At 68.1% G+C, this 54617-nt stretch carries 54 protein-coding genes, 4 tRNA genes, 3 rRNA genes and 2 pseudogenes (2 of these 63 only partly in view); 21 read left to right on the forward strand and 42 right to left on the reverse strand.

The genetic code is table 11. The annotated features are described in order from the left end of the window. From PGN14_RS01185 to PGN14_RS01200, 4 genes are all read left to right on the forward strand, one after another. Positions 1-96 carry the final stretch of a Maf family protein gene (locus tag PGN14_RS01185; RefSeq protein ID WP_335297585.1) on the forward strand. 477 nt of this gene lie to the left of the window's left edge, so the window shows 96 of its 573 coding nt (coding positions 478-573); its start codon lies off the left edge, out of view; its stop codon occupies positions 94-96. Further along, positions 89-1015: a ribonuclease gene (locus tag PGN14_RS01190; protein WP_335297586.1), complete on the forward strand. Its 927-nt coding sequence runs from the start codon at positions 89-91 to the stop codon at positions 1013-1015. Before PGN14_RS01185 ends, PGN14_RS01190 begins: the two co-directional genes overlap by 8 nt. Further along, complete coding sequence (locus PGN14_RS01195) at positions 1012-1185, forward strand: DNA gyrase inhibitor YacG (RefSeq protein ID WP_335297587.1); 174 nt, start codon at positions 1012-1014, stop codon at positions 1183-1185. The genes PGN14_RS01190 and PGN14_RS01195 overlap by 4 nt, the downstream gene beginning before the upstream one ends. A gap of 29 nt (positions 1186-1214) precedes the next feature. Beyond that, positions 1215-1290 (forward strand) — tRNA-Phe (locus tag PGN14_RS01200). A 13-nt stretch (positions 1291-1303) separates the two neighbouring features. Here the strand turns inward: PGN14_RS01200 and PGN14_RS01205 are convergent. Further along, complete coding sequence (locus tag PGN14_RS01205) at positions 1304-2329, reverse strand: serine hydrolase domain-containing protein (protein WP_335297588.1); 1026 nt, start codon at positions 2327-2329, stop codon at positions 1304-1306. Continuing rightward, positions 2326-3801 carry a permease gene (locus PGN14_RS01210; protein ID WP_335297590.1) on the reverse strand — a complete coding sequence of 492 codons (1476 nt, stop codon included), beginning with the start codon at positions 3799-3801 and terminating at the stop codon, positions 2326-2328. The genes PGN14_RS01205 and PGN14_RS01210 overlap by 4 nt, the downstream gene beginning before the upstream one ends. 159 nt (positions 3802-3960) lie before the next feature. On the opposite strand from PGN14_RS01210, the gene PGN14_RS01215 reads away from it, so the two are divergent. Beyond that, positions 3961-4827, forward strand: a complete 867-nt coding sequence (locus tag PGN14_RS01215; RefSeq protein WP_335297591.1) for a BadF/BadG/BcrA/BcrD ATPase family protein — start codon at positions 3961-3963, stop codon at positions 4825-4827. A gap of 117 nt (positions 4828-4944) precedes the next feature. On the opposite strand, the gene PGN14_RS01220 is transcribed toward PGN14_RS01215, so the two are convergent. From PGN14_RS01220 to PGN14_RS01230, 3 genes are read right to left on the reverse strand one after another with little or no spacing between them, the layout of a single operon-like run. Next, positions 4945-5391, reverse strand: coding sequence for a DUF4126 family protein (locus tag PGN14_RS01220; RefSeq protein ID WP_335297593.1), 447 nt, complete (start codon positions 5389-5391; stop codon positions 4945-4947). A 59-nt stretch (positions 5392-5450) separates the two neighbouring features. Next, positions 5451-8666: an efflux RND transporter permease subunit gene (locus tag PGN14_RS01225; protein WP_335297594.1), complete on the reverse strand. Its 3216-nt coding sequence runs from the start codon at positions 8664-8666 to the stop codon at positions 5451-5453. 14 nt (positions 8667-8680) lie between these two features. Then, entirely contained in the window at positions 8681-9874 is a 1194-nt protein-coding gene (locus tag PGN14_RS01230) for an efflux RND transporter periplasmic adaptor subunit (protein WP_335297595.1), read from the reverse strand. Positions 9875-10026: 152 nt separating this feature from the next. Here PGN14_RS01230 and PGN14_RS01235 point away from each other — a divergent pair, with 152 nt between their 5' ends. Beyond that, a complete protein-coding gene (locus tag PGN14_RS01235) occupies positions 10027-10758 on the forward strand; it encodes an SIMPL domain-containing protein (RefSeq protein WP_335297597.1) in 732 nt (243 codons plus the stop codon). 90 nt (positions 10759-10848) lie between these two features. Beyond that, positions 10849-11910 carry an acyltransferase family protein gene (locus PGN14_RS01240; protein WP_335297599.1) on the forward strand — a complete coding sequence of 354 codons (1062 nt, stop codon included), beginning with the start codon at positions 10849-10851 and terminating at the stop codon, positions 11908-11910. A 304-nt stretch (positions 11911-12214) separates the two neighbouring features. Here the strand turns inward: PGN14_RS01240 and PGN14_RS01245 are convergent, their stop codons facing one another. The 3 genes from PGN14_RS01245 to PGN14_RS01255 form a co-directional block, all read right to left on the reverse strand. Next, a complete protein-coding gene (locus tag PGN14_RS01245) occupies positions 12215-12472 on the reverse strand; it encodes a GlsB/YeaQ/YmgE family stress response membrane protein (RefSeq protein WP_335297601.1) in 258 nt (85 codons plus the stop codon). Between the two features lie 94 nt (positions 12473-12566). Further along, the gene (sciP, locus tag PGN14_RS01250) at positions 12567-12866 is read right to left on the reverse strand and encodes a CtrA inhibitor SciP (RefSeq protein WP_335297603.1); all 300 of its coding nucleotides are present in this window, start codon (positions 12864-12866) and stop codon (positions 12567-12569) included. Positions 12867-12970: 104 nt separating this feature from the next. Beyond that, positions 12971-13162, reverse strand: a complete 192-nt coding sequence (locus PGN14_RS01255) for a hypothetical protein (RefSeq protein WP_335297604.1) — start codon at positions 13160-13162, stop codon at positions 12971-12973. Between the two features lie 142 nt (positions 13163-13304). Between PGN14_RS01255 and mnmA the strand changes: the two genes are divergently transcribed. Next, positions 13305-14402 (forward strand): tRNA 2-thiouridine(34) synthase MnmA, encoded by a 1098-nt coding sequence (mnmA, locus tag PGN14_RS01260; protein ID WP_335297605.1) that lies wholly within the window; start codon positions 13305-13307, stop codon positions 14400-14402. Positions 14403-14497: 95 nt separating this feature from the next. Here the strand turns inward: mnmA and PGN14_RS01265 are convergent, their stop codons facing one another. The 10 genes and pseudogenes from PGN14_RS01265 to PGN14_RS01310 form a co-directional block, all read right to left on the reverse strand. Then, on the reverse strand, positions 14498-14929 hold the full coding sequence (locus PGN14_RS01265) for a hypothetical protein (protein ID WP_335297606.1): 432 nt from the start codon (positions 14927-14929) through the stop codon (positions 14498-14500). Positions 14930-14997: 68 nt separating this feature from the next. After that, positions 14998-15792 carry a PhzF family phenazine biosynthesis protein gene (locus PGN14_RS01270; protein WP_335297607.1) on the reverse strand — a complete coding sequence of 265 codons (795 nt, stop codon included), beginning with the start codon at positions 15790-15792 and terminating at the stop codon, positions 14998-15000. Positions 15793-15811: 19 nt separating this feature from the next. Next, complete coding sequence (locus PGN14_RS01275) at positions 15812-16759, reverse strand: cation diffusion facilitator family transporter (RefSeq protein ID WP_335297608.1); 948 nt, start codon at positions 16757-16759, stop codon at positions 15812-15814. Then, positions 16756-17338 (reverse strand): annotated as a pseudogene (pdxH, locus tag PGN14_RS01280) (pyridoxamine 5'-phosphate oxidase). The gene PGN14_RS01275 and the pseudogene pdxH overlap by 4 nt, the downstream one beginning before the upstream one ends. 240 nt (positions 17339-17578) lie before the next feature. Beyond that, positions 17579-17651: transfer RNA gene (locus tag PGN14_RS01285), tRNA-Met, on the reverse strand. 65 nt (positions 17652-17716) lie between these two features. Further along, a 5S ribosomal RNA gene (rrf, locus tag PGN14_RS01290) occupies positions 17717-17831 on the reverse strand. A 127-nt stretch (positions 17832-17958) separates the two neighbouring features. Next, positions 17959-20788, reverse strand: a 23S ribosomal RNA gene (locus tag PGN14_RS01295). Positions 20789-21149: 361 nt separating this feature from the next. After that, a tRNA-Ala gene (locus PGN14_RS01300) sits at positions 21150-21225 on the reverse strand. 133 nt (positions 21226-21358) lie between these two features. Next, a tRNA-Ile gene (locus tag PGN14_RS01305) sits at positions 21359-21435 on the reverse strand. Between the two features lie 221 nt (positions 21436-21656). Continuing rightward, positions 21657-23145, reverse strand: a 16S ribosomal RNA gene (locus PGN14_RS01310). Together the 16S, 23S and 5S rRNA genes with 3 tRNA genes alongside form the textbook arrangement of a ribosomal RNA operon. Positions 23146-23575: 430 nt before the next feature. On the opposite strand from PGN14_RS01310, the gene PGN14_RS01315 reads away from it, so the two are divergent. Next, positions 23576-25057 carry a lipopolysaccharide biosynthesis protein gene (locus tag PGN14_RS01315; RefSeq protein WP_335297609.1) on the forward strand — a complete coding sequence of 494 codons (1482 nt, stop codon included), beginning with the start codon at positions 23576-23578 and terminating at the stop codon, positions 25055-25057. Positions 25058-25073: 16 nt separating this feature from the next. On the opposite strand, the gene PGN14_RS01320 is transcribed toward PGN14_RS01315, so the two are convergent. Continuing rightward, positions 25074-25499, reverse strand: a complete 426-nt coding sequence (locus PGN14_RS01320; RefSeq protein WP_335297610.1) for a CBS domain-containing protein — start codon at positions 25497-25499, stop codon at positions 25074-25076. Positions 25500-25575: 76 nt separating this feature from the next. Here PGN14_RS01320 and PGN14_RS01325 point away from each other — a divergent pair, with 76 nt between their 5' ends. Beyond that, positions 25576-25884, forward strand: a complete 309-nt coding sequence (locus PGN14_RS01325) for a hypothetical protein (protein ID WP_335297611.1) — start codon at positions 25576-25578, stop codon at positions 25882-25884. 64 nt (positions 25885-25948) lie between these two features. On the opposite strand, the gene PGN14_RS01330 is transcribed toward PGN14_RS01325, so the two are convergent. The 4 genes from PGN14_RS01330 to hisS form a co-directional block, all read right to left on the reverse strand. Then, the gene (locus tag PGN14_RS01330) at positions 25949-26809 is read right to left on the reverse strand and encodes a DUF4167 domain-containing protein (protein WP_335297612.1); all 861 of its coding nucleotides are present in this window, start codon (positions 26807-26809) and stop codon (positions 25949-25951) included. 271 nt (positions 26810-27080) lie between these two features. Continuing rightward, on the reverse strand, positions 27081-27911 hold the full coding sequence (prmC, locus tag PGN14_RS01335; RefSeq protein WP_335297613.1) for a peptide chain release factor N(5)-glutamine methyltransferase: 831 nt from the start codon (positions 27909-27911) through the stop codon (positions 27081-27083). A 186-nt stretch (positions 27912-28097) separates the two neighbouring features. After that, on the reverse strand, positions 28098-29174 hold the full coding sequence (gene prfA / locus PGN14_RS01340) for a peptide chain release factor 1 (RefSeq protein ID WP_335297614.1): 1077 nt from the start codon (positions 29172-29174) through the stop codon (positions 28098-28100). A 112-nt stretch (positions 29175-29286) separates the two neighbouring features. After that, entirely contained in the window at positions 29287-30507 is a 1221-nt protein-coding gene (hisS, locus tag PGN14_RS01345; RefSeq protein ID WP_335297615.1) for a histidine--tRNA ligase, read from the reverse strand. A 53-nt stretch (positions 30508-30560) separates the two neighbouring features. Here hisS and PGN14_RS01350 point away from each other — a divergent pair, with 53 nt between their 5' ends. The 3 genes from PGN14_RS01350 to ppa all read left to right on the forward strand — a co-directional run bounded on the left by PGN14_RS01350 (position 30561) and on the right by ppa (position 33919). After that, on the forward strand, positions 30561-31211 hold the full coding sequence (locus PGN14_RS01350) for a DUF1345 domain-containing protein (protein WP_335297616.1): 651 nt from the start codon (positions 30561-30563) through the stop codon (positions 31209-31211). Positions 31212-31384: 173 nt separating this feature from the next. Then, on the forward strand, positions 31385-33301 hold the full coding sequence (locus PGN14_RS01355) for a M61 family metallopeptidase (RefSeq protein ID WP_335297617.1): 1917 nt from the start codon (positions 31385-31387) through the stop codon (positions 33299-33301). 42 nt (positions 33302-33343) lie between these two features. Further along, a complete protein-coding gene (gene ppa, locus PGN14_RS01360) occupies positions 33344-33919 on the forward strand; it encodes an inorganic diphosphatase (RefSeq protein WP_335297618.1) in 576 nt (191 codons plus the stop codon). A gap of 96 nt (positions 33920-34015) precedes the next feature. Here ppa and PGN14_RS01365 read toward each other — a convergent pair whose 3' ends face one another. From PGN14_RS01365 to ispG, 6 genes are read right to left on the reverse strand one after another with little or no spacing between them, the layout of a single operon-like run. Beyond that, complete coding sequence (locus PGN14_RS01365; protein WP_335297619.1) at positions 34016-34387, reverse strand: TfoX/Sxy family protein; 372 nt, start codon at positions 34385-34387, stop codon at positions 34016-34018. 8 nt (positions 34388-34395) lie between these two features. Next, positions 34396-34716, reverse strand: a complete 321-nt coding sequence (locus PGN14_RS01370) for a DMT family transporter (protein WP_335297620.1) — start codon at positions 34714-34716, stop codon at positions 34396-34398. A gap of 3 nt (positions 34717-34719) precedes the next feature. Beyond that, positions 34720-35199 carry a GNAT family N-acetyltransferase gene (locus PGN14_RS01375; protein ID WP_335297621.1) on the reverse strand — a complete coding sequence of 160 codons (480 nt, stop codon included), beginning with the start codon at positions 35197-35199 and terminating at the stop codon, positions 34720-34722. Beyond that, entirely contained in the window at positions 35196-36089 is an 894-nt protein-coding gene (locus PGN14_RS01380; RefSeq protein ID WP_335297622.1) for a DMT family transporter, read from the reverse strand. Before PGN14_RS01380 ends, PGN14_RS01375 begins: the two co-directional genes overlap by 4 nt. A 4-nt stretch (positions 36090-36093) precedes the next feature. After that, positions 36094-36261, reverse strand: a complete 168-nt coding sequence (locus tag PGN14_RS16820; protein ID WP_443019429.1) for an AbrB/MazE/SpoVT family DNA-binding domain-containing protein — start codon at positions 36259-36261, stop codon at positions 36094-36096. Positions 36262-36311: 50 nt separating this feature from the next. Next, entirely contained in the window at positions 36312-37436 is a 1125-nt protein-coding gene (ispG, locus tag PGN14_RS01385) for a flavodoxin-dependent (E)-4-hydroxy-3-methylbut-2-enyl-diphosphate synthase (RefSeq protein WP_335297623.1), read from the reverse strand. 72 nt (positions 37437-37508) lie between these two features. Here ispG and PGN14_RS01390 point away from each other — a divergent pair, with 72 nt between their 5' ends. Continuing rightward, positions 37509-38675: an acyltransferase family protein gene (locus PGN14_RS01390; protein WP_335297624.1), complete on the forward strand. Its 1167-nt coding sequence runs from the start codon at positions 37509-37511 to the stop codon at positions 38673-38675. Positions 38676-38788: 113 nt separating this feature from the next. On the opposite strand, the gene PGN14_RS01395 is transcribed toward PGN14_RS01390, so the two are convergent. The 13 genes from PGN14_RS01395 to PGN14_RS01455 form a co-directional block, all read right to left on the reverse strand. Continuing rightward, entirely contained in the window at positions 38789-39688 is a 900-nt protein-coding gene (locus tag PGN14_RS01395) for a flagellar motor protein MotB (RefSeq protein WP_335297625.1), read from the reverse strand. Between the two features lie 5 nt (positions 39689-39693). Continuing rightward, a complete protein-coding gene (gene motA, locus PGN14_RS01400) occupies positions 39694-40557 on the reverse strand; it encodes a flagellar motor stator protein MotA (protein WP_335297626.1) in 864 nt (287 codons plus the stop codon). Between the two features lie 224 nt (positions 40558-40781). Beyond that, positions 40782-41678 (reverse strand): flagellin N-terminal helical domain-containing protein, encoded by an 897-nt coding sequence (locus tag PGN14_RS01405; protein ID WP_335297627.1) that lies wholly within the window; start codon positions 41676-41678, stop codon positions 40782-40784. Between the two features lie 6 nt (positions 41679-41684). Beyond that, positions 41685-43022, reverse strand: coding sequence for a flagellar hook-associated protein FlgK (flgK, locus tag PGN14_RS01410; RefSeq protein WP_335297628.1), 1338 nt, complete (start codon positions 43020-43022; stop codon positions 41685-41687). Next, positions 43019-43354, reverse strand: coding sequence for a rod-binding protein (locus PGN14_RS01415; RefSeq protein ID WP_335297629.1), 336 nt, complete (start codon positions 43352-43354; stop codon positions 43019-43021). Before PGN14_RS01415 ends, flgK begins: the two co-directional genes overlap by 4 nt. Beyond that, complete coding sequence (locus tag PGN14_RS01420) at positions 43354-44448, reverse strand: flagellar basal body P-ring protein FlgI (RefSeq protein WP_335297630.1); 1095 nt, start codon at positions 44446-44448, stop codon at positions 43354-43356. Before PGN14_RS01420 ends, PGN14_RS01415 begins: the two co-directional genes overlap by 1 nt. Beyond that, positions 44448-45086, reverse strand: coding sequence for a flagellar basal body L-ring protein FlgH (locus tag PGN14_RS01425; RefSeq protein WP_335298021.1), 639 nt, complete (start codon positions 45084-45086; stop codon positions 44448-44450). The genes PGN14_RS01420 and PGN14_RS01425 overlap by 1 nt, the downstream gene beginning before the upstream one ends. Positions 45087-45184: 98 nt before the next feature. Beyond that, positions 45185-45976, reverse strand: coding sequence for a flagellar basal-body rod protein FlgG (gene flgG / locus PGN14_RS01430; RefSeq protein ID WP_335297631.1), 792 nt, complete (start codon positions 45974-45976; stop codon positions 45185-45187). A gap of 14 nt (positions 45977-45990) precedes the next feature. After that, positions 45991-46743 carry a flagellar basal body rod protein FlgF gene (locus tag PGN14_RS01435; RefSeq protein ID WP_335297632.1) on the reverse strand — a complete coding sequence of 251 codons (753 nt, stop codon included), beginning with the start codon at positions 46741-46743 and terminating at the stop codon, positions 45991-45993. A 27-nt stretch (positions 46744-46770) separates the two neighbouring features. After that, the gene (locus PGN14_RS01440) at positions 46771-48051 is read right to left on the reverse strand and encodes a flagellar hook protein FlgE (RefSeq protein ID WP_335297633.1); all 1281 of its coding nucleotides are present in this window, start codon (positions 48049-48051) and stop codon (positions 46771-46773) included. Between the two features lie 50 nt (positions 48052-48101). Beyond that, positions 48102-48851 carry a flagellar hook assembly protein FlgD gene (locus tag PGN14_RS01445; RefSeq protein WP_335297634.1) on the reverse strand — a complete coding sequence of 250 codons (750 nt, stop codon included), beginning with the start codon at positions 48849-48851 and terminating at the stop codon, positions 48102-48104. Between the two features lie 2 nt (positions 48852-48853). Beyond that, entirely contained in the window at positions 48854-49267 is a 414-nt protein-coding gene (flgC, locus tag PGN14_RS01450) for a flagellar basal body rod protein FlgC (protein WP_335297635.1), read from the reverse strand. Between the two features lie 4 nt (positions 49268-49271). Further along, positions 49272-49613: a flagellar basal body rod protein FlgB gene (locus PGN14_RS01455; RefSeq protein ID WP_335297636.1), complete on the reverse strand. Its 342-nt coding sequence runs from the start codon at positions 49611-49613 to the stop codon at positions 49272-49274. Between the two features lie 270 nt (positions 49614-49883). Here PGN14_RS01455 and PGN14_RS01460 point away from each other — a divergent pair, with 270 nt between their 5' ends. From PGN14_RS01460 to flhA, 7 genes and pseudogenes are all read left to right on the forward strand, one after another. After that, positions 49884-50600, forward strand: a complete 717-nt coding sequence (locus PGN14_RS01460; protein WP_335297637.1) for a motility protein A — start codon at positions 49884-49886, stop codon at positions 50598-50600. After that, positions 50597-51112: a flagellar motor protein MotB gene (locus PGN14_RS01465; RefSeq protein WP_335297638.1), complete on the forward strand. Its 516-nt coding sequence runs from the start codon at positions 50597-50599 to the stop codon at positions 51110-51112. Before PGN14_RS01460 ends, PGN14_RS01465 begins: the two co-directional genes overlap by 4 nt. Further along, positions 51109-51618: a flagella basal body P-ring formation protein FlgA gene (locus tag PGN14_RS01470; RefSeq protein WP_335297639.1), complete on the forward strand. Its 510-nt coding sequence runs from the start codon at positions 51109-51111 to the stop codon at positions 51616-51618. The genes PGN14_RS01465 and PGN14_RS01470 overlap by 4 nt, the downstream gene beginning before the upstream one ends. Before the next feature lie 68 nt (positions 51619-51686). Then, positions 51687-51986: a flagellar biosynthesis anti-sigma factor FlgM gene (flgM, locus tag PGN14_RS01475; RefSeq protein WP_335297640.1), complete on the forward strand. Its 300-nt coding sequence runs from the start codon at positions 51687-51689 to the stop codon at positions 51984-51986. Further along, positions 51979-52290: a flagellar protein FlgN gene (locus tag PGN14_RS01480; protein ID WP_335297641.1), complete on the forward strand. Its 312-nt coding sequence runs from the start codon at positions 51979-51981 to the stop codon at positions 52288-52290. Before flgM ends, PGN14_RS01480 begins: the two co-directional genes overlap by 8 nt. A 157-nt stretch (positions 52291-52447) precedes the next feature. After that, positions 52448-53293, forward strand: coding sequence for a lytic transglycosylase domain-containing protein (locus PGN14_RS01485; protein WP_335297642.1), 846 nt, complete (start codon positions 52448-52450; stop codon positions 53291-53293). A gap of 4 nt (positions 53294-53297) precedes the next feature. Further along, positions 53298-54617, forward strand: a pseudogene (gene flhA, locus PGN14_RS01490) (flagellar biosynthesis protein FlhA); it runs 743 nt beyond the window's last position.

The following is a 54617-nucleotide window of genomic DNA, read 5'->3' on the forward strand; positions in this document are numbered from 1 at the left end:
GTCCGCTTCCTGGCGGGCAGCCATTCCGGCGTGATCGGCCTGCCGCTGTTCGAGACGCGCGCGCTGCTCGCCACCGCGGGCGTCGCGCTTGGCTGAATGGCTGTATGAGGATGGGGTGGGCGAGGCGCGCGCCGCGCTGGTCGCCGATGGCCGCATCCTCGCCGCGCGCGTCGAACTACCCGACACGCTGCGCGTCGGCACCGTCGCCGCGGCGCGGCTGACCGAGCGCACCGTCGCGACGCTGGCGGACGGGCGCGAGGTGATGCTGGACCGTGCGCCGGCGGGCGTGACGCTGGGCGCCGCGCTGACCGTCGAGGTGGTGCGCGAGGCGATCCCCGAACCGGGACGGGCCAAGCGCGCGCGGGCGCGGGCCACCGACCTGCCACCCGCGCCAGGCCCCGACCTGCTGGCGCGCATCGCCGCAACCCCGCATCCGATCCGTCACCTGCGCGCGCATGAGGCGGACGCGCTGGAGGAGGCGGGCTGGTCCGAGGTACTGGACGAGGCGGTGCGCGGCGAGATCGCCTTCCCCGGCGGCGTGCTGCGGATGACGCCGACACCGGCGATGACGCTGTTCGACGTGGATGGCGACACCGCCGCCGACGCGCTCGCGCTCGCTGCCGCCACGGCGACCGCGCGGGCGATCCGCCGCCACGGCATCGGCGGGTCGATCGGCATCGACTTCCCCACCGTGACCGGCAAGGCCGCGCGGCAGGCAGTCGCCGCCGCGATCGACGCCGCGCTGCCGCCGCCGTTCGAGCGGACCGCGGTCAACGGCTTCGGTTTCCTCCAGATCGTCCGCCCGCGCCCGCGCGGGTCGCTGCCCGAGCGGTTGCGCGACGATGCGGTCGGCGCCGCCGCGCGTGCCGCGCTGCGCCTGATCGAACGGACGCCGGTGTCCGCGTCCAACCGCCACCGCCTGCCCGCCGCGGTGCGGGCGCGGATCGAGGCGCATCCCGAGTGGCTCGCCGCGCTGGTGCAGCGCACCGGGCGCGCGCCTATATTCGACGCATGAAGAACACCTGCCCGATCTGCCAGGCGCCGTCCGACGCGGCGCACACCCCCTTTTGCAGCCGCGGGTGCAAGGACCGCGACCTGCTGCGCTGGCTGGGCGAGGGCTATCGCATCCCCGGCCCGCCCGCGATCGACACGGAAGGGCTGGACAGCGCCCGCGACACCGATTAGGGACCGCGCCTCATCGCCAGTGGCGGTGCGCCCAAGTAGCTCAGTTGGTAGAGCATACGACTGAAAATCGTAGTGTCGGTGGTTCGATCCCGCCCTTGGGCACCATTTCCCCCCTTTCCTAGCCTGCTGCTGCCGCATCCCATGCGCCGATCAGCGCCTCGCCCGTTTCCGGGCGCAGCGTGAAGATGCCGCTGTCGGCGTGGCGCGTCGGGTGGACGCGGTTGGTCAGCAGCGTCCATGCCACCCCGCGGTCGAAATCGACCCACAGACCCGTGCCGGTGAAGCCGGTATGGCCGATCGTGCCCGGCGAGCACGCCTGCCCGCCCGACCAGCCGGGGAAGCAAATCTCCCATCCATGCGTGCGATGCCCCTCGACGGGGGCGCGCATCGCCGCGATCGCCGCGGGGGACGCGCCGCTGCCGTCGAGCAAGGATCGCGCATGGTCGAGCACGCCGTCGACCGTCCCGAACAATCCGGCATGGCCGGTGCGCCCGCCCATCGCGAAGCCATTTTCGTCATGCACTTCGCCCTGGAGGACGCGTCCGCGCCAGGCGCAATGTTCGGTCGCGACCGCCGGCCCGGGGGGCGGCCCCCAGCTTAGCCCCTCCCCCAGCGGCTGCGCGTCCAGTCCGGCGCCGGTGAGGCGCTCGATCGCGATGCCGAGCAGGATGAAATTGATGTCGGAATAGACCGGCGGTCCATGCCGCCACTCGCGCTGGAGCACGAAGGCGCGCAGCCGCGCGGGATCGTCGCCATAGGTATAGATCGGCTCGACCGCAGGCAGGAAGGTGCGATGCACCAGGCAGTCGCGGAAGGTCAGGCGCCGCTCCGCCGCATGTGCGACGTCATATTGGCGCAGGTCGGGGATGGCGTCGGTCAGCGGGCGGTCGAGGTCGATCCGCCCCTCGTCCGCCAGCCGCAGGATGAAGGCGGTGGTGGCGATCACCTTGCTGACCGAGGCGAGGTCGAACCAGTGCGTGCGCGTCAGCGGCTCCGGCGTCGGCACGCGGCGCGCCAGCCCGGCGACGCGCACCGCGCGCGCGCCATCGGCGGTGACCACGCCCAGCGTCGCGCCGGGGATGCGCCCCGCCGCCAGATACGCCTGCGCCGGCGCGAAGGCGGCATCCGCCAAATCTTCGATCATCGGTCGTCCTTTCGCGGGGAGATGCGCGCCAGCGCGGGCAGGAACAGCACCGCAGCAAAGCTGAGCGCGCCCGACATGACGAAGAAGCCGTCATAGCCGATCGCATTGACCATCGTCCCCCCCGCCCCGGCGAGCAGCCGCGGCAGCAGGAACGCGAAACCGGTCAGGAAGGCATATTGCGCGCCGGGATAGCGCGGGTTCACCAGCAGCGAGAGATAGACGACGAAGACCGTCCCCGCGAAGCCGTTGCCGAACTGGTCGGCGGCGGTGGCGACGTACAGCAACAGTTCGTCGACGCGCTGCTGCGCCAGCCAGACGAAGGCGAAATTGCCCAGCCCGGCGACCAGCGCGCCGAGCGCCAGCAGCCATGTCATCCGCCATCGCGTCGCCAGCCAGCCGCCCAGCCCGACCCCGATCATGCTCGCCGCCAGCGCGACGACGCTGTCGGCCCGCCCGATCTGCGTCAGCGAATAGCCCAGCCCCTTGATCATCGGCTTCGACAGGTTGAGCGCCAGCACGTCGCCCATGCGATAGATCGAGACGAACGCCATCAGGATCAGCGCGGCGAAGCCATAGCGCCAGAAGAAGTCGACATACGGCCCCAGCACGGTCGAGGTGCGCAACGCCGAATCGGGCGCGGCACGGCGGATCCTGGGCAGCGCGGCGGCCATGGCGAGGAACGGCAGCATGCACAGCGCCAGCACATAAGGGGTGACGTTGCTGTTCGCGTCGATGCCCGCACGCACCGCCACGCCCAGCACCACCCAGCCGACCGCCGCGGTCGCCACCGCCGCCGCCAGCAGGATCGCCGCGCTCGCCGCCAGCCCGGTCGCCAGCGCCACGCCACGGCCGCCGCCATGCGCCGCATCGGGGCGCATCGCGGCGAGCAGGGGGAAGGGCAGGAACGCCGCCACCGCGATCAGCAGATATGCCGCGGTCCAGCCGCCCGAATCGGCGACCAGCAGCGCCCCCGAGCCCGCCGCGACCATCGCCGTGCGATAACCCCACAGATTGGCGGCGACGATCGGCCCCTGTTCGTCCTGCGTCGGGTATAATTCGATACGCCAGGCGTCCGCCGCGACCTCCAGCGTGGTGGTCCAGAAGGCGAGCAGCACCGCGAACAGCGCGGTGACCGCCAGGCTGGCGTCCGACGCGGTCAGCGCCATCGCCACCATCGCGGTGAAGATGCCGAGCGAGGCGAGCATGATCCATCCGCGCCGCCGCCCCCAGAAGCGCCCGAAGCCGGGAATGTCGTAGCGGTCGAGCAGCGGCGCCCAGACGAACTTCAGCGTCGGCAGCAACTGCACCCAGGCAAAGAAGCCGATCACCGCCAGCGCGACGCCATGCGCCTGCAACCGCAGCGTCAGCACGGTGGAGAACATGTAGAAGGGCAGCCCGGCGGCGAACCCCAGCAGGCCGTACAGCGCCATGCCGCGCCGGTCGGTGCGGGCGGGAAGAGGGGCGTCGGTCATGCAGGCTCCGGCAACGGCGTGAGGGGGCGACCGTCCGCGCTGGCGCGGGTCGCGTCAATCCCGCGGCGATGGCGCGGGGTTATGGTCTGGCCTCCGCCCGTCATGGGCGCGGGCTTTCGGGGTTGCGCACGGGCGCCGGATGGCGACAGGAGCATCGGCATGGCGGCAGACTATTTCCTGGGCGTGGATGCGGGCGGCAGCCATTGCCGCGCGCGACTGACCGATGGCGACGGGCGCGTGCTGGGCGAGGGGCTGACCGGCCCCGCCAATGCGCGCATCGGGGTGGAGCGGCTGCGCGCGGTGCTGGACGAGGCGATCGGACAGGCGGTGGCGCAGGCCGGGCTGGACGCCGCCGCGGTCGCCACGATCCGCGCCGGCATGGGGATCGCGGGCATCTCGCGCCCCGGTGCGCTCGATGCGCTGCGCGCGCTCGACTTTCCCTTCGCCGCGACCCATTTCGGCACCGATGCCGCGATCGCCAATCTGGGCGCGCATCGCGGGCGCGACGGCGCGATCCTGATCCTGGGCACCGGCAGCATCGCGCAGGTGCGCGTCGGCGGGGTGGATTTCGCGATCGGCGGCTATGGCTTTCCCATTTCGGACGAGGGCAGCGGCGCGGCGCTGGGGCTGTCGGCGGTGCGCCACGCGTTGCGCGCGCTCGACGGCCGCAGCGAGCGTACCGCGCTGAGCCTCGCGGTCGCCGATCGCTTCGGCCATGCCATTCCGCAGGCGATCGCGTGGATGGATCGCGCCACCCCGCGCGACTATGCCGCGCTCGCCCCGCTGGTGATGGACCATGCCGAGGCGGGCGACGCGATCGCGCGCTCGATCGTCGAGGATGCCGCGGGGCATGTCGAGCGCTTCATCGAGACGATCTTCGAACGCGGCGCGCCGGCGTGCGCGCTGATGGGCGGGCTGTCGGCGCGGCTCCAGCCATGGCTGCGCGCGCGGACGGTGGCGCGGCTGACCGCGCCGGCGGGCGATGCGCTGGACGGAGCGCTGCTGCTGGCGGGCCTTAAGCGCTAATTCCGGCGATCGTCGCCCTCACCCTTCCCACCCGGCTGCGCCGGGCGGGCCCCTTCCCTCTCCCGGTGGGAGAGGGAGGGAGCGCCGAAGGCGCGGAAGGGTGAGGGCGACCGCACGCTACACCCGCGCCGCGAGCGCCGCGCCGCCCAGCGCGATGGCATCCTCGATCGCGCCGGTCGCGGTCTGGCCGTAGCGGCGCAGCGCGGCCATGCGCAGGTGGAAGGTGGCATAGGACGCCGCGACCGCCGCGGCGGCGCCCAGCGCCGCGCCCAGCGCCCGCCGGTCGCGCGGGGCGGCGGTGGCACCGGCCAGCGCGCCGGTCGCGGTGCGCGCAATCATCCCGGCGGTGACGATCCGGTCGGGCGCGGTCTTCATCTTGTCGCCCGCCATCTCGCCCACCGCCAGCGCCAGCGCGCCGGCGGACACCAAGGGATGCGCCATGACGCGCGGCAGCGTGCCGCCACCCGTCCCCAGTTCGTGGGTGCGCGCGGCATTGGCGACCACCGCGAACGGCGTCATCGCGCGCATCCCCGCCACCGCGCCCAGCACGATCGATCGCAACATCCCGGCTTCCTCGTCCATCACAGGTCGAGGCAGAACCGGCGACGGACGGATCGGCTCCGTCACTCCGCCGGGGTCGTCCCCTCGTCGCGGAAGCCGATGCGCCCGTGCGGCGCGGGGATCGCGCCGGCGGGGGCATCATGGTCGATCACCCGCGCGCCGTCGTCGCCGGGACGATAGGTCAGCAGGCGGCGGCCCAGCCACGGCCCGACGCGCCGCTCGATCCCGATCGCGAGCGAGAAGCCGGCGGGCACGATCAGCAGCGTCAGCAGCGTCGACAGCGTCAGCCCGCCGATCACGGTGATCCCCATCGGCGCGCGCCACGCGCCGTCGCCCGACAGCGACAGCGCGGTCGGCACCATGCCCGCGACCATCGCCACCGTGGTCATCACGATCGGCTGCGCGCGCTTGTGCCCGGCATCGACGATCGCGGCGCGCGGCGCGACCCCCGCCGCCATCTCCTCCAGCGCGAAGTCGATCAGCAGGATCGAATTCTTGGCGACGATGCCCAGCAGCATCAGCAGCCCGATGAACACCGGCATCGACAGGGGCTGCCCCGCCACCATCAGCGCCAGCAGCCCGCCCAGCGGGGCGAGCAGCAGCGACCCCATGTTGACCAGCGGCGGCAGCAGCCGTCGGTACAGCAGCACCAGCACCGAGAAGACGAGGAACACGCCCGCGATCACCGCGAAGACGAAGTTGATCAGCATCTCCATCTGCCACTTGGCCTGTCCGACGGTGAGCTGCTGCACCCCGATCGGCAGGTTCTTCATCTGCGGCAGCTGGTTGACCTTCTTCATCGCGTCGCTGGTCACCACACCGGGCGCGAGATCCGCACCGATCGTCAGCTGACGCTGCTGGTTGATGCGCTGGATCTTCGTCGGGCCGGAGCCGAAGCCGATCTCCGCCACCAGGTTGAGCGGCACCGAGCCGCCGCTCTGCGTCGCCACGGGAAGGTTCTGGATCGTGTCGAGCCGCGAGCGCGCGCTTTCCGCCAGCGCGACGCGGATCGGCACCTGACGGTCGCTGAGCGAGAAGCGCGCGCTGTTCTGGTCCAGGTCGCCCAGCGTCGCGATGCGGATCGCGTTGGACAGCGCCGCGGTCGTCACGCCCAGCTGCGCGGCCAGTTCCAGCCGCGGCTTGATGAGGATCTCCGGCCGGTTGAGGTCGCCCGCGATGCGCGGGGCGAGCAGCCCGGGGACGGTCGCCATCTCCGCCACCACCGCGTCCGCGGTCTTGCGCAGCAGCACCGGATCGTCGCCGCCCAGCGTGATCGACACGTCGCGATTGTTGTCGCCGAAGCCGAACTGCGACTGGAAGTTGACGCGCGCGTCGGGGATTTTCGCCAGTTCCGGCGCCAGCCGCCGCTCGAACTGGGTCGAGGTGGCGTCGCGCTTCTCCTTCAGCACCGCGACGACGCGCCCGCTGCCCACCATGGTGCGGGTGTAGAGCGTCTCCACCTCCGGCTGGTTGCGCAGCAGCGCATAGACGCGGTCGACCGCGCCCTGCGTCGTCGCCAGCGTGGCCCCCGGCGGCATCGTGATCGTCACCGCGCTGCGCGGCTGGTCGACCGATGGCTGGAAGGTCAGCGGGATCTGCGTGAACAGGAACAGGGTCAGCAGGAACGCCAGCCCGCCGATCCCGACCGTCCACAGGCGATGGTCGCGCCAATAGCCGGTGACGCGGCGCACCCCTCCCTTCGCGCGGACCGACGACGCCTTGCCCTGGTCCAGCGTCCAGACCAGCACGCGCTCGTACAGGGTCAGCAGCCGCCCGCCGCCATGCTCCGCAACGCCGCCGGCCTTGAGGAAATAGGCCGCGATCATCGGGGTGATGAGCCGCGCCACCGCCAGGCTCATCAGCACCGCGACGACGACGGTGAGCCCGAAATTCTTGAAGAACTGCCCCGAGACGCCGGGCATCAGCCCGACCGGCAGGAACACCGCGACGATCGCCATCGTGGTGGCCAGCACCGCCAGCCCGATCTCGTCCGCGGCATCGATCGACGCCTGGAACGCGCTCTTCCCCATGCGCATGTGGCGGACGATATTCTCGATCTCCACGATCGCGTCGTCGACCAGCACGCCCGCCACCAGGCTGAGCGCCAGCAGCGTCATCTCGTTCAGCGTGAACCCCATCAGGTCCATGAACCAGAAGGCGGGGATCGCCGACAGCGGGATGGCGAGCGCGGAGATCATCGTCGCGCGCCAGTCGCGCAGGAACAGGAAGACGACGACGACCGCCAGGATCGCGCCCTCGATCATCGCGTGGAGCGCGGACTTGTACTGTTCCAGCGCGTATTTGGACCCGTCGATGCGCACCTTGAAGTGGACGCGCGGGTTGCGCTTCTCCAGCGCCTCCAGCTTCGCCTTGGCCTCGCGGAAGACGGTGACGTCCGACGCCCCCTTGGCGCGCTTGAAGTCGAAGCTGAGCGCGGCATGGCCGTCCACCGCGGCGCTGCTGCGCTGTTCGGCATAGAGGTCGCGCACGATCGCCACGTCCGACAGCCGGATCGTGCGCCCGCCGCCGACCGCGATCTGCAACTGGCTGAGCGTATAGGCGGTATCGGCATTGCCCAGCACGCGCACCGACTGTTCCGCGCCCGCGATCTCCGCGCGCCCGCCCGCCGCGTTCAGGTTCACCTGCATCAGCTGCTGGTTGATCTGGCTGGCGGTCAGGCCATAGGCGGCGAGCTTCGCGGGATCGAGGATCACGCGGATCTCGCGACTGACGCCGCCGTTACGCTCGACCGAGCCCATGCCGGGCACCGACAGCAGCTCCTTGGCCACCGTATTGTCGATGTACCAGCTCAGCTGCTCCAGCGTCATGTCGGTGCCGATCGCGGTGAAGCTGCCGAGATCGTTGTCGTTGATCTTCACCCGCTGGACCTGCGGCTCCAGGATCCCCTCGGGCAGGTTGGCGCGGATCTGCGTCACCGCGTCGCGCGCTTCGTTGACCGCGCGGTCGACCGGGGTGCCGATCGCCAGCTGGACGAAGGTGGTAGAATTGCCCTCGGACACGAACGACTGGATCTCGTCCACGCCCTCCAGCGTGCGCACCGCGGCCTCGACACGCTGCGTCACCTGCGTCTCCAGCTCGCTGGGCGCGGCGCCGGGCTGGGTGATGGAGATCGTCACCGCCGGAAAGTCGATGTCCGGCTCCTGGTTGATGTCCATGCGGATGAAGCTGACGATCCCCGCGACCGTCAGCATCATGAACAGCACGATCGAGGGAACCGGGTTCCGGATCGACCAGGCGGAGATGTTGCGGAAGTCCATGGGGTTCGCGCTCCTCAGCCGCGCTTCTGCTGGACGACCGGCTTCACCAGCTGGCCGGGATTCAGGAAGGCGCCCGCCGCCAGCACGACGCGCTCGTCACCGACGAGCCCGCTGGCGACCGCCACCTTGTCCGCGCTCACCGTGCCCAGCGTCACGTCGCGGCGCTGCGCCCGGTTCTGCGCATCGACGATATAGACGTAATTGCCGCGCGTGTCGCTCAGCAGTGCCGATTGCGGCAGCTCCGGCTGGGTCGCGCCGCCCGCCACGATCGTCGCGGAGGCGAAGCCGCCGGGGCGCAGCGCGGGATCGTAGGACAGCTGGATGCGCGCGATGCCCTGACGCGACTGCGGGTCGATCACCGGCGCCACCTGCCACACGCGGCCGGCGAAGCTGCGCTGCTCGCCGACCGGCGTCACCTGCGCGCCGGAGCCGACATGGATCGCCTGCAGGTCGGTTTCGGACAGCTGCGCGCGCATCTCCATCTGGCCGTCGCGCGCCATGCGGAACAGCACGCCGCTGGCCGAGCTGACGATCTGCCCCGGTTCCACGCCGCGCGTCAGGATCAGCCCGGCGGCGGGCGCGCGGATGTCGAGCCGGGCGTTGCGCGCGCGCTGTTCGGACAGCGTCGCCTGCGCCACGCGCAGCCGCGCCTGCGCCGCGTCGCGCGTCGCGATGCGCCGCTGGACGTCGGCCTTGGAGATGAAGCCGCGATCGACCAGCTGTTCGGCGCGCTCCAGCTCGGCCTGCGCCAGCGTCAGGTCGGACCGCGCGACGCCGATCTGCGACGCCAGGCTGGCGGCGGTCTGCGCCTGGACCGAGCGGTCGATCGTGGCGAGCACCTGTCCGGCGCGGACCCACTGGCCCGGCTCCACCAGCACCTGCGCGACCATCCCGCCCTCGCCCGCGACGCCGACCGGCATCTCGCGCTTGGCGGCGAGCGATCCGGTCGCCGCGACGGTGCGCGCGACCGATTGCGCGCCGGGCACGATGACGGTGACGCTGGGCGCCTGATCCGCCGCCGTGGCGGGCGGCGCGCCCTTGTCGCCGCGGGTGGCGAACCATGCCGCCGCCGCGATGGCGAGCACCGCGACGCCCAGCAGGATCAGCCAGCGCCGCCGCCGCCGCGCGGCCGTCGCCTGCGACGAATCGTCGATCGCCAGCTGTTCGCCCAGTTGCTCCCCGCGCAGATTCCCGCTCACGTATGTCATCGGTCCCCTTTCCGAACGGCGTGTATTACGCTTGTAGGTCACCGGAGACAAGATGTGGCGAAACGGTCGCATCCGCCTGCGATCGTGCGCGTTCATGCTGCATTCCGGTGCCGTTGCGCAGACGGAACGGGCCAATCTTTCGGGAGGATATGATGCGTTTGATGACGGCGATGATGATGCTGGCGGCCACCGCGCTGCCGATGGCGGCGACGGCGCAGGTGCCGGTGCCGAGCGCCATGGTGGTGCCCGACGGCACCGTTCTCGACGTCACCGCGACCGGCCGCACCGTGCGCACCCCCGACGTCGCCACGATCCGCGCCGGCGTGGTGACCCAGAATGCGGCCGCGGCGGCGGCGCTGGCGGAGAATGCGCAGCGGATGGCGGCGGTGGTGAAGGCGCTGAAGGCCGCGGGCATCGCCGATCGCGACATCGCCACCAGCAACGTCGGCCTGTCGCCGCAATATCGCTATGCCGACAACCAGCCGCCGGTCATCACCGGCTATCAGGCGAGCAATACGGTGTCGGTCACCTTCCGCGACGTGAAGAAGGCGGGGCCGGTGCTGGACGCGCTGGTGCGGTCGGGCGCGAACCAGGTCGACGGGCCGGCGATGTCGCTGGCCGACCCCGACGCCGCGCTGGACGAGGCACGCACCGATGCGGTGGCGCGCGCGCGGGCACGCGCCACCCTCTACGCGCGCGCCGCGGGGATGAACGTGTCGCGGATCGTGTCGATCGAGGAAGCGGGCGAGAACGACGGCGGTCGTCCGCAGCCGCCGGTGATGATGCGGGTCAGCGCGATGGCGCAGCGCGACGCCTCGACCGTGGTGATGGCAGGCGAGACCGACGTGACCGCGACGGTGCGGGTGCGGTTCCTGCTCAAATAGGCATCTCCTTCTGAAATACGCACTTGCGCCACGAAGATAGCGCTTTTTCGCGGCCCCCCGCCGGGTTAGTCACACTGGGCGGGGGGCGCTATGAATAAGACGACATCGGTCTATCTGGATGCGTGGCGGATCATCGCCGCGTGCGTCGTGCTTCTGGCGCATGTCAACGACTGGGGCGGGCAGGCAATTCCTTTTTTCACCCCCGCCGTCGCGTCGCAGGGCGTGCTGATATTCTTCGTCCTGTCGGGTTTCGTCATCAGCTATGTGGTGACTCGCCGCGAAGGTGACTGGCGCAGCTACGCGGTCGCGCGTGCGGCACGGATTTATTCGGTCGCGCTCCCGGCGATCGCCCTCACCTTCCTGATCGATGCCGTGGCGCCGCCGCTGCCGCACTGGATCGTCGACGATACCGCCGTGACTGCCGCGCCGCTGCAGGCGCTGGCCGGGCTGACCTTCCTCAACGAACTCTGGTCGCACCATATTCAGCTCGGCTCCAACTCGCCGTACTGGTCGATGGGCTATGAGGTGCCGTTCTACATCTGCTTCGGGCTCGCGCTGTTCCTTCAGCGCGGGCGCAAGTGGCTGGTGCTGCTGGCGATCGCCATCTACGGCCCGCGCATCGCGATCATGGGGACGATCTGGCTGATGGGGGCGGCCACGCAGCTGGTCTGCCGCCGGCGGCTGGTGGGCCGCGGCGCGGGGATCGTGCTGTTCGTCGCGTCGATGGCGGTGATCATGACGGTCAATGCGCTGGTTTGGTTCGGGATGATGTCGTGGACCGACAGTCCGATTTTCTGGCACCGGCTGCGGGACCTGCCCGCCGATTTCCTGATCGCGACCGCCTTTGCCGCCGGTATCGTCGGCATCGATGCCGCATGCCGCGGGATGACACCGCCGGCAGGGCTGGCGCGAGCGATCCAATGGTGGGCAGGCTGCACCTTCACCTTGTACCTGTTCCACGTCCCGCTGTCACAGGCGCTGGTCGGGCTATCGCCGGCGCTGCTGCGCGGCAGCGGAGGAGTGGTGACACTCCTGGTGGCGATCGTTCTGGTCACGCTGGCGATCGCCGAGCTTACCGAGCGGCGCAAGGTGTGGTGGCACGCGCTGTTCGCGCGGCTGCTGCGGCCCCGGTCGGAACGCGCCGCGGCGTAAGGCAAGAGTGATCGACGTAACCCCCAAAATGATGCGCAATGACGCCGTTTCTACAACAACGACGAGGAAGCGGGAGAAAGGCAGGTTGATCCGTCATGGCGAGCGGAGCAAAGCAATCAAGGTCGGACCAGACGCCCTGGATTGCTTTGCTCCGCTCGCCATGACGACCTTGGTTCGACCTGATTCACGGTGATCGTCACTCCGGACTTGATCCGGGATCGAGCAGCGCCCGACCGCTACCGCGAACGGAAACGGCCACCCGGTTGCCCGGGCGGCCGCCTCATCCTTCGCGTCGAAGGAACCGTTAGCGCACGCTGCCGCGGCGCACCAGGTTGACGATCGCGAGCAGGATCACCGCACCCAGCAGCGACACCAGGAACGAATACACCGTCAGCGGCGCATTGTTGATCGACCCGCCGCTGAACAGCAGCCCGCCGAGAAAGGCGCCGATGACGCCGACGACGATGTTCAGGAAGATACCCTGTTGCGCATCGGTGCGCATGATGATGCTGGCCAGCCAGCCGATGACACCGCCAACGATCAGCCAGATGATGAGACCCATTGCATTTCTCCCCTGCGACGCGCCCGGACAGTGAAGCGCTGTGACAGGAAAGACTCACGACACCCGGTTATTGTTCCGGGCGCGTAATCGGGGATCAATATTTCTGCTGGCGTTCGTACAGCGACTTGTAATGCTGGATGCGGGTCACGCGCAACCCCGGCATGCCGGAGCGGTCGATGGCGCGCTGCCAGCCGGCGAATTCCTCCACCGTCAGGCCATAGCGCTGGCACACTTCGTCCACGCTCAGCAGCCCGCCGTTCACCGCGGCGACCACTTCGGCCTTGCGGCGTACCACCCAGCGGGTGGTGTCGGCCGGGGGCAAGGTGTCGATCGTGAGCGGCTCACCCAGCGGGCCGATCACTTTCGCGGGACGGATCTTCTGATTCTCGATCATTCTAACCTCGGTTCGGGGCGGGGGGCCCCCTCTCCAGTCTCGATGGCCACCTGCTACGGGTGCCGGGTTGAACGCGCCCTAAAACAGCGCGGTAAACAGCGTCTTCACGGCTCTCGCCAACCCGTCAGCGCGGCGGCGGCGGCGGGATTGAAGGCTCCGCCGGCCGCGCCCGCCCCGTTTCCCGCGCCCGCTCCGGCGGCGTTCAGTGCGCGCGCCATCTGCGCCGTGCGCGACGTGCGCTGTCGCGCGCGCAGCGTCGTCAGCAGCGAAGGAGCCGGGGTATCGGGATCGGTCATCGGGGCCGCGTCCATCCATCGTTCGTCAACATGCGATGGGACGCTCTACGCCCAGGCTGCTAAAGGTCGCGTAAAGCCCGCGGCAACGCTTCGTTCACACGGGTTTACGCGCGCCCGCCCGCCGGGGTATGAGGCGCGGATCATGGACGCGGTGGATTTTCAGCTCGGGGCGGGCGCGCGGCGCATCGTCGTGGCGATGTCGGGCGGGGTCGACAGCTCGGTCGTGGCGGCGCTGGCGGCGGCGAGCGGCGCGGAGACAATCGGCGTCACGCTCCAGCTCTACGACCATGGCGAGGCGACGAAGCGCGCGGGCGCGTGCTGCGCCGGGCGCGACATCCGCGATGCACGCGCGGTGTGCGACCGGCTGGGGATCGCGCATTACGTGTTCGACCACGAGTCGAGCTTTCGCACGCAGGTGGTCGACCGGTTCGCCGACGATTATCTCGCCGGGCGCACCCCGATCCCGTGCGTCCAGTGCAACATGGGGCCGAAATTCACCGACCTGCTGGCGCTGGCGCGCGACCTGGGCGCCGATTGCCTCGCGACCGGCCATTATGTGCGCCGCGTGATGGGCGCGCAGGGCGCGGAACTGCACCGCGGCAGCGATCCGGCACGCGACCAGAGCTATTTCCTGTTCGCGACCACCGCCGAGCAGCTCGATTTCCTGCGCTTCCCGCTCGGCGCGCTGCCCAAGCGCCGCGTGCGCGAGCTGGCGACCGAGCTGGGGCTGCTGGTCGCCGACAAGCCCGACAGTCAGGACATCTGCTTCGTTCCCGACGGCGATTATGCCTCCTTGGTCAAGAAGCTGCGTCCGGAGGCGGCGTCGGGCGGCGACATCGTCGACCTCGCCGGGCGCAAGCTGGGCGAGCATCGCGGGCTGGTCCATTATACCGTCGGCCAGCGCCGCGGGCTCGACCTGGGCGGCGCGCCGGAGCCGCTCTACGTCGTGCGTCTCGATCCCGCCGAGCGCCGCGTGGTGGTGGGGCCGCGTGCGGCACTGGCGGTGGGCGCCGCACGGCTCGATGCGATGAACGTGCTCGGCCCGCTCGGCGGCGCCATGACGGCGAAGGTGCGCTCGATGGCGAAGCCGGTGCCGGCGCGGATGGAGGGCGACCGCTTGGTGTTCGACGCACCCGAATATGGCGTTGCGCCGGGGCAGGCCGCGGTGCTGTACGATGGCGACCGCGTGCTGGGCGGCGGCTGGATCGCCTCGACCGAACCGGTCGCGCTCGCCGCCTGACGCGGCCCTTAGCGGGACCTCTGCGAACGTCCACATCCTCTCCGGCGCAGGCCGGGGTCCAGTTGCACGCGGTTTCAGCTCTTACGAGCCGACCGTCACTGGACCCCGGCCTGCGCCGGGGAACAAAAAAATGGTTCGCAGCGGTCCTGCGCAAGGCCGGGGCGTATCGATGATACCCGGGTGCCGGCCCGGACAAGAAAGAGCCCGGCAAGGGGGTTGCCGGGCCCAGGTTCGTCCAGGGAGCATTCCAGACGGTTGCGGTGCGCCCCGCCCGTGGGCGCGAAGCGGATTACAATGCGTTGCCGGGGGCGGTCGCGTTCTGATCGACCAGCGGGTCGACGGGGCGCGATATCGGCACCGTTGCCCGTCGCGCTCAGATTGGCGTCGGCCGGCTCCTCGTCGGTGACGATCGTGTCGTTGAACGCGGCGTCATTAGCCGCGGCGGCGTTGATGTCGGACGCGCGGTCGCAGGCGGCGAGCGTCAGCGCGAGCGTGGCGGCGGTGAGCGCGACAACGATCTTCTTCATCGGCAGGGATCCCCTTCGTCGTTCGCGAATCAATCTACATCGATTCACTGGGAGATCAACCCTGCCGATTACGGGAGCAGGAAGGTGCCCTCGATCGTCGTCACGCAATCGCCGCGCAGGATCACGCGGTCGCCCTCCAGCCGGCACCCGACATGCCCGCCGCGCGCGCTCGCCTGGAACGCGGTGAAGGTGTCGCGCGCCAGCACGCCCGCCCAATAGGGCGTGATGACCGCATGCGCGGAGCCGGTGACGGGATCCTCCGGGATATCGAAGAAATCGGTGAAGACGCGGCTGACGACCTCCGCCGTCTGCCCGCGCGCGGTGACGATATGGACCAGCGGCCCCAGCGCGGCGATCGCGCGGCCGTCCGGCGTCGCGGCGCGCACCGCGACCTCGTCCGCGACGACGACCACGGCATAGCCCTTGTCGTGCCACAGCGTCTCGACCGCCTCGACGCCCAGCGCCGCGACCACCTCGGGCAAGGGCTTCGCCGCGGGCGTCCAGGCCGGCAGCGCCATGGCATAGCCGCCCGCCTCGCGCGCGACCTCCAGCACCCCCGCCTGTCGCGTGCGGAACGTCACCTGATCGCGCATGGTGTCGGACGACAGCACCATATGCCCGCTCGCCAGCGTCGCATGGCCGCACAGCGCCACCTCCGCAGCGGGGGTGAACCAGCGCAGTTCATAGTCGGCCGCGCCACTCTCGTCGGCGACCAGAAAGGCGGTCTCCGACAGGTTGTTCTCCTGCGCGATGGCCTGCAGCACCGCATCGTCGAGCCATTGCGCCAGCGGCATCACCGCCGCCGGATTGCCCGCGAACGGCGCATCGGCAAAGGCATCCACCTGCGTGAACGGAATCCGCATCGTTTGTTTTCCTGTCCGGTTACAGCCGCTTCGAGAACCAGTGCGGCGTCACGTCCGCCTCCACCAGCGGATTGTCGGTATCGACATGCCCCTCCGGATCGAGGTGGATCAGCGTCTCGACCCGCGGGAAGGTGTCGCGCAGCGCGACCTCCACCCGCTCGACGATGCGATGCGCCTCGCGCACGCTCAGCTCCGGGTCGACCTCCATGTGGAATTGCGCGAAATCGTGGCTGCCCGAACGACGCGTGCGGAAATCGTGGATGCCGCGGATGCCCGGCTGGCGCGCGGCGACCTCGACGAAGGCGGCGCGCTGATCGTCGGGCCATTCCTTGTCCATCAGCATGTCGATCGCCTGGCTCGACGCCTGGAACGCACCCCAGGCGAGCCACACCGCGATCGCGATGCCGAACACCGGATCCGCCCCCGCCACGCCCAGATACTGGTCGAGCACCAGCGCACCGATGACGGCGGTGTTGAGCAGCACGTCGGACTGATAATGGACATTGTCGGCCAGGATCGCGACCGATCCGGTGCGGCGGATGATGCTGCGCTGATAGGCCAGCAGCACCATCGTCGCGACGATCGCGACGCCCGACACCGCGATCCCCAGCCCGGCATCCTCGTTGATCGACGGGTTGGAGAAGCGCTCGATCGCGCGCCACGCGATCCCGATCGCCGAGGCGGTGATCAGCACCACCTGGAACAGCGCCGCCAGCGCCTCCGCCTTGCCATGACCGAAGCGATGATCCTGGTCCGCCGGCTCCGCCGCCAGCTTCACCCCGTACAGCGTGACGAGGCTGGCGAGCAGGTCGAGCCCGGTGTCCGCCAGGCTGCCCAGCATCGCCACCGATCCGGTGTGCCAGGCGGCATAGCCCTTGATGACCAGCAGCGCGCAGGCCATCGCCACACTCGCCAGCGCGGCGCGCATCGCGAGCGGGATGATGCGGCGACGTTCGTCCTGCGTCATGGGTACAGCAATCCCTCGTTCCACCCGCCGTCCGCCTCGCGCGTGAACAGGCGACGCTCGTGCAGCCGGTGCGCACGGTCCTGCAGAATTCGATCCGCTCGGGCGCGACGATATAGCCGCCCCAGAACGGCGGCCGCGGCACGTCCTGCCCGTCGAAGCGCGCCTGCGCCGCCGCGAACCGCGCCTCGAACGTGGCACGCGCGTCGAGCGGACGCGACTGGTCCGACGCCCAGGCGCCGAGCTGCGAATCGCGCCCCGCGGGTCGCGAAATAGGCATCGCTCTGCGCATCGCTCGCGGGCGTCACCGCGCCCTCGATGCGAATCTGCCGGCGCAGCGACTTCCAGTGAAAGAGCAGCGCGGCCTGGGCGTTCGCGGCGAGATCGCCCGCCTTGCGGCTGCCGCGGTTGGTGTAGAAGACGAAGCCGTCGGGGCCATGCCCCTTGAGGAGCACCATCCGCACCGACGGCCCGCCCCGACGCATCCGCCGTCGCGAGCGCCATCGCGTTCGAGTCGTTGGGTTCATGCTGCCGCGCCTCGGCGTACCAGCCGTCGAACAGCGCAAAGGGATCGTCCGCCATCCGCGCCTCATACCGGCAAGCGGACGCCGCGTCATCCTCAAGGGGTGACGCAGGCGCGCGCCGGGGAAAGGTCGGCGGGCGGCGTGTGGCCGCGATCGCGCTGAGGTGAAGCCTACCGTGCTGTCACCGGAAAAGACGGCAAGGGGCCGACGGAGCGGACGCGGTCCAGCCGCCGCGCACGGAACGGAACGCGAAAACCCCCGCCAGCTGTCGCTGCGGGGGTGCGGTGGGGGATCTGGTTGCGGGGACAGGATTTGAACCTGTGACCTTCAGGTTATGAGCCTGACGAGCTACCGGGCTGCTCCACCCCCGCCGGGAGCGGTTTGCTCCGAAGCGTGTGTGACATTGTGAAGGGTTCTTGATACGCGAGGCTTCAATGCCTGGCAGCGACCTACTCTTCCACTGCTTAGGCAGTAGTACCATTGGCGCGGTCGGGTTTCACGGCCGAGTTCGGGATGGGATCGGGTGGTTCACCGACGCTATGGCCACCAGGCAATGAAGCGTCGCGTATCGCGCTCGCCCGGCGGGTGGCCGGGAGCGGGTGGGTTTCAAATCGATGCACGTTTTACTGGATGAGGGCGACACCATGCCACCAACGTTGATGTTGGGGGTGTGGAGCTCTCAAGCGCGAATAGGACAATTAGTATCGGTTAGCTCCATGCGTTACCGCACTTCCACATCCGATCTATCAAGGTGATGGTCTTTCACCGTCCTGTGAAATCTTATCTCGAGGGAGGCTTCCCGCTTAGATGCTTTCAGCGGTTATCCCGTCCGTACATAGCTACCCTGCTGCGCCGTTGGCACGACGACAGGTACACCAGAGGTACGTTCAACCCGGTCCTCTCGTACTAGGGTCAACTCCTCTCAAATTTCGACGCCCACGGCAGATAGGGACCAAACTGTCTCGCGACGTTCTGAACCCAGCTCACGTACCACTTTAATTGGCGAACAGCCAAACCCTTGGGACCTGCTCCAGCCCCAGGATGTGATGAGCCGACATCGAGGTGCCAAACAACCCCGTCGATATGAGCTCTTGGGGGTTATCAGCCTGTTATCCCCGGCGTACCTTTTATCCGTTGAGCGATGGCCCTTCCACGAGGGACCACCGGATCACTATGACCGACTTTCGTCTCTGCTCGACTTGTCAGTCTCGCAGTCAGGCTGGCTTATGCCATTGCACTCTAACAGCCGGTTTCCAACCGGCCTGAGCCAACCTTCGCGCGCCTCCGTACTCTTTAGGAGGCGACCGCCCAGTCAAACTACCCGCCACAGAGGGTCCCTGTTCCGGCTTCACGGAACGAGGTTAGACATCAGAAAACAACAGGGTGGTATTTCACCTATGGCTCCACACCGGCTGGCGCCAATGCTTCAAAGCCTCCCACCTATGCTACACAGTTCTTTCCTAATGCCACTCTGAAGCTGCAGTAAAGGTGCACGGGGTCTTTCCGTCTAACCGCGGGTACTCCGCATCTTCACGGAGAATTCAATTTCGCTGAGCATGTCCTGGAGACAGTGGGGAAGTCGTTACGCCATTCGTGCAGGTCGGAACTTACCCGACAAGGAATTTCGCTACCTTAGGACCGTTATAGTTACGGCCGCCGTTTACCTGGGCTTCATTTCAGAGCTTGCACCCCTCCACTTAACCTTCAGGCACCGGGCAGGCGTCAGGCCCTATACGTCGTCTTGAAGCCGACTTAGCAGAGCCCTGTGTTTTTGCTAAACAGTCGCTACCCCCTGGCCTGTGCCCCCCCGACAGAGCTTGCGCTTAGCCGGGGGCCTCCTTCTTCCGAAGGTACGGAGGCAATTTGCCGAGTTCCTTCAGGACACTTCTCTGCAAGCGCCTTGGTATACTCTACCAGACCACCTGTGTCGGTTTCGGGTACGGTCTATACGGTGGGGCTATTTCCCGGGACAGTTTCGAAGCACGGCCAATCCGTTAAGGCCGTACAACACACACCATCCGTCACACACACCACCAGGCTGCGGAATATTAACCGCATTCCATCGACTACCCCCTTCGGGCTCGTCTTAGGGGCCGGCTCACCCTGCGCGGATTAGCCTTGCGCAGGAACCCTTGGTCTTTCGGCGAGAGGGCATCTCACCCTCTTTTATCGCTACTCATGTCTGCATTCGCACTTCCGATACCTCCACGACCCATTACCAGATCGCTTCGCAGGCTTACGGAACGCTCCGCTACCGCGTGCATTGCTGCACACCCTAAGCTTCGGTGCACGTCTTGAGCCCCGGTACATCTTCGCCGCAGGAACCCTTGTTTAGACCAGTGAGCTGTTACGCTTTCTTTAAAGGATGGCTGCTTCTAAGCCAACCTCCTGGTTGTTTTGGGATTCCCACATGCTTTCCCACTTAGACGTGACTTGGGGACCTTAGCTGTAGGTCAGGGCTGTTTCCCTTTTGACGACGGACCTTAGCACCCGCCGTCTGTCTCCCAGATAGCACTCGCAGGTATTCGGAGTTTGGTTAGGTTTGGTAGATCTCGCGACCCCCTAGCCCATCCAGTGCTCTACCCCCTGCGGTGTTCGTCTGAGGCACTACCTCAATAGTTTTCGCGGAGAACCCAGCTATTTCCCGGCTTGATTGGCCTTTCACCCCTAAACACAACTCATCCGGTAACTTTTCAACGTTAATCGGTTCGGACCTCCAGTGTGTGTTACCACACCTTCATCCTGGTCATGCCTAGATCGCCGGGTTTCGGGTCTAATACACCAAACTCAAATCGCCTATTCAGACTCGCTTTCGCTGCGCCTACACCTATCGGCTTAAGCTTGCTTGGTACATTAAGTCACAGACCCATTATGCAAGAGGTACGCAGTCAGGGCACAAGACCCCCTCCTACTGCTTGTAGGCAATCCGTTTCAGGTACTGTTTCACTCCCCTCATCGGGGTGCTTTTCACCTTTCCCTCACGGTACTAGTTCGCTATCGGTCGCATACGAGTATTTAGGCTTGGAGGGTGGTCCCCCCATGTTCAGACAGGATTACACGTGTCCCGCCCTACTCGAGTCCTGACACATCACTTTCGCATACGGGGCTGTCACCCGCTACGGCCGATCTTTCCAGATCGTTCTGCTAGTTGAATGTCAGGCACTGGCCTGGTCCGCGTTCGCTCGCCACTACTAACGGAATCTCGGTTGATGTCTTTTCCTCCAGGTACTGAGATGTTTCAGTTCCCCGGGTTCGCTTCTTGAACCCTATGTATTCAGGTCCAAGATACTCATGTTCCCAATTACCAAGGTCAGCGCCGCTCCCCGACACGCATGAAGCGTGCCGCCGAGCGGCTCAGCTCTTGATAATCAGGATGAGTGGGTTTCCCCATTCGGAAATCTGCGGGTCAAAGGTTGCTCACACCTCACCGCAGCTTATCGCAGCGTGCCACGTCCTTCATCGCCTGTATGCGCCAAGGCATCCACGAATTGCCCTTACCTCACGCTTGAGAGCCCACACCACCAACATCAACGCTGGATTAGCTGAGCCGCTCGGCGGCACGCTTCAGGGCGCCCATCAAAGTATTACTTTGATGGGAACCTCTCGCGTGTCGACGATCGGCTCCTCCAACCACTCGGCATAGCGTCGAAGCGGTATCAGGTGCAGGTGTCATAATCTCAGCCAGATATTAGTGAATTGCCAGTGCCTCGATCGCGCTACAGCCAAAGCCGTCTCGCTCTCTCGCCACCGACACCTTCACGGCATCGATTTTAAGAACCCATTCACAATGTCAAAGAGGAAGCCGTAGCTTCCATAACCGCTGCGTCTCGCAGCGGAACTGGTGTCTTCATCTCTAGGTATATGGCGCGTGGTGGAGCTTATCGGGATCGAACCGATGACCTGATGCTTGCAAAGCAACCGCTCTCCCAGCTGAGCTAAAGCCCCATGCGCAGCCAGCGAGACGCAGCAGCGAAGCTGATGCGCACACTGGCAAGCACGATCGGCGTGGCACAAGCCTGCGCCAGAGGGCGCGGCTTTTGCCGCGTCCGGCGGCGTAGGCCTCGCGGAACGCCTGTCGTGGTGGGCCGAGTAGGAGTTGAACCTACGACCTCACGCTTATCAGGCGTGCGCTCTAACCACCTGAGCTACCGGCCCGCACACGCTGCGCCGTCAGTCGCGGCAAAGCCGCGCCTTGTGGCGCCGCTCAGCCGCGCTGGCCGAGCGCGTTTGCGTGCGAAATAGCTGACGCTATTCCGTCTCGCAAACTTACCTAGGATGAAGGGACATGAGGACGGTGGTACTGATATGTTCTTTGGAATGGGAGGAAGCTCTTCCACCTGGCGAACCAGATGGCGCTTGACCGCCGCTATCCTTAGAAAGGAGGTGATCCAGCCGCAGGTTCCCCTACGGCTACCTTGTTACGACTTCACCCCAGTCGCTAAGCCCACCGTGGTCGCCTGCCTCTCATTGCTGAGTTAGCGCAACGCCTTCGGGTGAACCCAACTCCCATGGTGTGACGGGCGGTGTGTACAAGGCCTGGGAACGTATTCACCGCGGCATGCTGATCCGCGATTACTAGCGATTCCGCCTTCATGCTCTCGAGTTGCAGAGAACAATCCGAACTGAGACGACTTTTGGAGATTAGCTCACCCTCGCGGGATTGCAGCCCACTGTAGTCGCCATTGTAGCACGTGTGTAGCCCAGCGCGTAAGGGCCATGAGGACTTGACGTCATCCCCACCTTCCTCCGGCTTATCACCGGCGGTTCCTTTAGAGTACCCAACCAAATGATGGTAACTAAAGGCGAGGGTTGCGCTCGTTGCGGGACTTAACCCAACATCTCACGACACGAGCTGACGACAGCCATGCAGCACCTGTGTTCCAGTCCCCGAAGGGAAGAGATCCATCTCTGGAAATCGTCCGGACATGTCAAACGCTGGTAAGGTTCTGCGCGTTGCTTCGAATTAAACCACATGCTCCACCGCTTGTGCAGGCCCCCGTCAATTCCTTTGAGTTTTAACCTTGCGGCCGTACTCCCCAGGCGGATAACTTAATGCGTTAGCTGCGCCACCCAAAGACCAAGTCCCCGGACAGCTAGTTATCATCGTTTACGGCGTGGACTACCAGGGTATCTAATCCTGTTTGCTCCCCACGCTTTCGCACCTCAGCGTCAATACCAGTCCAGTGAGCCGCCTTCGCCACTGGTGTTCTTCCGAATATCTACGAATTTCACCTCTACACTCGGAATTCCACTCACCTCTCCTGGATTCAAGCGATGCAGTCTCAAAGGCAGTTCTGGAGTTGAGCTCCAGGCTTTCACCTCTGACTTACAAAGCCGCCTACGTGCGCTTTACGCCCAGTAATTCCGAACAACGCTAGCTCCCTCCGTATTACCGCGGCTGCTGGCACGGAGTTAGCCGGAGCTTATTCTCCCGGTACTGTCATTATCATCCCGGGTAAAAGAGCTTTACAACCCTAAGGCCTTCATCACTCACGCGGCATTGCTGGATCAGGCTTTCGCCCATTGTCCAATATTCCCCACTGCTGCCTCCCGTAGGAGTCTGGGCCGTGTCTCAGTCCCAGTGTGGCTGATCATCCTCTCAGACCAGCTATGGATCGTCGGCTTGGTAGGCTCTTACCCCACCAACTACCTAATCCAACGCGGGCTCATCCTCTGGCGATAAATCTTTGGTCTCGCGACATCATCCGGTATTAGCAGCAATTTCTCGCTGTTATTCCGAACCAAAGGGCAGATTCCCACGCGTTACGCACCCGTGCGCCACTAAGGCCGAAGCCTTCGTTCGACTTGCATGTGTTAGGCATGCCGCCAGCGTTCGTTCTGAGCCAGGATCAAACTCTCAAGTTTGATGCTCGATCTCACCGCAGCGGAATAACCACGATGAAACCGCTCACTTCAAGGAGCCGTTCCTGCACATTCACGTAATGGAAACGTGAAGGACACATGAAACGACTTATGCTCTAACGACCCCAACGCACCTTGTATGCGCCAGACCCGCAGACCACCGTCCACATGTCCCTTCATCTAAACCTACAATGTCAAAGAGCGGCAAAAACCGACGCCCTGGTCAATCCCCTTTTACCGGGGCGACCTAAGCGCCTGATTTTCCGTGACTTCCGAAGCGCTCCGTGTGGTGCACCCCGTCGGTGGAGTGGCTTCTATGCCCGGCTTTCAGATCGGTCAAACACTTTTTGCAATTTTCTTTCACTCCCGTGTCAAATCCGCGGAAATCCTGGGGTTTTAACGTGGTGGTGACCCTGTTCGGGTAGCCGGGGGCATGGCCGGAGCGACGAATCACATCGCGAATCACGCGTCGGAGGCCGAATCCGGGCTCGCGCAGCAGGTGCGCGCCGCCGTTCTGTGGCGGTCCGGGGGCCAGATTACCGCGCAGATCGTGCAATGGGGCGCGACCTTCCTGGTCATCCGCATTCTGACGCCCGCCGATTACGGGCTGTTCGCGATGACCGGCGTGGTCATGGCCTTCATGAGCATGCTCGACGGCTACGGCCTCGCCAACGGGCTGATCCGCCAGCCGCACGTCACGCCGCGGATGATCCGCCAGCTGCTCGGCATGCTGATCGTCCTCAATGCCGGGCTGGCGACGGTGCAATGCGCGATCGCGCCGCTGGCCGCGGCTTATTATCGCCAGCCCGAGGTCGCGGCGCTGTTGCGGGTGCAGGCGCTGATGTACCTGACCACGCCGTTCATCGCGCTGCCCGCCGCGCTGCTGGCGCGCGCGATGGACTTTCGTGCGCAGGCCAAGGCCAATATGCTCGCCGCGGTCGCCGCCGCCGGCACCGCCCTCGCCGGCGCCTGGTCGGGATGGGGGGTGTGGACGCTGGTGGCCGCGCCCTTCGTGCTGTTCACGACGCGCGCGGTGGCGATGACATGGCAGGCGCGCGCGTTCGTCCTGCCCAGCTTCGACTTTCGCGGCGCCGGGCACCTGGCGCGCTACGGCGGGTTGATGGCGCTGGGGCAGCTGTTCTGGTTCGTGCAGAGCCAGGCCGACGTATTCGTCGCGGGCCGCACCTTCTCCGCACACGCGCTGGGCATCTATACCACCAGCCTGTTCCTGGCGCAGATCTTCGTCGCGAAGTTCGTCCCCGCGCTCAACGACGTCGCCTTCTCCGCCTATGCCCGGTTGCAGGACGATGCGGCGGCGCGCGCGCTGGCCTTTGCCAAGGCGGTGCGCGTGGTGATGGCGGCGGCGCTGCCCTTCTATCTCGGCCTCGCCGCGACCGCCGAGCCGCTGGTGCTGGCGATGCTGGGGGAGAAATGGCGCCAGGCGATCCCCGTCGTCCGGCTGCTGGCGCTGGCGATGCCGTTCGTCACGGTGCAGGTGCTGTACCAGCCGGCGTGCGACGCGATCGGGCGGCCGGGCATCAGCGTGCGCAACGGCGCCACCGGCGCGGCGATCATGGCGGTCGCTTTCCTGCTGGGGGTCGGCGGTGGTGCGACCGGGCTGGCCGCGGCATGGTTGGCGGGAGCACCGCTATACCTGCTGCTGGGCAGCCGGCGCGCGCTGCCCGCGATCGGCGCGCGGGGGCGCGACGTGCTGCGCGCGGTGCGCCCGGCGCTGATCGCCGCATTGATGATGGCGGCGGTGGTGGTCGCGACCGACCGCCTGTTGCCGCCGCTGGCGCCGGTGCCGCGGCTCGCGCTGCTGGTCGCACTGGGCGTCGTCGCCTATGGCGTCGCGCTGTCGGCGATCGCGCGCCCGCTGCTGCGCGAACTGGTCGCGCTGGCGCGGCGGGCGTAGGGTCAGGAGGAGCCGGTCAGGCCTGCTGGATATAGTCGCGCATCGCCGCGGCGTCCGCCTCGATCCGGTCGATGCGGTATTTCACCAGGTCGCCGATCGACACCAGCCCGATCACGCGACCGTCCTCCACCACCGGCAGGTGGCGGATCCGCCGCCGCGTCATCAGCGCCAGCGCGCCGATCACGCTTTCGTGCGGCGATACCGTCACCGCCGGCGCGGTCATCGCGCCGCCGACCGGCGCGTCCAGCGCCACCGCGCCATGCGCCAGCAACCGGATGACGTCGCGTTCGGAGAAGATGCCCTGCACCCCGTCGCCCGCGATCACCGGCACGGCGCCGATCCGGCGCTCCGCCAGCACGGCGATCACCTGCCCCACCGGTGTCTCCGGCGTGACGGAGAACAAATCCCGGCCCTTGTCCTTCAGGATGGCGGCGATGGTCATGATCCAGCTCCTCTCCCGTGGGTCGCTTGCCGCACGGGCTGGCATCATCCCACCTTTCGGCGCAAAGACAATAACCATGGCATATGACGACGCCGCTCCGCGCGCCTCCGGGCTGGACGATCCGCGCGGCGCGCATTGGGCGTGGCGCCGCTTCCGCCGCATCCTGGCCTGGGTGACGCTGGTCGGCGTGGCCGCGGCGGTGGTGGCGGTGTGGCTGCTGGGGAAGGCCTATGGCCCGCTCGGCTGGATCGCGACCGCCGCGACGATCGGCGGCGTGGTCGGATCGGTGGCGATGGCGGGCGCGCTGATGGGCCTCGCCTTCATGAGTTCCGGTACCGGGCATGACGAGGCGGTCGATCGCTTTCCCGCCGACGACCGGCCCTGAATGCACGAGCCCCGCGCCGTCGTGGTGACGGCGCGGGGCTCGGCAACTGGACCTGCGACGACGCTTATTCGGCCGGAGTGGCCTCCACCGCGGCGCGCACGCGACGGCGGCGCGGCTTGGGCGCGTCCTCCGCGGCGGGCGCCTCGCCAGCCGGCTCGGTCGCGGCGACCGGCGCGCTGAGCGCAGGCGGCAGGCGATCGATGTCGAACCCGGGCTGATCGGCGCTCGCCTCTTCGCGCGGCTTGCGGGTGCGGCGGCGCGGCGCGCGGGCCTCGTCGGCGACCGGAGCCTCAGCAACGGGGGCTGGCACGAGGGGGGCCGGCGCGGCGGCCACCGGCTCGACCGCGTCGCGCTCGAACCGCGGCTCGGTGCGCTCGCCGTTGCGCTCGGCATGGCCGTTGCGCGCCTCGCGCTGACGGTCGTCGCGCTGACGGTCATCACGGGGGCGATCATCGCGGGGGCGATCGTCACGCTGGCGGCCCTCGCGCTGGCGATCATCACGGGGACGATCGTCGCGCTGGCGGTCGTCGCGGCGGGGACGGGCATCGCTCTCGCTGGCGCGCGCCTGTTCCTCGGCGCGGATCGGCTCGCCTTCGTCGCCGAAGTCGTCGCCATCGTCGAACTGGTCGAAATCGTCGCGCAGGCGGCGCGGCGCCTGCTGATCGTCCGAGCGGCCGCGCTGATCGGCGAGGACGCGGAAATAATGGTCGGCGAACTGGAGGTAATATTCGGTGTTGACGCGGTCGCCGGACAGCTGCGCGTCGCGCGCCATGTTGCGGTATTTCTCCAGCAGCTGCGCCGCATTGCCGCGCGCGCGGCTGTCGATCCGGTTGCCGCTGTCGCGCTGGCCCTGTCCGCCACCGCCGCCGGGGCGCTGGTTACCACCACGGCCGCGACGGCGACCGTTCTGACGGTTGTTGATCAAATCACTGTCCTCGTCCTGGAAACCAAACCGGCACTTGCTCCCCCCGGCCAACGGCATCGGGTAAGGGTTGCAGTCATCCCCGGCACACCGCCTGCACCAAAGAGCGCGGCGGGCGCCTGCCACGGTCGCCGGACTGCAGCGACTGTCGACGAAAGGGAGGGTCGGCTGCCCGACGCCGCACCAAGTGCCGTCGAGTTCGCGTGCCCCGCCGCCATCCCTAGCCGTTCGGCAGGCGTTCTCAAAGGGAAATATTGGGCGTCGCCGCGACTTTTCAACCCGTCGGCCGCGTCGCGATCAGGCAGCGCGGATGCCCGGCGAGGTCGGCGCGCACCGCCACCGCCAGCCCGGCGGCGCGAAACAGTGCGCCGGCGCTGTCGCGCTGGTCCCAGCCGATCTCGATACAGGCCGCCCCGCCGGGCGCGATCAGCGCCGGCAGCTGACGCGCGATGACGCGATAATCGTCCAGCCCATCCGCCCCGGCGAACAGCGCGCCCGCCGGCTCGTGCGCGTGCACCTCGCGCGGCAACTCGGCATCGGTCGCGATATAGGGCGGATTGGCGAGCACCAGGTCGAACGCCTCGGCGACCCCCACGCCCCAGTCGCCGTGGCGCAGCGCGACGCGACCCTCCATCTCCAAGGCCGCCGCGTTGCGCCGCGCCCAGCCGAGCGCCGCCTCGCTCGCCTCCACCCCCACGCCGGTCGCGTCCGGCCATTCGGCGAGCGCGGCGAACAGCAGCGTCCCCGGCCCGGTGCCGAGGTCGAGGATGCGGCGCGGCCCCGCCCCGCCCGCGAAATGCGCCACCGCCGCCTCGATCAGCGTCTCGCTATCCGCGCGCGGCACCAGCGCGCCGGGTCCGACCAGCAGGTCGATCGTCCAGAAGGCGCGGGTGCCGGTGATATAGGCGACCGGCTCATGCGCCGCGCGGCGCTCGACCAAAGCGACGAAGGTGGTGGGAACGGCGTGGTCGCCCAGCGTGAGGAGCAACCGCTCCCGCGTGATGCCGAGCGCATGGGCGAGCAGCAGCTCCGCATCCAGCCGCGGCGTGTCGGAAAAGGCGAAACGCGCGCTGGCCTCGCGCAGCGCGGCGCGGGCGTCGGTCATCGGATGACGGCGCGAAGGCGCCTTTCACTTTGCATGCGGATCACTTCCATCGCCACGGACACACCCTCTTCGCGCCTCCGCGTGAACCCTTCCAAGGACCGCCGCGGCAAAGCCGCGTCGTCGGACGGGGCCAGGCCCCGCCGGCCGGGCTTGCGCGAGTCTTGCCGCGGCACGCGGCAAGCCGCGCTACGCCTCCAAACTCGCCAGCCGTTCCGCTTCGTCCTCCGAGATCAGCGCCCCGATCAGCTCGTCCATCTCGCCCTGCAAAATCTCCGGCAGGCGATGCAGCGTCAGGTTGATGCGGTGGTCCGTCACCCGCCCCTGCGGAAAGTTGTACGTGCGGATCCGCTCCGAGCGATCACCCGAGCCGACCATCGCCTTGCGCGTGCCCGACCGCTCGGCGGCCAGCCGCTCGCGCTCCGCCTCATACAATCGGGTGCGCAGCACCTTGAGCGCCTTGGCCTTGTTCTTGTGCTGCGACTTCTCGTCCTGCTGGATCACGACCAGCCCGGTGGGAAGGTGGGTGATGCGCACCGCGCTGTCGGTGGTGTTGACCGACTGCCCGCCCGGCCCGGACGAACGATAGACGTCGATGCGCAAATCCTTCGCCTCGTCGATCTGGACATCGACCTCCTCCGCCTCGGGCAGCACCGCGACGGTCGCGGCGGAGGTGTGGATGCGCCCGCCGCTTTCGGTCACCGGCACGCGCTGGACGCGGTGGACGCCGCTTTCGAACTTCAGCTTCGCGAACACGCCGCTGCCGGTGACGCTGGCGACGACTTCCTTGTAGCCGCCGGCGTCGCTGTCCGATGCGGAGATCAGCTCGACGCGCCAGCCCTGCCGTTCGGCATAGCGCTGATACATGCGGAACAGGTCGCCCGCGAACAGCGCCGCCTCGTCACCGCCGGTGCCGGCGCGTACCTCCAGCATCGCGGAGCGCTGGTCGGCGGCGTCGCGCGGCAGCAGCGCGAGCGCGAGGCGGCGGTCGGCCCCCTCCAGCGCGCTGCGATTCTCGCGCAGTTCCTCCTCGGCCATTGCGCGCAGCTCGGCATCGGCGTCGCCGGTCATGTGCGCGAGGCTGTCCGCCTCCTGCCGCAGCCGGCGCACCTCGCCCGCCGCCTGCGCGACCGGCTCCAGCTCGGCATATTCCTTCGACACCTGAACGAACCGGTCGCCGTCGAGGTCGCCGGTGGCCATCATCGCCGCGAGTTCGTCGCGCCGCGCCTCGATCTGGCGGATGCGGTCGAGCGAGATGGTGGTCATGACGCTGGCCCCGTCACCCCAGGCTCGACCCGGGGTCCCGCTTCTTCAGCGATGTGAGAGGAGAAGCGGGACCCCGGCTCAAGGCCGGGGTGACGTGCTATATGCGGCAAGGTCACGCCAGCACCTCGGCAACGCGCGACACGTCGCCGCGCAGCACGCGCCCGCGCGACGCGACCGTATCGCCATCCATCGCGAACACCAACGTCTCCGCCGGCGCCAGCTTCAGCGCGCGATCGTAGCGCTTCTTCGGCGACCCGGTCGCGACCAGTTCCGCCGAAACGCCCGCGCGCCGCAACCGGGCGAGCGCCGCCACCGCGGCGTCGTGCGCGCGGTCGTCCTCGACCACCACCGCCACCTCGGGCCGTGCCGCCGCCGGTTCCTCGATCAGCATCGCCAGCCGCTCGACCCCCGCGGCCCAGCCCACGCCCGCGGTCGCCGGGCCACCGAGCGACTCGACCAGCCCGTCATAGCGCCCGCCCGCCAGCACGGTGCCTTGCGCGCCCAGCCGGTCGGTGACGAATTCGAACGCGGTGTGGCGGTAATAATCCAGCCCGCGCACCAGCCGCTCGTTGCGGGTCCAGCGCACGCCCGCGGCATCCAGCCCCTTTTGCACCGCCTCGAAGAAGGCGCCGGCCTCCGCGCTCATATAGGCGTCGATGCCGGGGGCGGTGTCGGCCACGGGGCGGTCGCGCGGATCCTTGGAATCGAGGATCCGCAGCGGGTTCTTGGCGAGGCGGGTCAGGCTGTCCTCGCTCAACTCCCCGCGATGCGCCTCGAAATGCGCCACCAAAGCGTCACGCCACGCATCGCGCGTCGCCGCGTCGCCCAAGGTGTTGAGCTGGAGCATCACGCCCTCGACGCCCAGTTCCGCCAGCAGCTGGTCGGCGAGCGTCAGCAATTCGACATCCGCCGCCGGCTCGGGTGCGCCCAGTATCTCGGCGTCGATCTGGTGGAACTGGCGATAGCGCCCCTTCTGCGGGCGCTCGTAGCGAAACACAGCGCCGCTGGTGACGACCTTGACCGGCGCATATTGCTGCCAGCCGTTGGTGATGTACGCCCGCGCGATCCCGGCGGTGAATTCGGGGCGCAGTGTCAGCGAATCGCCGCCCTTGTCGGGGAAGGAATACATCTCCTTCGACACCACGTCGGTGGTCTCGCCGATCGAGCGCGCGAAGACCTGCGTATCCTCGAACACCGGCGTCTCCACCCGTTCGAAGCCATAGAGGCGGCGCACGCGGTCGAAGGTGGCGAGGACGTGCGCGAAGCGGCGTTCCTCGTCGCGGAAGATGTCCTGGGTGCCGCGGACGCGGGCGGGGGTCTGGATACGGGCCATGATGGGGTGGCGTATCTAGTCGGACACCATGCGTTCCGCTAGCGCTCTTCGTCATGCACGAACCGCATCGCTGGTGGGGATTGGGACAGCGCGTGGCGCCGCCGCGCTTCGTCCTGTTCATGATCGTCTTCGCGGGCGCCACCGCGGCGCTGTGGCACGTCGCGGGGCGCGGGCGCGCGATCATGGGCGGGTTCGACCTGGCCGCCGCGATCTTCCTGATCGCGATCGCCGCGCTGTTCCGCCGCGACACCCCCGAGCAGATGCGCCGCGCGGCACAGGCCAACGACGCCAACCGCGCGCTGCTGCTGGCGATCAGCGGCGCGGTGTCGCTGGTGATCCTGCTGGCGGTGCATGACGAGCTGAAGGGGAAGAACGACACGCTGGCGATCGTGCTGGTGATCGCGACGCTGGCGCTGGCGTGGCTGTTCACCAACATGGTCTATGCGCTGCATTACGCGCATTTGTTTTACAGCCCGGGGGAGAACGGGAAGGACGAGGGCGGGATCGACTTTCCCGGCACGGACACGCCCGATTACTGGGACTTTCTCTATTTCAGCTACACGCTGGGGATGACGTTCCAGACCTCCGACGTATCGATCAGCGACACGCGCATCCGGCGCATCGTCACCGGGCAGTGCCTCGCGGCGTTCGTGTTCAACCTGGGGGTGATCGCCTTCAGCATCAACGTGCTGGGGGGCGGGTGAACCGCAACGATCGCGTCACCCCGGGCTTGACCCGGGGTACCGCTTTTCTTTCAACGTTGCGGAAGAAGCGGGACCCCGGCTCAAGGCCGGGGTGACGAGGCGGACTGGACAGCCGCGCGTCAGCGCCGTTACGTCACCGATGTAACAACATAACCAAAGGGTATGCGCGCTCCATGATCCGATCGCTCCTCGCCGTCGCACTCCTCTCCACCACCACCATCGCCACCGCGCAGGTGCCCGCGGGCAATTCCGCGCCGCAGCCGGTGCCCTTCGTCGACACGATCCCGGCGGCGCGCGATGTCCCGTTCCCCGGCACGATCCGGCTGACGGTCGACGCCACCGACACGCGCCGAGGCATCTTCCGCGTAAAGGAGACGATCCCGGTGCCGCAGGCGGGGCCGATGACGCTGCTGTTCCCCAAGTGGCTGCCCGGCGCGCATTCGCCGCGCGGCGAGATCGAGAAGCTCGCCGGCCTGATCATCACCGCCAACGGCAAGCGGGTGGAATGGACGCGCGACCCGGTCGACGTCTTCGCCTTCCACATCCAGGTGCCGACGGGCGCGAAGACGATCGAGGCGTCGTTCCAATTCATCTCCGCGACGCAGGCCAACCAGGGCCGCATCGTCATGACCCCGACGATGATCTCGCTCCAGCCCAATTCGGTCAGCCTCTATCCCGCGGGCTGGTTCACGCGCCGGATCCCGGTGCAGATGACGGTGACCTGGCCGCAGGGCTGGACCGCGGCGGGGGCGATCCCCGCCAAGGTGGCGGGCGCGACCTATACCTATGACGCGACCAACTACGAGATCCTGGTCGATTCGCCGATCCTGGCGGGCAAGTACGGCAAGGTATGGCCGCTGACACCACAGGTGAACCTCAACGTCTTCGCCGACGACCCCGCCGAGCTGGCCGCCACGCCGGAGCAGATCGCCTCGCACCAGCGGCTGGTCGATCAGGCGGTGAAGACGTTCGGCGCGCAGCATTACGACCGCTACGAATTCCTGCTGTCGATCACCGACCAGCTGGGCGGGATCGGACTGGAGCATCACCGTTCCAGCGAGAATGGCGTGACGCCGGGCTATTTCACCAAGTGGAGCGACGGCCCCGGGCGCCGCAACCTGCTGCCGCACGAATTCACGCACAGCTGGGACGGCAAGTTCCGCCGCGGTGCGGACCTGTGGACGCCCGATTATCGCACTCCGATGCGCGGCTCGCTGCTGTGGGTGTACGAAGGGCAGACGCAATTCTGGGGCTATGTCCTCCAGGCGCGCTCCGGGCTGGTCAGCAAGCAGGACACGTTGGACCAATATGCCGCGATCATGGCGACCTATGAAAGCCAGCCCGCGCGGCAATGGCGCGATCTGGTCGATACCACCAACGATCCGGTGATCTCGTCGCGCAAGCCCAAGGGCTGGACCAGCTGGCAGCGCAGCGAGGATTATTACAACGAAGGGCTGCTGGTCTGGATGGACGTCGATTCGCTGCTGCGCCAGAAGTCGGGCGGCACGAAGTCGATCGACGATTTCGCACGTGCCTTCTTCGGCATCCGCGACGGCGACTGGGGCGAGGTGACCTATACGATCGACGATGTCGCCGCGACGCTGAACACGATCGTGCCGTGGGACTGGCGCGGGTTCCTCGACCAGCGGCTGACCGAACATGCCGCGGGCGCGCCGCTGGAGGGGTTCGCGCGCAACGGCTATCGCCTGATCTATACCGACACGCCCACGCCGTCGTTCAAGGCGGGCGAGACGAGCGCCAAGAACACCAACCTGACCTGGTCGGGCGGGTTCGTCGCCGGTGCGACCGGCGAGCTGACGTCGGTGACGTGGGACAGCCCCGCGTTCGACGCCGGGCTGACGCTGGCGGACCAGATCGTCGCGGTCGACGGACAGGCGTGGTCGGCGGACCGGATGAAGGCGGCGATCGCCGCGGCGAAGGGCACGAAGGTGGCCATCCCGCTCACCGTAAAGCGCGGGGATGCCTACCGTTCGGCAGCGCTCGACTATCACGGGGGCTTGCGCTACCCGCGGCTGGAGAAGGTCGGCACCGGCGACGGTGGCCTCGATCGTCTGCTGGCGCCCCGCTGATGCGGGGCGCTTCGATGTCCGGCGTCTCCTGAGGGGAAGAGAATGCGTATCGACCTGATCCCGGTGGGCAAGAATCCGCCCGACGACCTGAACGTGGTGATCGAGGTGCCGACCGGCGGCGAGCCGGTGAAGTATGAGTTCGACAAGGCATCGGGCGCGCTGTTCGTCGACCGCATCCTCCACACGCCGATGCGCTATCCGGCCAATTACGGCTTCGTCCCCCACACGCTGTCGCCCGACGGCGATCCGCTCGACGCTTTGGTCGTGGCGCGCTCGCCGTTCATCCCGGGCTGCGTCGTGCGCGCGCGCCCGATCGCGGTGCTGAACCTGGAGGACGAGGCCGGCGGCGACGAGAAGCTGGTCTGCGTGCCGGTCGACTCGACCTTCCCGTATTACGCCAATGTCGGCGAGAAGGACGACCTGCCCGAGATCGTCTTCGCGCAGATCGAGCACTTCTTCACCCACTACAAGGATCTGGAGAAGAAGAAGTGGGTGCGCATCGGCACCTGGGGCGACCGCGAGGAAGCGCGCCGTGTGACGCTGGAGGCGATCGACCGCTACAATGCCGCCAAGGCCGAGGGCGAGGAACCGCACGACCACGACGTCCCGGGCCGATAAGACCAGCCCCTCCCTCTCCCCTGCGGGGAGAGGGAGGGGGTGAGGGGCCGGTGTCTCACCGAGAGGGGCACGCGGTGCGTCCCGCCCCCGGCGTCGCTATCCCGCCGTCTTTCCACCCTTGCGCTTCTTCACCGGCGCGCGCTGCCCTGCCGCCACGCCCAGCAGCGCCCAGGTTCGGGCCGCGTCGACATCGTCGTAACACGCCTCCGGCGCGCGGCGGTAGTTCATCGACGCGACCTGCCCATCGCCACGCGCATAGGTGAAGCGCGCGCATCCGGCGGCGTCCCATGTCGCGTCGCTCTGCGCATCGCCCTTGAACCACAGGCTGCCGTCGCCATCGACGATCGTGAAGACGATGCCGTCGAGATAGAGCGTGGCGCCGCCCATCATGCGCCGGTGCGTGACGGTGCCGTCCGCCGCCAGCACCTCCGCCATCCAGTCGATCAGTCCACGATCCAGCGCCATCATCGCCCCCGTCAATGCGCGGCGGTCAGCTTCAGCCCCGCGATGCACGCGACCGCGCCCAGGATCAGCAGCAGCCGCAGCGGCGTCGCCGCCTCGCCATAGAAGGCGATTCCGATCACCACCGTCCCCAGCGCACCGATCCCGGTCCAGACCGCATAGGCCGTTCCCATCGGGATGCTGCGCGCCGCCACCTCCAGCAGCAGCATCGACAGCGTCACCGACGCCAGGAAGCCCACCGTCCAGCCGATGTGGCGGAAACCGTCGGCGTTGCGCAGGCAGGTGGTGAACCCGACCTCGAACAGGCCGCCCGTGATCAGCCACAGCCACGCCATCGCTCAGCGCCCCGCCAGCGTCCGCAACGCCGCGCCGTCGACGCGCTGCACCGTCCATTCGTCCTGCGCCACCGCCCCCTTTGCGCGATAGAAATCGATCGCGGGCGTGTTCCAGTCGAGCACCCACCATTCGAACCGGGCATAGCCGCGGTCGACCGCGATCCCCGCCAGCGCCTGCAACAGCGCGGCGCCCGCGCCCGAGCCGCGCGCCTCCGGCGTGACGTACAGGTCGTCGAGCCAGATGCCGCGCTTGCCGGTCCAGGTGGAGAAGGTCTTGTAGAAGACCGCGAAGCCGATCGCCTGCCCGTCGCGCTCCGCGATCAGCGCCTCTGCGGCCGGATCGGCGCCGAACAGCGCGTCGTAGAGCATCGCGTCGGTCGCCTTCACCGCGTCGGGCGCCTTCTCGAACGTGGCGAGATCGCGGACGAAGCCCAGCATGACGGGGACATCGGCGGCGGCGGCGGGGCGGATCGTGACGGTCATGCCGCCGGCTCTAGCGGCAGCGGACGGCGGCGGGCACCCCAAAGACACGCCGCGATGATGATCGCCGCACCCGCCAGCGTGGTCGGCGCCACCCGCTCGCCGAACACCGCCCAGCCCAGCACCGCGGCATAGACGAACGACGTATATTCGGTCGTTGCCAGATACCCCGCCTCGCCATGCGCATAGGCCCAGGCGAGCAGGAACAGCGACGCCGTCGCCAGCATCGCGGCGACGACGATCTTCCCCCATTGCTCGGGCGCGGGCAGCACCGCCAGCCATGGCGCGGCGAGCGCCAGGATCAGCGTGACGATCGCGGACTGGACGAACGCGATCTCGCCGGGGCGCGCCGCCTGGCTCTGCAACCGCGCGACGATCAGGTTGAGCGCATAGAGCACCGCCGAGGCGAGGATCGCGAGCGCGCCCAGGAACGCCTCCGGCCCCAGCGCCATGCGCGACTGCCCCGCCATAATCGTTGCGACCCCCACCAGCGCGGCGAGCGAGGCCGCGATCACGCGCGCGCCGACCCGCTCGTGCAGGACCAGCGCGCCCAGCAGCAGCGCGAGGAGCGGCGCGATGTAGCTGAGCGCGATCGCCTGCGCCATCGGTACCCGCGCCAGCCCCCAGAAGAACAGCACCGCCATGCACGCGGTGATGGCGCCGCGGATCAGGTGCAGCCGCGCCGCACGCCGTGACGGCAGCCCCCCGCCCCCGGCGCGCCACGCCGCCGCGCCGATCCCCGCCGCCACCATCGTGCGCCAGAACAGCGCGTTATAGACGCCGATCGCGAGCGTCAGCGACTTCATGAACGCGTCCATGATCGAGAACAGCCCGATCCCCGCCGCCGCCACCGCAAAGGCGACCGCGGGCGACAGATGCCGCGAATGCGTCACCGGATCAGACAGGCGAACCGACGTCGCCCCGGGTACGAGGACGTAGCCGGAACCCGCCCTCGGCCGGCTCGACCGTCACATCCTCTCCTTCGGAAAGGCCGAGGTCACGCAACACGTCATCCGGCAGACGAATGCTCCCGTCGTCTGCAACGGTGACCGACCATCTCTCCATCAAGCCCTCTTCGGATCAGGTTTGCACAGGTCCGTGACGACGCCCTCCGGCTATTCCGCCGCAAGTTTCGCCGCCGCGTCCGCCGCGTCGATCTCCGCCGCCTTCGCCTCGACCAGTTTCACGATATGCTCGATCATGTCGGCGTCCTGGACATGATGGTCGGTGACGCCCGACAGATAGACCATGTGCTTGCCGTTGCCGCCGCCGGTGATGCCGATGTCGGTTTCGCGCGCCTCGCCGGGACCGTTGACGACGCAGCCCAGCACCGACAGGCTCATCGGGGTGCGGATATGCTGGAGCCGTTCCTCCAGCGCCTGCACCGTGCGGATCACGTCGAAGCCCTGCCGCGCGCACGAGGGGCAGCTGACGACGCGGACGCCGCGATTGCGGATGCCGAGCGCCTTCAGGATCTCGAACCCGACGCGTACTTCCTCTTCCGGCTCCGCCGACAGCGACACGCGGATCGTGTCGCCGATGCCGAACCACAGCAGCGAGCCCAGACCGATCGACGACTTGACCGTCCCGCCGATCAGCCCGCCCGCCTCGGTGATCCCCAGGTGAAGCGGACAGTCGACCGCCTCGGCGAGTTGCTGATAGGCAGCCACCGCCAGGAAGACGTCGGACGCCTTCACCGCCACCTTATATTCGTGGAAATCGTGGTCCTGGAGCAGCTTGATATGGTCGAGCGCGGATTCGACCAGCGCCTCCGGGCACGGCTCGCCATATTTCTCCAGCAGGTCGCGCTCCAGCGAGCCGGCGTTGACGCCGATGCGGATCGCGCAGCCGTTGGCCTTGGCGGCGCGCACCACCTCCGCGACGCGATCGGACGAACCGATGTTACCGGGGTTGATGCGCAGGCACGCCGCGCCCGCGTCCGCCGCCTCCAGCGCGCGCTTGTAGTGGAAGTGGATGTCGGCGACGATCGGCACCTGCGCGGCGCGCACGATCTGCCCCAGCGCGGCGGTGCTGTCGGTATCGGGGCAGCTGACGCGGATGATGTCCGCGCCGGCCTCCTCGCAGCGACGAATCTGCGCGATCGTCGCGGCGACATCGCTGGTGGGGGTGTTGGTCATCGTCTGCACGGTGACGGGTGCGCCCCCGCCGACGGGGACGTTGCCGACCATGATCTGGCGGCATTCTCGACGCGTGATGTCACGCCACGGACGGATCGACATGCCCGCCCCATACGCCCTTCGCGCGACAGTTCAAAGTCGCCTGCGCTCGGCACCGGTGCTAGATCGCCGGAAATGCAGCGACATTACGGCCTCGACTGGCTTCGCATCGGGGCGTTCGCGATCCTGATCCTCTATCATGTCGGCATGGTGTTCGTGCCGTGGGACTTCCATGCGAAGCTGCCTGGCGCATGGTGGGTGGCGGTGCCGATGATGGCCTCCAACCCGTGGCGGCTCGCGCTGCTGTTCGTCGTCTCGGGCTATGCCAGCCGCGCGCTGTTCCTGCGCAACAAGGTGCCGTGGCGCTTCGCGCGGCAGCGCACGCTCCGGCTGCTGGTCCCGCTCGCCTTCGGGGTGGCGGTGATCGTGCCGGTCCAGCCCTGGGTCGAGCTGTCGCTGAAATACGGCTATACGCAGGATTTCTGGCATTTCTGGCGGCACGATTTCTTCCGCTTCGGCCGGGTGGGTCCGATGGTGCTGCCGGTGTGGAACCATCTGTGGTTCGTCGGCTATCTGTGGGTCTATACGTTGGTGCTGGCGGTGCTCGCGACGATCCTGCCGGCGCGCGCGCGGCAGGCGGCGCAGCGCGCCTTCGCCATCGCGATGCGCGGTCCCGCGCTGCTGCTGGTGCCGGTGGCGTGGATGGTGCTGGTCAATTTCGTGCTGTTCCCGGGCGGGCGCGAGACGCATGCGCTGATCGACGACTGGGTCGCGCACGCCACCTATCTGCCGGCATTCCTGTTCGGTTTCGCGCTCGCCTGCGCGCCCGCGACGCTGGCCGGGTTCGTCCGGCGCTGGCGCTGGTCGGCGGGGATCGCGGTCGTCGCCTATGCATTGGTCGCGGGGATCGAGATCCGCTGGCCCGGCAACACCATGCCCGCGCCCTGGGGCACCATCTTCTCGGTCGCGCGCGCGGTGGAGGGCTGGGCGGCGATCGCGGGGCTGATCGGGTTCGCCGACCGCCACTGGAACCGCGACCATCGCTGGCGCCGCACGCTGACCGAGGCGGTGTTCCCCTTCTATATCGTCCACCAATCGATCATCGTGCTCGGCGCGTACTGGCTGCGCGATGCGGGATGGCCGATCTGGCTGGATGCGGTGGCGCTGGTCGCGGCCACCGTGGCGGGATGCTGGGCTTTCTACCTGGTCGGGCGCGCGATCGGTCCGTTGCGCCCGCTGATCGGGCTGCGGCGGCATGCGTCGCGGCGGACGGGACTGGATCCGCGGCCGGCGATCGCGTGATGGGGAACAATCGATAATCCTGTTCCCCGGCGCAGGCCGGGGTCCAGCAACGGGCGGCTGGTGAAATGCCGCGATCGTTTCCCAACTGGACCCCGGCCTTCGCCGGGGAACAATTACTGCCCGAAGGTGCCCGCGCGATAGAGGAGCGTGATCGCGACGCGGCGGTTGCGCGGATCCTGCGGGTCGCTCGCGATCATCGGCTCGCGGTCGGCCACGCCCTCGATCCGGTTGAAACGCTCGTCCGGGATACCGCCCAGCGCCAGCCGCCGGCGCGTCGCCTCGGCGCGGCCCGACGACAGCATCCAGTTGTTCATCGCGCGCGGATCGCCGAACGGCAGGCTGTCGGTATAGCCGCGGATCATGATCGGATTGGGCGTCTCCTTGATCCCGGCCGCGACCATCCCGATCAGGTCGGACGCCTTGCTGTCGAGCGCCGTCGTGCCCAGCGCGAACATCGAGTAATCGGCGTCGTCGACCAGGTCGATGCGCATCCCGTCGGGCGTCATCGTGAAGCGGATGTGCTTGGCGAGCTTCGCCATCGCCTTGCTCTGCGCGATCTGCCTCATCACCTGCTGGCGCAGGCGCGCGAAGTTCTTCACGTCCTCCTTCGCCTGCGCGCTGCGCAGCGACCCCTTCTTGCCGAAGCCGCTGCGCTCGTCGTTGGCGCTGTTGCCCAGCACCAGCGCGGCGGTGGCGGGATCGGCGGTGCCCGCTTTCGGTCCGGTCTTCTCCTTCGACAGCACCGATTCGCCGCCGAAGATCCCGTTGCCACCGATGCCGACATGCTTGTTGTCGAGCAGCGTCGGCGCGAAATAATCGGCGATGCCCTTGCGCTGCTTCTCCGTGGTCGCGCCCAGCAGCCACAGCAGCAGGAAGAACGCCATCATCGCGGTCACGAAGTCGGCATAGGCGACCTTCCACGCGCCACCGTGATGGCCCGCGGCCACCATGGTGATCTTCTTGACGATGACGATCTTGGGCGGCTGGTTGTTGCCGTGCGGAGCCTTGGCCATCGCGCTTACTTACCGCGCAGGCCGTCGAACACCTCGGCGAAGCCGGGCTGGTTCTTGTGGTCGATCCCCGAGCGCGCCGCCTCGATCACCAGCGGTTGCGGATGGCCGTGGAGCGAGGCGATGATGATCTGCTTGACGACGTGATAGATCGCCGCGTCGGCCGCGATCACCTGCTTCAGCCGGCCCGCGAACGGATTGACGATACCATAAGCGAGCAGCACGCCCATGAACGTGCCGACCAGCGCCGAGCCGATCATCCCGCCCAGCACCGCCGGCGGCTTGTCGATCGAACCCATCGTCTTCACGATGCCCAGCACCGCGGCGACGATGCCCAGCGCGGGCAGCGCGTCGGCCAGGCTCTGCAGCGTATGCTCCGGCCCCTCCACCTCGTGGTGGTGGGTCTTGATGGCGTTGTCCATGACCTCCTCGACCGCATGCACGTCGAGCGTGCCCGACGACACCACGACGAGGCGCAGCGTGTCGGCGATCAGGTTGACCAATGTATGGTCCTTCAAGAGCTTGGGATATTCGGCGAATACCGCGGAGGACTTGGGATCCTCGACATGCGGTTCCAGCGCGATCGGCCCTTCCATCCGCAGCATCTTCATCAGCTTGCTGACCAGGAAGATGACGTCGAGATAGTCCTGCTTCTTGTACTTCGGCCCCTTGAACACCTTGCCCAGGCCGCCGCCCATCGCCTTCAGCTCGCCCATCGAATTGCCGATGATGAGCGCGCCCGCGGCGGCGCCGCCGATGATGAGCATCTCGTGCGGGATCGCCTCGAACACCGGGCCGAGATTGCCGCCGGTGATGGCGAACCCGCCGAACACCATGCCGAGTAGGACGACGAGGCCGATGGCCGCAAACATGGGCGAATCCCCGGTAGATTGACTATTGGACGACGACGCTGTTGGTAAACCGGGAGGGGTAGCGAAGTGGTTACCGTGCGGCACGATTCTGCCGGGGGAAGCTGCCCGATACGCCGTCACCCCGGGCTTGAGCCGGGGTCCCGCTTCTCCGCGACGTTGCAGAAGGAGCGGGATCCCGGCTCAAGCCCGGGGCGACGGATTCAGGACGATGTGGGGGACGCGCCTCAGCGCAGGTAGTTGAACAGCGACAGCTGCGACAGTTTGGAGAAGCTCTGCTGCGTTGCGTTGAGGATCGTCAGCGTCTTCGACAGCTCGGCATAGGCCTCGGTCACGTCGACGTCCTCCATGCTGGAGCGCAGCTCCGCACGATCGAGGTTGGCATTGTCGAGCAATCCCTGCTGCAAATCGACGCGCGCGGCGCGCGCACCGACCGACGCCTGCACGATCGACACCTGCTCGCCCGCCGCCTTCAGCGGGGCCAGCGCGTCGCGTGCCGCGCCCGACTGGTCGGTCCCGGTCTGAAGCGCGGTCGCCAGCTGCGCCAGCATCGCCAGCGTGTCGCCGGCGCTGGAGTTGAACACGCGCGACGCCGTCTCGGTAGCCTGGATCGACACGCCGTCGCCGATCGGGATCTCCGACAGCTTGGGCGCAGTATTGTAGGTGAAGCTGCCGTCGGCGTTGCGGATCACCGCATCGGTGCCCGACGCGCTGCCGAACAGCGGCTGGCCGCGCAGGTCCTTGGTATTGCCCAGTCCGACCAGCGCATCGACCACCGCCGACAATTCGCCGCCGATCACCTTGCGGTTGGCGTCGCTCAGCGTGCCGGTCGCGGCCTGCGTCACCAGATCGGTCGCGCGCTGGAGCTGGTCGGTGATCGATCCCAGCGTGGCGTCCGACTGCTTCAGCAGCGATTCGGACAGTTTCAGGTTGGTGGCATAGGCCGCCGCATCGGCATCCTTGCGGTCGAATTCGGCGATCTGCTGCGCCACCGCGACGTTTTCGGACGGCGTGTTGATCTTCTTGCCGGTCGCGATCTGCGTCTGCAGCTTGGTCGCGGTCGCCATCAGCGTGCTCATCCGCGTCGCCGAGCGATCGAACATCAGATTGCTGGAGATCTGCATCGCGTCTTACCTGATTTCGAGGATCGACTGAAAGGTATCGCGCGCGACCTGGATCACGCGGCTGGCGGCCTGATACGCCTGCTGGAAGCGGACGAGGTCGATCGCCTCCGAATCGAGGTTCACGCCCGTCATCTCGGAGCGCGCCGTCACCGCGCCGTCGCGGATCGCGGTCTGCGCCTCGCCCACCAGCCGGCGCTGCTTCAGCGTCGCGGCATTGTCGGTGACGAGGCCCTGGATACGCCCCTCGAACCCGTCGGTCTGGCGCAGCGTCGCCAGCGCGGCAAGGTTGCTCGAATCGCGCTGTCCACCGCCGGCCTTGGCGGCGGCGATCTGCGCCCCGCTGGTCAGCCGGACGGAGAAGTTGCTGGGGTCCGCGGTGGTGGTGAACATGTTCGTGCCGGTGGCACCGTTCAGATCCTGCCCGGCGCGTTGCAGGTCGTTGACCGCGGTGGTGAAGTCGCCGGCGACGTCGTTCAGCTGATCGCGCGCGCTGGCGATCCGCTGCGCCCCCTCCGTGATGCCGGCCAGCGACCCGCCCTCGGGCGTCATCACCGCGACGGTGCCGTCCTCGCGCCGCGTGGTCAGCGCCACGTTGCCGCCGGTGCGCTGATAGCCGACCTGCACCGCCTCGCGCACGTCGACCAGCACCGGGCCGCTGCTGCTGCCCGCGCGCACGGTGGCGCGGCCGAACTGGTCGAGCGTCACCGACACGTCGGTCAGGTCGCTCATCTGCTGCAACAGGCTGTCGCGCTGGTCCTGCAACCCGGCCGCGGCCGAGGTGCCGGCGGTGGTCTTCACCAGCCCCTGGTTGACCTTCAGCAGCGCCTGGTTGAGCCGCGACAGATCGTCGGTCGCCTGTACCGCACGCGAATCGAGCTCGGTCATCGCGGAGTCGAGCGAGCGCGCGGTCATCGCGAACGAATCGGCCGCCGAGGAGGCCGCGCTCAGCATCCCGGCGCGCAGCGCGGTCGAGGTCGGCTCCGCCTGCAACGCGGTGCCCGCGGCGAAGAACGCGGTCATCTGTCCCGACAGGTTGCCGCCCGACAGCGCGCTCTCGACGCGTTCCAGCCACACCGTGCTGGCGGTGGTGCGCGACAGGTCCGCGCCCGCATTGCGCACCGCGGTTTCGGTATAAGGGTTGCCGGCGCGCCCGATCCCGTCGACCGTCGCGCCCATGCCGTTGAGGGTCGCGCTATATCCCGTGCTCGTCGCGATCTCGCGGATGTTCGCGTTCCGCCGCACATACGACGAATTGCCCGCGTTCGCGATATTCTCCGACACCGTCGTCAGCGCGGTCTGATACGCGCGGGCGCCCGAGGAGCCGATGGAGAGCAGGTCACTCATCCCGGTTGGCTGCCACCATCCGCGTTAAGATCGGGTTGAGAACGCGACAGAAATTCCGTCATCGCCTTGCCGATGCCGAGCGGCGTGTGAATCGCCATCTGTTGCACCACCTTCTGGTCCGACATGTCGCGGAAGGTGTCGATCGCCTGGCTGTCGAACAATGGGTCGGCCAATTTCGCCTGCCGCATGGATTTCAGCATCATGCCGGTGAAGACCGATTCGAACTGCTGCCCCGCCTTGGCGAGATTGTCCTTGGTGGCGGCGCGTCCCAGCCCCGAATCGATGCCGGTGACGCCCGAAATGCCCGTGGAGATGCCCGGAACGTCCGTCATCACAGCACCACCAGTTCGGCCTTGAGCGCGCCGGCTTCCTTCAGCGCCTCCAGGATCGCCACCAGATCGGCCGGCGATGCGCCGATCGCGTTCACCGCCTTCACCACATCGGCCAGCTTGGGGCCGGGGTTGAGCAGGAACATCGGCTTCTTCTCCTCCACGACCTGCACGTTGGAGCGATTCTCCATCGCGGTCTGGCCCTGGCTGAAGGGGGCGGGCTGGCTGACGCGCTGGTTCTCGTCGATCCGCACGGTCAGCTTGCCATGGGTGACGGCGGCGGGGCCGACGCGCACCGCGCTGCTGATGACGACGGTGCCGGTGCGTGCGTTGACGATCACCTTGGCGGGCGGCTCGGCACTGGCGACGTCGAGATTCTCGATCTGGCTCATCAGCGCGGCGCGCACGTCGGCGCCGACCGGCGCGCGCACCGCCACCGACACGCCGTCGGTCGCCTGCGCGCTGCCGAAGCCCAGCTTGCGGTTGATCGCGGCGGCGACATTCTGTGCGGTGGTGAAATCGGCGCGCGCCAGGTTGAAGGTCAGGAACGGCGTGTCGGCGAACCCGGTCGCGACCGCGCGCTCCACCGTCGCGCCTTCGGGGATGCGCCCGGTCGAGGGGACGTTGACGACGATCTTCGAGCCATCGGCCCCCTCCGCGCCCAGCCCGCCGACCGCCAGATTGCCCTGCGCCATGGCATAGATCTGCCCGTCAGCACCCAGCAGCGGGGTCAGCACCAGCGCGCCGCCGCGCAGCGACTTCGCCTTGCCCATCGAGGCGACGGTGATGTCGATCCGCTGCCCCGGCTTGGCGAAGGCGGGCAGCTCCGCGGTGATCATCACCACCGCGGCGTTCTTCAACCCCGGGTTCGCGCTGGCGGGCAGTTGCAGCCCGAAGCGGCTGGCGACCGCCTTCACCGACTGGACGGTATATTCGAGATTGTCGTCGCCGGTGCCCGGCAGGCCGACGACCACGCCATAGCCGGTCAGCTGGTTGGAGCGGATACCCTGGAACCCGCCCAGATCCTTGATCCGGTCGGCGGTCGCCGGGGTCGCGGCGACCAGCGCCAGCAGCGCGAGGAGGAGCGTGCGCAGCATCAGAAGGGGCTCACCACCTGGAAGAAGCGGGACAGCCAGCCCTGGCGGCTGGCGCGGGCGACGTCGCCCTTGCCGGTATAGGCGATCTGCGCGTCGGCCACGCGGGTCGATTCGACGCGATTGTCGCGATCGACATCGGCGGTGCGCACGATCCCCTTGATCTGGACGAATTCGTCGCCGCGGTTCAGCGTCACGCGCTTCTGCCCCTGCACCAGCATCGTGCCGTTGGGATAGACCTCCGCGACGGTGACCGAGACCTCACCCGACAGCGAGTTGGACTGGTCCGCCGCGCCGGTGCCGCCGAAGCCGCGGTTGCCGCTGGCGCCGACGTCGTTGGGGTTGAGGAAGCTCAGCGGCCCGGTGGTCGGCGGGGTCAGCCCGAAGCTGCCCTTCGAATCGAGCTTGGACGAGGCCGATTTGGACGCGGCGGTGCGCTCCACCAGCACGATCGTCAGCGGATCGCCGACGCGGCGCGCGCGCCACCCCTCGTGCAGCCCGGCATAGCCGTCGGCGACCTGAAAGATCGAGCCGTTGGCGACCGGCGCCGCCGCCGGCGGGGCGACGGGGGCGCGGACGACGGAGAAATCCTCCTTCGGCGCCTTGCGGGGGAACAACCGCGCGTCGGCGGCGCCGGGCATGAAGGCGGCGGCGACCAGCGCGCAGGCGGTGGCGCCCAGGGTCGCCTCGACCCAGTAAGCGGCGGAGAGGGAAGCACGAAGCGTCATAGCGGCGAATCCTATGACAGATTCTGGTTAACGTATTTCAACATGTCGTCGGTGGCCGAGATCATCTTCGAATTGACCTCATAGGCGCGCTGGGTCTCGATCATGTCGACCAGCTCCTCCACCACGTTGACGTTGCTCGCCTCCAGATTGCCCTGGCGCACGCGGCCGCGGCCGTCCTGCCCGGGCACGCCCAGGTTGGCGGCACCGCTGGCACCGTTCTCCAGCAGGAAATTGTCGCCGTTCGACGTCAGCCCGGCAGGGTTGGGGAAGCTGGCGACCTGGATCTGGCCCAGGTTCTGCGCCTCCGACTGGCCCGGCACGGTCGCGCTGACGCTGCCGTCCATGCCGATCGTGATCTGCGTCGCATTCTGCGGGATGGTGATGCCGGGCATCACCTGATAGCCCTGGCTGGTGACCATCAGCCCTTCCGGGCTGCGCGAGAAATTGCCGGCGCGGGTATAGCCCAGCTGGCCGCCGGGCATCTGCACCTGGAAATAGCCATCGCCGTCCAGCGCCACGTCGAGCGAGTTGCCGGTCTGGTTCATCGACCCCTGCGTCTCGGTGCGCGACGTGCCCTGCACGCGCACGCCGGTGCCGAGGTTGAGCCCGGTGGCGTATTTGCTCTCCGAGGTCGACTGCGCACCCGCGGCGGTCACCACCTGGTAGGACAGCGTCTCGAACGTAGCGCGATCGCGCTTGAACGCGGTCGTGTTGACGTTGGCGAGGTTGTTCGAGATCACCCGCATCCGCGTATCCTGGGCGTCGAGCCCGGTACGCGCGATGTGCATGGCGGCGGTGGTCATGAGCTAATCCTTCCTCAGCCCGGCAGGCGCATCACGGATGCGCTCGATTCGTCCATGGTGCGCGCTTCCTTCAACAGGTTGGCCTGCACCTCGTAGCTGCGCTGGTTCTCGATCATGTCGACCAGCGCCTGGGTCATGTTGACGTTCGACGATTCGAGCGCGCCGGACGACAGCTGCGCGTCCAGATTGGCGGGCAACGCGCCGCCGCCCTTCACGCGCATCAGGTTGTCGAGGCCCTTCACCGTCTCGCTGCCCTTGGCGGACACCAGCTTGATCTTGTCGATCGGGGCGGGCGGGGACGTGTCGCCCTGTGCCTGGATCGAGATCGTACCGTCGCTGCCGATCGCCAGCTGGCTGTAGGGCGGCAGCGTGATCGGCCCGCCGCCCTCGCCCATCACCAGATAGCCGTCGCCCGTCTCCAGCGTGCCCGACGCATTGACCTTCAGGTCCCCGCGCCGCGTATAGGCCTCGCTGCCGTCGGCGGCCTGCACCGCGATCCAGCTGTCGATGTCGCCGAGCGCCACGTCCAGCGGACGCCCGGTCTGCTGGATCGCGCCCTGCGTGCGGTCGATGTCCTTCACTTCCTCGCCGGTCGGCTGGCGCGCCGACAGGGCCGACGTGCCGTCCGACAGCATGATCCGGTCGAAGACCACGCGATCGGCGCGGAAGCCGGTGGTGGACGCGTTCGCCATGTTGTTGGCGATCGCGGCCTGCGCGGCCATGTGCGCGCGCAGCCCGGTCGCCGCGGTATAGACGAGCTTGTCCACCTATCGATCTCCCGCGTGCGTCGATGCTTACGAGCGGATGTTGAGGATCGCCTGCGACACCTGGGTCGCGGTATCCAGCGCCTTGGCGTTCGCCTGGAAATTGCGCTGTGCCGCGATCAGGTTCACCAGCTCCTCGGTGATGTCGACGTTCGATCCCTCGATCGTGCCCGACATCAGCGCGCCGAACCCGTCCGAGCTTGCCGCGCCGAGCGAGGCGACGCCCGACACGCCGGTCGCCTGCCAATAGCTGTTGCCGACCTGGCGCAGACCCGTGGGGGTCGAGAACTTCGCCAGCGCCACCTTGCCCAGCGGCACGATGTCGCCGTTGGAGAAGCTGGCCTGGATCAGCCCGCCGTCGGTAACGGTCACGCCCGCCAGCTGGCCGACCGGGATACCGTCCTGCGACTTGGCATTGACCGAGAAGGCCGAGGACAGCTGGCTGGAGCCCGTCAGCGTCAGCTTGACGGACTGCGCCGCCGCACCCGACGTGGGCAGGAAGCTCTGGAACTGGACTTCCGCCGGAGCCGGCGACTTCAGCGCACCGGTATTGTCGTAGGTCAGCTCGACCGGGCCGGCGGTGGTCTGGCCCGGACCCTTCATCTGCTGATCGCCGATGTAGGTGAACATCTGCCACGTACCGGTCAGGCCATTGGCGTTGTCGACACCGCCGGTGCGCACGTAGTAATTGGTCATCGTCATCGCGTTGCCGTTCGCATCGTAGATGCGGGTCGCGACCGAGTTGTTGTACGTCGTCGTATCGGTGCGGTTGAACTTCGTCGCATCCTTGATCGTCGAGGTCGACGACACCTGGACCGAGGTGGAGACGCCCTTGGTCGCGCTGGGCGTGCCCGAGGTCTGCTGGATCTGCAGGTTGGTCAGGCCCTTCTCTCCGGTGGCGGTGACGTTGCCGTCGTTGTCGACCGGATAGACCATCAGGAAGCTGCCCTGCGCGTCGACCACGTTGCGGTCGGAATCGACCGAGAAGGCGCCGTTGCGGCTGTAGTTCACCTGATCCGACAGCCCGGTCGACTTCATGATGAAGAAGCCCTCGCCCACCAGCGCCAAGTCGAGCGCGTTGCTGGTGGTGGTCAGATTGCCTTCCTTGAACTGCTGCGTCGTGCCCTTCACCACCACGCCCGAGCCGACCATCTTGCGCGGGTCGGTCGACACGCTGGACGCGATGACGTCGGAGAAGTCGGTGCGGCTCTTCTTGAAGCCGGTGGTGGAGACGTTGGCCAGGTTATGGCTGATCGTCGCCATGTCGGTCTGCATGGCCTGGAGACCGGAAAGCGAGGTGTAGAAGGACATGGGGGAACTCCTGGGTGAAGGGGGCGGTGGAGGGGGTCAGGGAAGACGGTTCAGGCGACCTTGCGGATCGCGGAAGGCTTGACGGTGCCGAGCCCGGTGACGTTCAGGACGGGGTCGCCACCGGCGGGAAGCGAGACGGTCTCGACCGGCGCCCAGACGAGCGAATTGGCCTTCACCGCGGCGCCCGCGGGCGTGGTGGCGGTGGCGGCGTTCCTGTCGAGCGCGGTGACCTTGATCGTATAGGGGCCGTTGGACACCTTGTTGCCGCCGGCGTCCTTGCCGTCCCATTCATAGTCGACGGTGCCCGACGCCTGCGCGCCCAGCTTCACCGTCTTCACGTTCTGGCCGTCGGCATCGAAGATATCGACGTCGACGCTGGTCGCATCGCCCGCCAGCTCGACCGCGCCCGCGACGCCGCCCGACACGCGCTCCTGCGCGGTGGTGCCGTCGGTCAGCACGGTCTTGCCGACGTAGCTCATCGCGTCCGCGGTGCTGGTCGACCCCAGCCGGGTCGAGATCGCGCTGAGCGACGAGTTCATCTGCGCGATGCCCGACACCTGCGACAGCGTCGCCATCTGCGACACCATCTGGGTGTTGTCGACCGGGTTGAACGGATCCTGGTACTGCATCTGCGCGGTCATCAGCCGCAGGAAGTCGTTCTGCCCCAGCGTCGTCTTCGTGCCGGTGGTGTTCAGCTGCGTCGTGGCGCCGCCGGACGTCACCGTGCGGCTGATGCCGCGGTCCTTGATCTGCTGGTCCAGCGACGTCGTGCTGGTATTGGCAATGGTGCTCGTGGCCATGGTCAGCGACCCATCTTGATAGTGTCGAGGATCAGCGTCTTGGCCGTCTGCATGACCTCGACGTTGTTCTGGTAGGTGCGGGCGGTCTCCATCATGTCGACCAGCTCGCGCGATTCATCGACCGCGGCCTCGAAGACGTTGCCGTCCTTGTCCGCCATCGGGTTGGCGGGGTCGTAGCGCTTGGTCGGCGCCTCCCCCGCGGTGACGATCTGCTGCACGTCGACGGTCGACAGCCCGGTCGCCTGGTCGAAGCTGGTGCGGAACACCGGCTTCATCGTCTTGTAGGCGGCGTCGGCCGACCCCGCGACGCCGCCGGCGTTGGCCAGGTTCGACGCGGTCGTGTTCATCCGGGTCAGCTGCGCCGACATGGCGCGGCCCGCGACCTGGAAGATCGTCATCGGGGAGGTGGCGGTCATGCGCTTACTCCCCCTTCAGCGCGCGGGTGATCTGGTTGATGCGACCGTTCAGGAACGACAAGGTCGTCTGATACTGGACCGCATTTTCCGCGAACGCGGTCTGCTCGGTCGCCAGCTCCACCGTATTGCCGTCCATCGACGGGTTGGTGGGCACGCGGAACTTGGTCGCGGCGCCGATCGCATCTGCACCATTCGACTCCACCGCGCCCAGCGCGGCCTTGAAGTCGATGTCGCGCGCCTTGAAGTTGGGCGTGGACGCATTGGCGATGTTCGACGCCAGCACGCCCATGCGCTGACCGCGCACTTCCAGCGCGGCGCCGTGAACTCCGAACAATGTGTCCGCCATCGGGGCGATCCTCCTTGCACGACAGGTGCACCCGACATGTCAGCAAGGGGCGTGCCAAATGTGGTGCCGGGCGGCGGAAATTCGTTCCGGCGGGGGGAGGCGGCAAAGGCTTGCCGGTTGCCGGCAATCCGGTTGCCGGTTTGGCCGTCATGCCGGGCTCGACCCGGCATCCATCGTGCCGCGAACGCTGTGGGCGCGGATAGATGGACCCCGGGTCAAGCCCGGGGTGACGATATTCCCACTTGGCCCGCGCCTTGCAACCACAGGGGCATGACACCCGGCACCTTCCTCGATCCCGCGGCGCTCGCGATCGTCTTCGGCGGCGCGACGCTGGCCACCGTGCTGCGCACGCCCGCGCGCGACCTGGCCCGTGCGGTGGCGGCGCTGACCGTCCTGCCGCGGCGGCGCTTCCGTGCGGAGACGCTGCTGGACCAGATCGCCACGCTGTCGCGGATCGCGCGCCGCCACGGCGTGGTCGCGCTCGACCGTACCGTGATCGCCGATCGCGACGTCGCGCAGGCGATCGCGCTGGTGGTCGACGCCGCCCCCCCGGCGGAGATCGCCCGCACGCTGGAGGAGGCGCGCCGCGCCCGGATCGAGCGCCACCGCACCGTCGCCGACGTCTGGGCCGGGCTGGCCGAGGCGCTGCCCGCGATGGGCATGGTCGGCACGCTGGTCGGGCTGGTCGCGATGTTCACCCGCATGGCCGATCCGCGCGCGATCGGCGCGGCGATGGCGGTGGCGCTGCTCGCCACGTTGTACGGCGCGCTCGCGTCGCACCTGCTGGCGATGCCGATCGCGTCGCGGCTGCGCCGGGCGGCGCGCGTCGAGGCGCTGGAGCGGCTGCGCCTGGTCGCGCCGCTGGTCGCGCTGGCCGAGCGCGAGGCACCGCGCACCACCGCGCTGCGCCCCGCGTTCGACAGCTACGAGGACATGGAGGACGGCGGGGACGATTCCGCCGACGCACCCGAGGCGGAGGCCGCATGACCGCGGACGACCTGCCCGAGGAGAGCGGCGGACGCGCCTTATGGCTCATCACGCTGGCCGACCTGTCGCTGCTGCTGGTCGGCTTCTTCGTGCTGCTCCAGTCGCAGCAGGACATGGATCCGCGCGCGCTGGCGCAGGGGCTGGCGGCGGGATTCGGCGTCGAGGCGCCGGCGATCGCGGTCGCCAGCCACGGCGTCACCGGCTTCGCGCCCGCCAGCGCCGAGCTGCCCGGCACCCCCGACGCGCTGGTCGCCTGGGCCAGGGCCGAGCTGCGCGATCCGCGCGTGCGGCTGACCGTGACCGGCGCGACCGACGGCAGCGCCGCCGACGTCGATCCCGCCAGCGGCAGCGCCACCGCGCTGGCGGCGGAGCGCGCCCGCACGATCGTCTCGGCACTGGCGCGCGCCGGCATCCCCGACCGCCGCCTCGACCTCGCCACCGCCCGCGCCCCCACCGGGCGCCACGTCATCGTCACGCTCGCCTTCGCGGGCGAACAGGAACCCAAGCCATGATCGCCTCGCTCCTCCTCGCCGCCGCCGCGGCCGGCAGCTTCCAGGACACCGCCGCGCTGGACCGCGCGGTCGCCGCCTTCACCGCGCAACCGATCGGAATGACCGGCGGCGCGCGCGCGCCGATCGACGCGCGGCTGCGGCTCGCCACCTGCCCCACCGTGTCGCTGTCGTGGCGTACCGACGCGCATGACGCGGTCGTCGTCGCCTGCGCCGGGCCGGCGTGGCGCGTCTTCGTGCCGGTCATCGCGCCGCCGCGTACCGCGACGCCCGCCGCCGCGACCCCGATGGCGATGCCGGCGGTGGCCGCACCGCCCGTCATCCGCCGCGGCGACGCGGTGATGATCGAGGCCGGATCCGACAGCTTCTCGATCACGCGCGAGGGCGTGGCGATGGGCGATGCCGCGCCCGGCGCGCGGCTGATGGTGAAGGTCGACGACGCGCCGCGCCCGGTACAGGCGGTGGCGGTGGCGCAGGGTCGCGCGACGCTGCCCGGCTGGCCGGAATAAAAAAGTGCTAAAGCCCGCCCGCAATCTGCCGTTTCTGCCGATGTCAGCGGAACCTGATAGGTGCGGACATGGTGGATTCGGTAAGTACGTCAACGATCAAGGCAGGCGATCTTCGCGCCGGCGGCGTCCTGCGCGCTGCTGCGGCAGCGCCGGTGGCCGCGGCGTCGACCACGCCGACGCCGCTGCGCACCGAGGCGCCCGTCGCCCCGGAGACGATGGCGCGCACGATGGCGTCCTCGGCGCCGGTCGACGTGGAACGCGTGCAGGCGATCAAGACCGCGATCGCGAACGGCACCTTCCCGCTGTCGCCCGCGACGATCGCGGACCAGCTGATCGCGCTCAAGTACGATTGGATGTCGAATGAATAGGCGCGACGCGCTGGTGCGCGTGATCGACCTGCTCCACGCCGAGATCGCGGCGCTCAAGAGCAACGACATCACCGCGTTGGAGCGCGCCACCGCCGGCAAGCTGAAGGCGATCGAGGCGCTCAAGGCGCTCGGCGACGGCCCCGCCACGCCCGAGCTGCGCGAACTGGCGCAGGAGGCGGACCGCCTCAACGACACCTGCCGCATCTACGTGAACCTGATGGCGGCAAATGTTCGCCGCCGCCTGCAACTTCTTTCCGGCCAGGGCGGCAACGCCTATCGCCGCGGCAACACCGCCTACGCCTGATGTGACGCGCTGACGCGCGTGGCGGCACCGGCCCGCTCCCCCACCCCACCTCCCACGTCAGTATCATGGCATGGGAGGTGGGGTGGGGGAGCGGGCCGGTGCCGCTTTCGGCCGCGAGGCCGACAGGAATGGCACGCCTCTTGCTGATCGCTGGGGCATGACCGTTTCCGCGATCACCCCTGCCACCCAGCGCGTCACGTCCGCGATCCAGCGTGCCGCGGCGCGCACCGGCGTCGACTTCGACTATCTGCTGGGCCAGGCCAAGCTGGAGAGCGGGCTGAACGCCAATGCGCGCGCCGGCACCTCCTCCGCCTCGGGCCTGTACCAGTTCATCGAGCAGAGCTGGCTCGCCGTGGTCAAGAAGCACGGCAGCGAGCATGGGCTCGGCTGGGCCGCGGACAGCATCCAGCGCACGTCGTCGGGGCGCTACACCGTCACCGGCGGCAATCGCGCGCAGATCCTGGGGCTGCGCAACGATCCCGAGGCCGCCTCGCTGATGGCCGCCGAACATGCCAGCGACAACAAGGACGCGATCGAATCCGCGACCGGGCGCGCGGCGACCGGCACCGACCTCTATATGGCGCATTTCCTGGGGCTGGGCGGTGCGCGCACCTTCCTGTCCGCGATGAAGAGCAACCCGGATCGCAACGCCGCGGCGCTGTTCCCGGGCGCCGCGCGCGCCAACCGCAACGTCTTCTACGAGCGCGACGGCTCGCCGCGGTCGCTGGCCGAGGTGTACGACCGCTTCGCCAGCAAGCTGGGCAGCACGGGGAACGAGACCGCCGCCGCCAATTCCGCGTCCGCGATGCAGTTCGCGGCGCAGGCGCTGGCGATGGGTGGCGACGCCACCGTCGTCACCGGCGCGGGCGAGAGCGCGACGGACGCGCTCGGCTGGGCGCAATCCACGCTGGGGCAGTTGAAGAACGCGCAGCCCAACCTGCTGCGCCCGTCGCCCGACCATGCGAAGCTCGCCTATATGATGCTCGCGAGCATGGGGGGCTGACGCGATGAAGCTGCTCACCAACGCGCGCCAGGCCGCGCTGCCCGCCGCGATCCTGCTGTTGGTCGTGCTGATGGTGGTGCCGATCCCGCCGGCGCTGCTCGACATCTTCTTCATCATGAACATCACGATCAGCCTCGCGGTGCTGATGGTGGCGCTGAACGCGGAGAAGCCGCTCGACTTCTCCTCCTTCCCCACCGTGTTGCTGTTCGCGACGCTGTTCCGCCTCGGCCTGAACGTCGCGTCGACGCGCGTCGTGCTGGTCCATGGCCATACCGGCTCCGCCGCGGCGGGGCATGTGATCGAGGCGTTCGGATCGTTCGTGATCGGCGGCGACTATGTCGTCGGCCTGTTCGTCTTCGCGATCATCGTCATCATCAACCTGATCGTGGTCACCAAGGGCGCGGGCCGCGTGTCCGAGGTGTCGGCGCGCTTCACCCTCGACGCGCTGCCCGGCAAGCAGATGGCGATCGACGCCGACCTCAACGCCGGCCTGATCACCCCGGACGAGGCCAAGCAGCGCCGCGTCGACGTCGCCACCGAAGCCGAATTCTACGGCTCGATGGACGGTTCGTCGAAGTTCGTGAAGGGCGACGCGGTCGCCGGCCTGCTGATCCTCGCCGCCAACGTCGTCGGCGGGCTGATCCTGGGGCCGGTCAGCCACGGCCTGGCCATCGGCAAGGCGGCGCAGACCTATACGATGCTGGCGATCGGCGACGCGCTGGTGGCGCAGGTGCCCGCGCTGCTGCTGTCCATCGCCGCCGCCGCGATCGTCACCCGCGTGAAGTCCGAGAAGGACCTCGCCGGCCAGATCGGCAGCCAGTTCGGCTCGGCGCGCACCTGGACCCCGGTCGCCGCGATCCTGACGCTGCTCGGGCTGCTGCCGGGTATGCCGCATCTCATCATCCTGCCGATGGCTGCCGCGGCGGGCTATGCCGCCTGGCGCCTGCACAAGAATGCGAAGCGTCCGGTGATCGTCGAGGCCCCCGCCCCGGTCGAGGCGCCCGATCCCTCGAAGATCGGCTGGGACGAAGTGACCGAGCAGATGATGGTCAACCTCGACGTCGGCTACGGGCTGGTGCCGCTGGTCGACGAGCGTCGCGGCGCGCCGCTGATGGGCCGCATCACCGGCGTGCGCCGCCAGTTGTCGAAGGAACTGGGCTTCGTCGTGCCGCAGGTGCGCGTGCGCGACGACATCAACCTCGCGCCTTATACCTATCGCCTGATGCTGGGCGGGGTGTGCGTGGGCGAGGATCAGGTCTCGCCCGACGAGATGCTGGCGCTCGATACCGGACAGGGCTTCGGCGAGTTGATCGGCAAGAAGGCG

This window comes from Sphingomonas adhaesiva, from assembly GCF_036946305.1.
GTDB classification, from domain to species: Bacteria; Pseudomonadota; Alphaproteobacteria; order Sphingomonadales; family Sphingomonadaceae; genus Sphingomonas; species Sphingomonas adhaesiva_B.

Coding starts and splice junctions, on each gene's coding strand:
- PGN14_RS01195 (WP_335297587.1), top strand. CDS start 1,012: ATGAAGAACACCTGCCCGATCTGCCAGGCGCCGTCCGACGCGGCGCAC.
- PGN14_RS01205 (WP_335297588.1), bottom strand. CDS start 2,329: ATGATCGAAGATTTGGCGGATGCCGCCTTCGCGCCGGCGCAGGCGTAT.
- PGN14_RS01210 (WP_335297590.1), bottom strand. CDS start 3,801: ATGACCGACGCCCCTCTTCCCGCCCGCACCGACCGGCGCGGCATGGCG.
- PGN14_RS01215 (WP_335297591.1), top strand. CDS start 3,961: ATGGCGGCAGACTATTTCCTGGGCGTGGATGCGGGCGGCAGCCATTGC.
- PGN14_RS01220 (WP_335297593.1), bottom strand. CDS start 5,391: ATGTTGCGATCGATCGTGCTGGGCGCGGTGGCGGGGATGCGCGCGATG.
- PGN14_RS01225 (WP_335297594.1), bottom strand. CDS start 8,666: ATGGACTTCCGCAACATCTCCGCCTGGTCGATCCGGAACCCGGTTCCC.
- PGN14_RS01230 (WP_335297595.1), bottom strand. CDS start 9,874: ATGACATACGTGAGCGGGAATCTGCGCGGGGAGCAACTGGGCGAACAG.
- PGN14_RS01235 (WP_335297597.1), top strand. CDS start 10,027: ATGCGTTTGATGACGGCGATGATGATGCTGGCGGCCACCGCGCTGCCG.
- PGN14_RS01240 (WP_335297599.1), top strand. CDS start 10,849: ATGAATAAGACGACATCGGTCTATCTGGATGCGTGGCGGATCATCGCC.
- PGN14_RS01245 (WP_335297601.1), bottom strand. CDS start 12,472: ATGGGTCTCATCATCTGGCTGATCGTTGGCGGTGTCATCGGCTGGCTG.
- sciP (WP_335297603.1), bottom strand. CDS start 12,866: ATGATCGAGAATCAGAAGATCCGTCCCGCGAAAGTGATCGGCCCGCTG.
- PGN14_RS01255 (WP_335297604.1), bottom strand. CDS start 13,162: ATGACCGATCCCGATACCCCGGCTCCTTCGCTGCTGACGACGCTGCGC.
- mnmA (WP_335297605.1), top strand. CDS start 13,305: ATGGACGCGGTGGATTTTCAGCTCGGGGCGGGCGCGCGGCGCATCGTC.
- PGN14_RS01265 (WP_335297606.1), bottom strand. CDS start 14,929: ATGAAGAAGATCGTTGTCGCGCTCACCGCCGCCACGCTCGCGCTGACG.
- PGN14_RS01270 (WP_335297607.1), bottom strand. CDS start 15,792: ATGCGGATTCCGTTCACGCAGGTGGATGCCTTTGCCGATGCGCCGTTC.
- PGN14_RS01275 (WP_335297608.1), bottom strand. CDS start 16,759: ATGACGCAGGACGAACGTCGCCGCATCATCCCGCTCGCGATGCGCGCC.
- PGN14_RS01315 (WP_335297609.1), top strand. CDS start 23,576: ATGGCCGGAGCGACGAATCACATCGCGAATCACGCGTCGGAGGCCGAA.
- PGN14_RS01320 (WP_335297610.1), bottom strand. CDS start 25,499: ATGACCATCGCCGCCATCCTGAAGGACAAGGGCCGGGATTTGTTCTCC.
- PGN14_RS01325 (WP_335297611.1), top strand. CDS start 25,576: ATGGCATATGACGACGCCGCTCCGCGCGCCTCCGGGCTGGACGATCCG.
- prmC (WP_335297613.1), bottom strand. CDS start 27,911: ATGACCGACGCCCGCGCCGCGCTGCGCGAGGCCAGCGCGCGTTTCGCC.
- prfA (WP_335297614.1), bottom strand. CDS start 29,174: ATGACCACCATCTCGCTCGACCGCATCCGCCAGATCGAGGCGCGGCGC.
- hisS (WP_335297615.1), bottom strand. CDS start 30,507: ATGGCCCGTATCCAGACCCCCGCCCGCGTCCGCGGCACCCAGGACATC.
- PGN14_RS01350 (WP_335297616.1), top strand. CDS start 30,561: ATGCACGAACCGCATCGCTGGTGGGGATTGGGACAGCGCGTGGCGCCG.
- PGN14_RS01355 (WP_335297617.1), top strand. CDS start 31,385: ATGATCCGATCGCTCCTCGCCGTCGCACTCCTCTCCACCACCACCATC.
- ppa (WP_335297618.1), top strand. CDS start 33,344: ATGCGTATCGACCTGATCCCGGTGGGCAAGAATCCGCCCGACGACCTG.
- PGN14_RS01365 (WP_335297619.1), bottom strand. CDS start 34,387: ATGATGGCGCTGGATCGTGGACTGATCGACTGGATGGCGGAGGTGCTG.
- PGN14_RS01370 (WP_335297620.1), bottom strand. CDS start 34,716: ATGGCGTGGCTGTGGCTGATCACGGGCGGCCTGTTCGAGGTCGGGTTC.
- PGN14_RS01375 (WP_335297621.1), bottom strand. CDS start 35,199: ATGACCGTCACGATCCGCCCCGCCGCCGCCGCCGATGTCCCCGTCATG.
- PGN14_RS16820 (WP_443019429.1), bottom strand. CDS start 36,261: ATGGAGAGATGGTCGGTCACCGTTGCAGACGACGGGAGCATTCGTCTG.
- ispG (WP_335297623.1), bottom strand. CDS start 37,436: ATGTCGATCCGTCCGTGGCGTGACATCACGCGTCGAGAATGCCGCCAG.
- PGN14_RS01390 (WP_335297624.1), top strand. CDS start 37,509: ATGCAGCGACATTACGGCCTCGACTGGCTTCGCATCGGGGCGTTCGCG.
- PGN14_RS01395 (WP_335297625.1), bottom strand. CDS start 39,688: ATGGCCAAGGCTCCGCACGGCAACAACCAGCCGCCCAAGATCGTCATC.
- motA (WP_335297626.1), bottom strand. CDS start 40,557: ATGTTTGCGGCCATCGGCCTCGTCGTCCTACTCGGCATGGTGTTCGGC.
- PGN14_RS01405 (WP_335297627.1), bottom strand. CDS start 41,678: ATGCAGATCTCCAGCAATCTGATGTTCGATCGCTCGGCGACGCGGATG.
- flgK (WP_335297628.1), bottom strand. CDS start 43,022: ATGAGTGACCTGCTCTCCATCGGCTCCTCGGGCGCCCGCGCGTATCAG.
- PGN14_RS01415 (WP_335297629.1), bottom strand. CDS start 43,354: ATGACGGACGTTCCGGGCATCTCCACGGGCATTTCGGGCGTCACCGGC.
- PGN14_RS01420 (WP_335297630.1), bottom strand. CDS start 44,448: ATGCTGCGCACGCTCCTCCTCGCGCTGCTGGCGCTGGTCGCCGCGACC.
- PGN14_RS01425 (WP_335298021.1), bottom strand. CDS start 45,086: ATGCCCGGCGCCGCCGACGCGCGGTTGTTCCCCCGCAAGGCGCCGAAG.
- flgG (WP_335297631.1), bottom strand. CDS start 45,976: ATGACCACCGCCGCCATGCACATCGCGCGTACCGGGCTCGACGCCCAG.
- PGN14_RS01440 (WP_335297633.1), bottom strand. CDS start 48,051: ATGTCCTTCTACACCTCGCTTTCCGGTCTCCAGGCCATGCAGACCGAC.
- PGN14_RS01445 (WP_335297634.1), bottom strand. CDS start 48,851: ATGGCCACGAGCACCATTGCCAATACCAGCACGACGTCGCTGGACCAG.
- flgC (WP_335297635.1), bottom strand. CDS start 49,267: ATGACCGCCACCTCCCCGATGACGATCTTCCAGGTCGCGGGCCGCGCC.
- PGN14_RS01455 (WP_335297636.1), bottom strand. CDS start 49,613: ATGGCGGACACATTGTTCGGAGTTCACGGCGCCGCGCTGGAAGTGCGC.
- PGN14_RS01460 (WP_335297637.1), top strand. CDS start 49,884: ATGACACCCGGCACCTTCCTCGATCCCGCGGCGCTCGCGATCGTCTTC.
- PGN14_RS01465 (WP_335297638.1), top strand. CDS start 50,597: ATGACCGCGGACGACCTGCCCGAGGAGAGCGGCGGACGCGCCTTATGG.
- PGN14_RS01470 (WP_335297639.1), top strand. CDS start 51,109: ATGATCGCCTCGCTCCTCCTCGCCGCCGCCGCGGCCGGCAGCTTCCAG.
- flgM (WP_335297640.1), top strand. CDS start 51,687: ATGGTGGATTCGGTAAGTACGTCAACGATCAAGGCAGGCGATCTTCGC.
- PGN14_RS01480 (WP_335297641.1), top strand. CDS start 51,979: ATGAATAGGCGCGACGCGCTGGTGCGCGTGATCGACCTGCTCCACGCC.
- PGN14_RS01485 (WP_335297642.1), top strand. CDS start 52,448: ATGACCGTTTCCGCGATCACCCCTGCCACCCAGCGCGTCACGTCCGCG.